Raw genomic sequence first — 42,930 nt, forward strand, 5'->3', positions numbered from 1 at the left:
GCAGACGACGGCGCAGGCGTGGGGGGTGCGCGCGGCCTGGGCGGCGACGAGGTGGTGCAAACAGCGGAGCGGCGGGGTGTCGGTAGCGGGCGGATTCCAGCTCAGCAGCAGCGCCCGCTCCGCCGCCGTCAGCAGCGGCAGCGTCATGATCGGCTGGTCGGGATCGGCAACAGCCGCCGCGAGCAACATCTGGTAGTGGACGACCATCCGCGCGATCGTGCTGGCGTCGAAGAGCGCGGTATTGTAGATCAGCCGACCGCTCAGCCCGTTCTCTTTCTCCTCCAGACTCAGCTCAAGGTCGAACTTGGCGACCAGTGCATCCATCTCCAGCACCCTGAGCGTCAGCGCCTCCAGATTGAGCGCTGGCATCGGCGCGTTCTGGAGCGCGAACAAGACCTGGAACAGCGGCATGTAGCTCAGATCGCGGGTGGGCTGGAGCGTGTCGACGACCTGCTCGAAGGGAATATCCTGATGCGCGTAGGCCGCGAAGGTCGTCTCGCGCACCTGCCGCAGCAGCGCGCGGAAGCCGGGATTGCCGTCCAGCCTGGCGCGCAGCGCGAGCGTGTTGACGAAGAAGCCGATCAGCCCTTCGGTTTCGATCCGCGTGCGTCCGGCGATCGGCGTACCGACGACGATGTCGTTCTGGCCGCTGTAGCGCGCGAGGAGCACCTGCCACGCCGCCAGCAGCGTCATGAACAGCGTTACGCCCTCCTGCTGGCTCAGCCGCACCAGCGCGGCATGCAGCTCCAGCGGAATAATGAACGTCTGCTGCGCGCCCTGAAAGCGCTGCACCGCCGGACGCGGGCGATCGGTCGGGAGGGTAAGCAGCGCGGGAGCGCCCTGCAACTGCGCACGCCAGTAGTCGATCTGCTGTTCCAGGACCTTGCCCTGAAGCCAGTCGCGCTGCCAGATAGCGTAGTCGGCGTACTGGATCGGCAGCGGCGGTAGGACGGCGGGGTTGCCTCCGGCGGTGTAGAGCGCGGCCAGCTCACGAATCAGGATGCCGATCGACCAGCCATCGGCGATGATATGATGCAGCGTCAGCAGCAGCACATGTGCCTGCGGATCGAGCCGCAGCAGCAGCACGCGCAGCAGAGGCCCCGCCGCAAGATCGAATGGCCGCTGCGACTCAGCCGTCGCGATCCTGTGCGCCTCCGCAAGGCGCTGGTCGGCGGGGAGCGTTTGAAGATTATGGATCGGCAGCGGCAGCGGCGCGGGCGGCGCGATCACCTGGACCGGCGCTCCCTCATCGCCGTGTATGCCCTGGGCAAACGTGGTGCGCAAGCTCTCGTGACGCGCGACCAGCGCGGTAAAGCTGCGCTCTAGCGTCGCGATGTCAAGCTGTCCGTCGAGCGCGACCGTCGTGTGGATGTTGTAGGCGGCGCTATCAGGCTGAAGCTGATCGAAGAACCAGAGGCGCTGCTGGGCGAACGACAGCGGCAGCGCTCGATCGCGGGATGCCGGGCGCGGACCAGCCGCTCTGGGCGTGCGCTCCGACTGAAGCGCAGCGATCAGCTCGGCTTTACGAGCGGCGATCGAGGCGTGAATCTCCGGCGTCAGCACCTCTTTCGGGCCTCGGTAGCGCAGCCGATCGCCCTCGACTCGCAGCGTGATCCCCTGGTCTTGCAGCAGCGCCAAAAACTCGGCGGTCGTCATACTTCCCATTCCTCTTCCTCGTCGTCGGCAGCGGTGACAATCGGTACGGGCGCGGCGTATCCGCTGGCCTCGATCACGTGGGCTAGCGCGGCGATCGTCGGATGATCGAACAGCGCGCGAACCTGGATCTCGACCTGGCAGGCGGCGCGGATGCGGGTGACGACCTGTGTGGCGAGCAGCGAGTGGCCGCCCAGCGCGAAGAAGTCGTCGTGGACGCTCACGGCCTCGCGGCCCAGCACCGCCGCCCAGATCTGCGCCAGCACTGCTTCCAGCGGCGTGCGCGGCGCGACATAGGCGGCAGCGCGCTCGCGGAGGGTCGCATCCGGCGGCGGCAGCGCGGCGCGATCGAGCTTGCCGTGCGCGGTCAGCGGCAGCGCGTCGAGCACGATCACCTCCGCAGGGACCATGTAGCCGGGCAATCGATCGTTCAGATACGCACGGAAGTCATGGGTCGAGGAATCGGGAACAAGAGAATCAGGGATCAAGGGATCAAGCGAGTTAAGCCCTTGTTCCTTTGTTCCTTTGTTCCTTTGTTCTACGACGTACGCCACCAGCCGCGCATCGCCTGAGCCATCCGTGTGGACGATCGCGGCGGCGTCGCGCACGGCCTCGTGCTGACGCAGCACGGCCTCGATCTCGCCCAGCTCGATGCGGAAGCCGCGCACCTTGACCTGATTGTCAGTACGGCCCATGAACTCCAGCGTGCCGTCGGCACGGTAGCGGGCCAGATCGCCCGTGCGGTACCAGAGCTGCCCGTCGATCGTGACAAACTTCTCGGCGGTCAGCTCCGGCTGGTGCAGGTAGCCGCGCGCCAGACCAGCGCCGCCCAGATAGATCTCGCCGGGCACGCCGATCGGGACAAGCTGCCGGTGCGCGTCGTAGAGGCGAAGCTGCACGTTGGGCAGCGGCCTGCCGATTGGATGGGCCGTGACCGGCAGATCGCGCGGCGCGTCGAAGCTGGTGCAGATGATCGTCGTCTCGGTGGGGCCGTAGAGCACCGTGATCTGCGCGTGGGGAAAGACCGCTTGCATCGCGCTCAGCAGGTCCGCCGGAACGGTATCGCCGCCGACGAAGACCTGACGCATGGCGGCGTAGGCGTCCGCCGGAAGATTCGCGGCGCGGATCGTCTGGACGATCTGGCGCATCAGGCTTGGCACCGCATGCAGCCGCGTGCAGCGGGTGAGCGTCTGGACAAGCTGCGGCAGATCGAGCACGTCTGCCTGAGTCAGCACAATGGCGGTGCCGCCCGCCAGCAGCGGGTTGAGCAGCTCGAAGAGCGCGATGTCGAAGGCGGCGGAGGCGATCCAGGGCAGCACGTCGTCGGGCTGGAACGTGAAGCGCTCCTGACTCGCCAGCAGCGTGTTGCACAGGCTGCGATGCTCGATCTGCACCGCCTTGGGCCGTCCGGTCGTGCCCGACGTGTAGATCAGATAGGCCAGATGCGCGCTCTGGATCTCGACGGTTGGCACGCTGGCGGGCTGCGCGGCAATGCTGGGCCAGTCCGCGTCGAGGCGCACGACCTGGGCGCTGTGCTGCGGCAGCGCGTCGACGATCGCCTGCTGCGTCACCAGATGCTCGACTCCGGCGTCTTCGAGCATGAACGCGAGGCGCTCCTGGGGATAGCTCGGATCGAGCGGAACGTAGGCCGCTCCGGCCTTGAGGATGCCGAGCAGGCCGATCACCAGCTCCGGCGAGCGCTCGACGCACAAGCCGATCGGCGTGTCGGGCTGCGCGCCCAGCGCTTGCAGATGATGCGCCAGTTGGTTGGCGCGCGCGTTCAGCTCGCGGTACGTCAGGCGGCGCTGGCCCATCACGATGGCAATCGCGTCGGGGGTGCGCGCCGCCTGCGCCTCGATCAGCTCAGGCACACGCTGATCCTGGCGATAGTCGGCGGTGGTCGCGTTCCACTCCACCAGCAGCCTGTGGCTCTCGGCCTCCGTCAGGCAGGGGATCTCAAAGACCGGCTGATCGGGATTGGCGATGATCTGCTCCGCCAGGAGATGCAGATGCTCGGCGAAGACAGCGATCGTGGCCGGATCGAAGAGATCGCTGCTGTACTCAAAAAAGCCGTTGATCTCCTGAGGTCCGTTCCAGAGCGCCAGCGTCAGATCGAAGCGCGAGTCTTCGGGATTGATCTCGACCGTCTCGACGCGCATGCCGGGCAGCGCCGCGACCTCCTTCGATTCTTCAAAGTCGAGAAAGAGAAAGGTGATCTGGTAGAGCGGGTTGCGGCTGGTATCACGCTCAGGCCGTAGCTCGGCGACAAGCTTCTCGAAGGGCACGTCCTGGTGAGCGTAGGCATCGCGCGCGACATCTCGCATCTGCGCCAGATACGCGCGGAAGGTCGGGTTGCCCGACAGGTCGGAGCGAAAGATCAGCGTGTTGAGGAAGAAGCCGATCAGCCGCTGTAACTCCGGGCGGTCGCGGTTGGCGATCGGCGTGGCGACGACCATGTCGGTCTGGCCGCTCTGGCGGGCGAGCAAGACCTTGAAGATCGTCAGCAGCGTGATAAACAGCGTGGTGCCGCTCTGTCGGCTCAGCGCCCTGATGCCCTCCGTCTCCGCACTGGAAAGGACGAAATGATGCCGCGCGCCCCGAAAGCTCTGCACCGCCGGTCGCGGATGGTCGGTCGGGATGCTGTGAAGCTGCGGCAGGCGATCGAGCTGGCGCTTCCAGTAGGCCATCTGCGCCTGCATCCGCTCGCTGCCCATCCACTGCTGCTGCCAGATCGCAAAGTCGGCAAACTGGAGCGGCAGCTCCGGCAGGGGCGATGGCAGGCCGCTGGAGCAGGCGTGGTACAGCGTCGCAAGTTCCTGCTCAAACAGGCTGTACGACCAGCGATCGGTGACGATGTGGTGCATCACCGTGATCAGGATATGCTCGTCGTCGGCCAGCCGCAGCAAGGTCGTGCGGATCAGCGGTCCACGCACCAGATCGAACGGCTCGCTGGCGCACTGAGCGGACAGCCGGTGGACGGCGGCGCTGCGCTCCTGCTGAGGCAGATCGCTGATGTCGACCAACGTCAGCTTTACCGTCAGGCTGGGAGCGACGATCTGCACCGGCTGCTCGTCGGCCACGTCGAAGGTTGTGCGGAGAATCTCGTGGCGGCGTACGATCTCGTTGATGCTGCGCTCCATCGCGGCGAAGTCGAGCCGCCCGCTGAGCCGAACGCCGCCGTGGATGTTGTAGGCCGAGCTTTCAGGCGCGAGCTGGTACAGAAACCAGAGCCGCATCTGGTCGAAGGAGAGCGGATAGTGCGCCGCCTGGCTGCGGCGCGGAATCGGCTGATCCTGCGCCGTGCCGAGGCCCTTTTGCTTGCGCCGCAGCTCAAAGAGCGCGCGCTGCTCAGGCGAGAGCGCGGCCAGTCGTTCCGAAAAATCGGTCATGGGAGGCTCCGGATCATCAACGGCGTTTCAAGTTTCAAGTTCAAAGTTTCACGTTCAGGCCCTCACCCAGGGCCGGGTACCATGCCCAGAGGGCACCCGGCCTCTCCAGGCCCAGAGGGCACCCCCCTTGGCATAGGAGAGGGGGAGTGACGGCACATACGGTTACTCGTTGTTCCTTTGTTCCTTTGTTCCTTTGTTCCTTTGTTCCTTTGTTCTCTGTTTGTTCCTGGGTTCGTCATCCACGCTCGTACAACGCTCGCAGCTCGTTCAAATGCGGCAGGCTGGCGAGCACGGTCTGTGCATCCAGGCCAAAGTCGACCAGACAGGCGATCTCGTCGACGCCGATCGCCTGAAGCCGATCGACAAGCGCCGTGCATTTCTGCGGCGTGCCCAGCAGCGCGCCCGTCTCGAAGTAGCGCTCGAAGACGGCATCCAGCAGCAGCGCCTTATCGGCCTCGCTGACCTGCGCGGCCTGAGCGCTTTTCTCGGCCTGCGGCAGGTTATCGAACTGGCCGATGTAGGTTCGCAGGTAATCGCGCAGTGGCTCGCGCACCTGCTCTTTGACCGTGGCCTCGCTGTCGCCCAGGTACGTATGCAGCATCACCGAGACGATCCCCGCGCGCGGGTTGTAGCCGTGGCGAGCCAGCGCCTCGCGGTAGAGCCGGATCTTCTGGCCCAGCTCGTCGAAAAGCTGCCGGGTGGGGCTGAGCGAGGTCAGAATATTCGCGCCGATCTCACCGGCGGCGACGAACGTCTCCAGCGTGCCGGAGCTGGTGATCCAGATCGGCAGCCGGTGCTGGATCGGTCGCGGCAAGATCCGAATCGGGACCGTCTCGCCGTCCACGCCGGGCACGTCCACCGTCTCGCCAGCCCACAGCCGCCGGATCATCTGGATATACTCAAGCATGATCGTTTTGCGGCTGGCATAGTTCTGCGGCGACAGCACAAAATCGCCGGGATGCCAGCCGGAGGCAAACGAGACGCCGACCCGACCGTCGGAGAGGTTATCCACGACCGACCACTCCTCGGCGACGCGGATCGGGTTGTGCAGCGGCAGCGCGACGCTTCCGGCGCGAATCTGGATGCGGCTGGTGATCGTCGCCAGGGCCGCGCCGAGCACCGACGGGTTGGGATACAGGCCGCCAAAGTCCTGAAAATGACGCTCTGGTGTCCAGATCGCGGCAAAGCCGTGCTCGTCGGCGAACTTCGCGCTTTCGAGCAGCAGCCGGTACTTGCCGCGCGTCGCCTGCGATCCCTGATCGGAGAAGAAGAAAAGCGTGAAGCGCATCGCCCGATCGACCGGCGCGATCCCGCCGATCTGCCGCTGCGTCGTCGGCGCGGCGCGATCGATCGTCCCAGGCTGAAGCCCTTTTTGCTTGAGCCGTAGCTCAAGCAGCGCGCGCTGCTCAGGAGCGAGCGCCGCAAAACGTTTTTCCAGATCATCCATCGGCGGTGCCCTCCTGGCTCAGGCCCATCTCGGCGATCAACTGCGTCTGCGCCTCATCGATCGAAAGCCCTTCGATCTCGCGCAGCAGGGCCTCCAGCTCTTCGCGCTCGCGCTGCCGGGCCTGCGCCGCCTCGATGATCGCCGCCAGCTCCGCGACGGTCGCCGCCTCGAAGAGCGCGTTCATGTGGAGCTCGACCTGGAAGGCTGCGCGCAGCGCCGACACAAGCTGGATCGCCAGCAGCGAGTTGCCGCCAAGCGCGAAGAAGTTATCATGCACGCCGATCTGCTGGATGCCGAGCAGCCTGCTCAGCGTCGTCGCTACGATCGCCTCGATCTCGCTGCGGGGCGGCGCGTACTGCACCTCGGATGCCGGGCGCTCGTGGGCGGGCGCTGCCTGCCGCAGCCGCTCCATCTGCTCAAGCGCGTTCGCGGCGGTCAGCTCGCCCGCCTGCGCCATGACCTCGTGGAAATCCTGGGTCGAAACGATCACCTGCGGCAGGCGCTGGGTCATGATCCGCGCAAAGGCGTCGATCGCCTGTGCTGGCGTGATGCCGTAGGCCGCGCGGATCTGCCTGAGCTGCTGCTGCATCGCCGGAATGCCCGCGATCAGCTCGTCCTGCCCATCGTCCCAGGCCCAGACGCTCCAGTTGATCGCTGTGGTTTGCCTGCCGCTCTGCCCGCTGGCAGCATGCGCGTACGCATCGACGAAGGCGTTGGCCGCGCAGTAATCGGCCTGTCCAAAGCCGCCGATCAGCGCGATCGTCGAGGAGCAGAGCACCATGAAATCGAGCGGCGTGTCTGCCAGGACCGACTCCAGCACGTAGGTGCCGATCACCTTGGGCGCGAGCACGGCTGCTGCCAGATCGGGCGCTTTGAGCTGGATCATGCCAGCGCCGAAGACCGTCTCGGTGTGGATCACGCCGTGCAGCGCGCCGAAGCGCTCGCGCGCCTGGGCGACAACGCCCGCCATGCGCTCCTGGCTGGCGACATCGGCGCTGCACACGAGGATCTCCGCTCCCGCCGCCTCAAGGGCCTGAAGCCTGCGCAGCGTACGGCTGACGCAATCTGCCTCGTCGTGGGTTTCCAGCCAGAACGACCACTGCGATTGGTCCGGCAGCGGCGCGCGATCGACGAGCACGAGCCTGGCCTGCACGCTCTGCCACAGGTACTCGGCGAGCGCGAGGCCGATCTCGCTGGTGCCGCCGGTGATCAGGTAGACGCCATGCTGCCGCAGCGCGGCTGGCGGCGTGGCCGCAGCCGGAAGTCGCAGCCGCTCGAAGCGCAGCGCCCAGCGATGGCTGTGCCGATACGCAACCTGATCATCGGGCGACGGCGTGCTACATTCCGCGATAAGCTGATCGACGAGCGCCGCCAGCGACCAGCGTTTGCCTTCCGTGTCGCCGATGTCGATGCTGCGACAGGCGATAGCGGCGTACTCCTGCGGAATAACCTTGCACGGGCCGAGGATCGTCGCTTTTGCGGGGATCAGATCCTCGTCGCCGGTCACGTCGTGGATGTTGTTGGAGATCACACAAAGGTCGATCTTCTCCGCGCTGCTCTGCTCGCCGAGGATTTGCGCCAGCGTCAGCAGGCTGTAAAAGCCCTGGTCCTGGTAGGCGCTCAATCGATCCACGCTCGGCGGCGCTGCCTCGGCGGGCGTGACGCTCCACAGGTGGACGATCGTCGTCGGTGTCTGGCGCTGCTCCCGCAGGGCGCGGAAGAGCGCCTGGTAGTCGATCGGCTGGCGCGGGTGGATCGCATACGCCCGCTCGCCGATCTGCGCGAACTCCGGCCCGACCGCCACGGTCGTCACGCTGTCGCCCCGCTGCCGGAGCTGCTGCGCCAGGTGCTCGCCGACGCCGCAGGCATCCAGAAAGATCAGCCAGCGCCGCGCGGCGCTGCTCTGCTCCACGCGGTTCGGCAGCGGCGCTTGCTGCCAGACCGGCACGTACAGCCAGTCGGCCAGGTTCGGCTGCCGATCGAGCGATACCGGCTGCGCGAACGTGTGCTGCGGCTCGACCCAGTAGCGCTGCCGCTCGAATGGGTACGTCGGCAGCGGCACGCGCCGCCGCCGCTCGTGGCTGTGCATGCCCGCCCAGTCGATCGGCGCTCCCGCCAGCCACAGCCGGCCGATCGTCTCGAAGAGGAGCGCCTGATCCGATTCGCTGTCGCGCGGGTGGCGCATCGTGGCGAGCACGTCGTGCGCGCCGTCGTCCAGAGATTGCTTTGCCAGCGTGGTGAGCGTGCGTCCCGGCCCGACTTCCACCAGCAGCGCATGGCGCACGCTCGATAGCTCGCGGATGCCCTCGGCGAAGCGCACCGGCTGCCGCAGATGGCGCGCCCAGTAGCGCGGATCGGTCGCCTGCTCGGCGGTGATCCAGGTGCCCGTCAGGTTGGAGATGTAGGGAAGCTGCGGCGGCTGAAGCGTCACGCGGCGCACCTGCTCGACGAATGGCTCCAGAATCGGCTCCATCATCGCCGAGTGGAACGCATGCGAGGTGTGCGCCAGACGACACTCCACGCCCTGCTGTGTCAGCCGCTCCCGCAGCGCCGCCACCGCATCCGGCGGGCCGGAGACGACGCACACCGAGGGGCCGTTGCTGGCCGCGAGCGAGAGGTTCGTGTCGAGCAGCGCCTCGACCTCCTGCGCCGACAGCGGCACGACCAGCATCGCGCCGGGCGGTAGGCTCTGGATCAGCCGTCCACGCGCCGCGACGAGCAAGAGCGCGTCTTCCAGCGAGAAGACGCCCGCGAGACAGGCCGCGACGTACTCGCCGATCGAGTGGCCGATCAGCGCGTGCGGCTGAATGCCCCAGGCCATCAGCAGCTTTGCCAGCGCGTACTCGATCACAAAGAGCGCGGGCTGTGTCAGCCAGGTCTGGCCGATCTGCTCGGCGGCTTCGCTCTCGGCGGCGCGCGGGTAGAGGATCGTTCGCAGATCAAGGCCCAGATGCGGCCTGAGCAGCTCGGCGCAGCGATCGATCTCACGGCGCACGATCGGCTCGTGGGCGTAGAGTTCCGCCGCCATCTGCACGTACTGCGCGCCCTGGCCTGGAAACAAAAAGACGATCGGGCGATGCGCGCCGCTGTGGTGCTGGCTCCGCACGCGCTGCGGATCGAGCGATTCCAAGGCGCGCAGCGCGTCGGCGGCGTCGCGGCAGACCACCGCGCGGCGATGCGCGAAGGCTTTACGCCCAAGCTGAAGCGTGAAGGCCACATCCGCGATGTTCGCGTCCGGCTGCTGCCGCAGATAATCGGCAAGATTGGCGGTCGCCGCATCGAGCGCCGTCTCGGTCTTGGCCGAGAGCACCAGCAGTTGCATGGGCCGCGACAGTCCCGATTCTGCGACCGGCGGCGCTTCTTCGAGGATCGCGTGGGCGTTCGTGCCGCCGATGCCGAATGAGCTAACGCCAGCGCGGCGGGGCTGTCCATCTGTCGGCCACGGCGCGAGCCTGTTGTTGACATAAAACGGCGTGCTGGCGAAGTCGATCGCGGGGTTGGGCCGCTCGAAGTGCAGGCTGGGCGGCAGCACGCGATGATGCAGCGCCAGCGCGGTCTTGATCAGTCCGGCGACGCCCGCCGCCGCGTCCAGGTGGCCGATGTTGGTCTTGACCGAGCCAAGCGCGCAGTAGCCCTGCCGATCGGTGTGGACGCGAAACGCCTCGGTCAAGGCCGTAACCTCGATCGGATCGCCCAGCGCGGTGCCGGTGCCGTGTGCCTCGATGTAGCTAATCGTAGCCGGATCGACCTCGGCGATGGTGTGGGCGGCCTGAATCACGCGCGCCTGTCCGTCGACGCCGGGCGCGGTGTAGCCCGCCTTGGCGGCGCCGTCGTTGTTGATCGCCGAGCCGCGAATCACCGCGTAGATCGTATCGCCGTCGGCCAGCGCCCGGTCGAGCCGCTTGAGCGCCACCACGCCGACGCCGTAGCCGGTGACGGTGCCCTGAGCCGCCGCATCGAAGGCGCGACAGTGGCCGTCAGGCGACATAATGCCGCCCTCCTGGTAGAGGTAGCCCGCCTTCTGCGGAAAGCCGATCGACACGCCGCCCGCCAGCGCCATGTCGCAATCGCCGATCAGCAGGCTTTGACAGGCCAGATGGACCGCTACCAGCGAGGTCGAGCAGGCGGTCTGCACGCCGACGCTCGGCCCCTTGAGGTTGAGCTTGTACGAAACCAGCGTGGTCAGTTGGTCGCTGGTGTTGCCGATGAGCGTCTGGAACATGCCGCCCGACTCGCGGAGCAGCGCGCGGTTCGTGTAGAGGTTGTTGAGCAGGTAGGCGCTGCGTCCGGCTCCCGCATACACCCCGATCGTCGCGTCGGCTGTGTCGGAGCTGTACCCGGCCTGCTCAAGCGCTTCCCAGGAACACTCAAGGAACAGCCTGAACTGCGGGTCCATGATCTCGGCCTCGCGCGGCGTGTAGCCGAAGAAGCTCGCATCGAAGCGATCCACGTCGTCGAGGATGCCCGCCGCTTTGACCAGATCGGGATGGTCGGCCAGCTCAGGCTCGATCGTCGAGCGCTCCAGCTCGGCGTCGGAGAAAAACGCGATCGACTCGACGCCATCACAGAGCTGTTGCCAGAAGGCGGCACCGCTGTCGGCACCGGGGAAGCGACCGGAGATACCGATAATCCCGATTTCCAAACCTGTGGTATCGTTCGCCGATACAACCTGATCCACCGGAACCTCCTACTCTTGATGCTCGCCGCGCCTGGGACGGCCAGCGCGCTGTTTCAGCCAGCTTCGGCCCTCTTTGACGGTCTGAAGCTGCTGCTTGGACTGTGGCGGTGACTGATCGGGCGTGGGCTGGCTGAGGTGCTCGGCCAGCGCGCTGACGGTCGGATACTTGAAGAGATCGACCATCGCGATGGCGCAGTTGAAGATCGTGCTGAGCTGGCTGTGCGCCTGCACCACCAGCAGCGAGTGGCCGCCGAGATCGAAGAAGTTGTCGTGGAGGCCGATCTGCTCGATGTTGAGCAGCGCCTGCCATACTGCCGCAATCGTGCGCTCGACCTCGGTGCGCGGCGCGACAAAGGCGGCTTCCAGCGCCGGGCGGGCGGTGTCGGGCACCGGCAGCGCGCTGCGATCGAGCTTGCCGTTGGGCGTCAGCGGCAGCGTGTCGAGCACGACAAAGGTGTTTGGCACCATGTAGTCGGGGAGGCGCTGTCGCACGTAGGTGCGGAGTTCCGAGTTCCAAGTTCCAAGTTCCAAGTTTCGAGTTTCGGTTTCCTGGTTCCTTTGTTCTTTGTTCGGGGTGCCCATGCCCAGAGGGCACCCGCGTCTTTGTTCTCCGGTTTGTTCCTTTGTTCCTTTGTTCCCTTGTTCTCCCACGACATACGCCACCAGCCGCGTATCGCCCGGATGATCTTCGCGCGCCAGCACCACCGCCTCACGAATCGCGGGATGCTGCCGGAGCACCGTCTCGATCTCGCCCAGCTCGATGCGGAAGCCGCGCACTTTGACCTGCTGGTCGCTGCGGCCAAGGTAGATCACGTTGCCGTCGGGCTGGTAGCGCGCCAGGTCGCCGGTCTTGTAGAGTCGCGCGCCCGGATTCTGGCCGAACGGATCGGGGATGAAGCGCTCGGCGGTCAGATCGGGCCGGTTGAGATAGCCATGAGCCAAGCCCACGCCGCCGATATAGAGCTCACCGACCACGCCGACCGGCACCGGGTGCAGCCCCGCGTTCAAAATATAGACCTGCGCGTTGCCGACTGGACGGCCAATCGGCGGGCTGTGCGGCGGAGCGTCGCGGCACTCGAAGCTGGTCGAGTACACCGTTGTCTCAGTAGGACCGTAGGAGTTGAAGAAGCGTCGTCTACGACCGTCCGCATCGGTCAGCCAGCGCGCGACGACCTCAGCCGAACATGCTTCGGTTCCCGCGTTGATCACAGCCAGCTGCGGCAGGTCGTCCGCTCGGGTGAGCGCCAGCGCCGAGGGCGATACCAGCGCGTGCGTGATCGCCTGCTCGCGGAGCAGCGTGTAGATTGCCAGCCCCGGCAGCAGCGCCTCTCGATCGGCGATGCACAACGCCGCGCCGCTCAGCAGCGCGAAGACAAACTCCCAGACCGAGGCGTCGAAGCTGGGCGAGGCGAATTGCAGCACCCGGCTGCCGACACCAACATTCATCCGCCTGATCTGGCTTGCGGTAAGGCTGACCAGCCCACGGTGGGGCAGCATCACTCCTTTGGGCCGTCCGGTCGAGCCGGAGGTGTAGATGATGTAGGCCAGATCGTCGGGCGTGATCGGGGCGCCGGGATTGGTTTCAGGCTCATGCGCGATCAGCGGCCAGTCAGCGTCGAGGTAGACCAGCGGCACATGCTGATCCGCCAGCCGCTCGGCGAGGCGCTGCTGTGTCAGCAGCAGCGGAGCCTGCGTATCCGCCAGCATAAAGGCCAGCCGCTCCTGAGGGTAGCCGGGGTCCAGCGGGACGTAGACGCCGCCCGCCTTGAGAATCGCCAGGAAGCCCACGATCAGCTCAAGGCCGCGATCGACACACAGCCCGACGCGCATGCCTCGTGCAACGCCGCGCGCGCGGAGATCGTGCGCGAGCTGGTTTGCGCGCCGGTTGAGCGCGTCGTAGGTCAGCGATTGGCCGTTGTAGGTCAGCGCGACGGCATCGGGTGTGAGCGCGGCCTGGGCCTCGAAGCAGGTGTGGACGCACGCTTCGTCGGCGTAGGGCGCATCGGTCGCGTTCCACTCGTAGAGCATCCGCTGGCGCTCGGCCTCAGTCAGCAGCGGCAGATCGACCAGGCGCTGCTCAGGATCGACCGCGATCGCCTCCAGCAGCACCCGAAAGTGCTCGATCATCCGGGCGATCGTCGCGGCGTCGAAGAGGTCGGTGCGGTACTCGATCCAGCCGGTGAGTTCCTCGGCGCGATCGTCCAGCGCCAGGATCAGATCGTACTTGACCATCCCAAGCTCGACATCGATGCGCTGCAACTCCAGACCGGCCAGCGCCACGTCGGGCAGCGGCGTGTTCTGGAGCACGAACATCACCTGAAACAGCGGCGTGTAGCTTGGGTCGCGGGCGGGCCTCAGATGCTCGACCAGTTGCTCGAACGGCAGATCTTGATGAGCATACGCCCCCAGGGTGGTCGCGCGGGTTCGCCGCAGCAAGGCGCGAAACGTGGGATTGCCCGACAGGTCGGCTCGCAGCACCAGCGTGTTGACGAAAAACCCGATCAGATCCTCGGTGGCGCTGTGGCGGCGGTTGGCGATCGGGCTGCCGACGATCAGATCGCGCTGCCCGCTGTAGTGTCCGAGCAGCGTTTGCCAGGCCGCCAGCAGCGTCATGAAGAGCGTGACGCCCTCCTGCTGGCTGAGACGCCTGAGGCGATTGCTCAGCGCGGGCGGCAGCGACAGCGGCATGAGCGTGCCCTCGAAGGTCATCGTCGGCGGTCGGGGACGATCGGTGGGCAGCTTCAAGACCGAGGGCGCGGCGGCGAGCTGTTGCCGCCAGTAGGCAAGCTGCCGCTCAAGCAGCTCGCCGGGTGCTATGCCCTGAGGGCACCCGGCAAGCCAGTCGCGCTGCCAGAGGGCGTAGTCGGCATACTGAATCGGAAGATCCGGTACGAGCGGATCGGGCGCGTTATAGTGCGCTGCGATCTCGCGCAGCAGCACGCCGATCGACCAGCCATCGGCGATGATGTGGTGCATCGTCAGCAGCAGCAGATGCTCGTCTTCGTCCAGCCGCAGCAGCAGCGCGCGCAGCAGCGGGCCTGCGGCGAGATCGAAGGGCTGCCGCACGGCCTGGGCCAGCCGCCGCCGAACTTCGTCGGTGCGCGCATCCGGCGGTAGCGCCGAAAGATCATGCAGCGCCAGCGTCAGGCGGTAGCTCGGCGCGATCCGCTGGATCGGCTGTCCTGCGACGGCCTCGAATGTGGTCCGCAGCGTCTCATGGCGCTGGACGACGGCATTAAGGCTCGTTTCCAGCGCGGCCACGTCGAGCAGGCCAGTGAGCCGGACGGCAGCCGGAATCACGTAGGTTGCGCTGTCGGGCTGTAGCTGGCTTAGAAACCAGAGCCGCTGCTGCGCGAACGAGAGCGGCAGGTCGCGATCACGGGGAGCCCGATACAGCGGCGGTGGGAGCAGCCCCACTCGATCGCGCCCGGCCTGATCGATCCACTCCGCCAGGCTGCCGACCGTGGGCGAGGCAAAGAGCGTCCGCAGCGGCAGCTCCACCTGGAAGGCGTCGCGCACCCGCGAGGCGATCTGTGTCGCCAGCAGCGAGTGGCCGCCCAGCTCGAAGAAGTTGTCGTGCGCGCTCACCCGCTCCACGCCGAGCACCTCGGCCCACAGACCGGCGAGAATCAACTCCGTCTCGGTGCGCGGCGCGACGTAGCCAGCAGTTAGCTCAGCCTGTCGCTCCGGCGCGGGCAGCGCGCGGCGGTCGATCTTGCCGCTGGGCGTCTTCGGCAGGGCCTCCAGAAAGACGAACGCGGATGGGATCATGTACTCCGGCAGGTGCTCTTTCAGGTAGGCGCGGAGTTCCGATTTCCACGTTTCAAGTTTCAAGTTTCGAGTTTCGAGTTTCGAGTTTCCGGCTCTCGGCTCTTGGTTCCCGGTGCCATGCGAGTGCCCATGCCGGGCGCCCTCTGGGCATGGCACCCGTATAGCGCCCGTTCTTTGTTCTACCACGTACGCCACCAGCCGCCGCGCCCCAAGGGCACCCGCGCCATCCTCGCGCGCCAGCACCACGCACTCATCCACCTGGGGATGCTGCGCCAGCACGGCCTCGATCTCACCTGTCTCGATGCGGAAGCCTCGGATCTTCACCTGATGATCGATGCGGCCCAGGATCTCGACCGTGCCGTCGGGCTGCCAGCGGCCCAGGTCGCCGGTGCGCACCATGATCTGCCCGTCCTCGAAGGGACACGGCACGAAGCGCTCAGCGGTCAGCTCCGGGCGGAAGAGGTAGCCGCGCGAGACGCTCTCGCCGGAGATGCAGACCTCGCCCGCGATGCCCACCGGCTGCGGCTGGTCGAAGCGATTCAAGATATAGATCCGGTTGTTCTGCAAGGGCTTGCCCACCGTGATCGGCTTGCCACGATCGGCGGCGCGAATCACGCCCAGCGCGTTAATGTCGCTGATCTCGGTTAGGCCATAGATGTTAACCACCTCGACCTGCGCCCCAAGCTGGCCGAAGACCGCCTGAAGCAAGCGCGGCTCGATCTTCTCGCCGCCGAGCAACAGGTAGCGCAGCACGTTCGGGGGGCGTTCGGGCGTGTTGAGCACGGCGTGCAGATACGAGGGCACCGCGTCCAGCAGGTGGATCTGGTGCTCATCGAGGTAGCGCAGGAGCGCGCGGCTGTTAAACTTGACCGGGTCGGGGATGATGTGCAGCGTGCGGCCAAAGATCAGCGTCGGGAAGATCTGGTTGACCGAAATATCGAAGCTGATCGAGGTGATCAGGCCGGTGTGCTGCACTGCCGGATCGGTGAAGTAGGCGCGCAGGCCATAGACGAGATTGATCAAGCCGCGCTGCGTGACCATCACGCCCTTTGGTCGGCCCGTGGAGCCGGAGGTGAAGATGATATAGGCCAGGTGTTCCGGCAGCGCGGTGCGCGGCGGGTTGGTGGTGCTGCAATTCGCCAGTCGATCCCAATCGGCATCGAGGCAGAACACCTGCGCCTGATGTTCCGGTAAACGTTCGACGAGCGCGGCCTGGGTCAGGAGCACCGGCGCGCGGCTGTGCGACAGCATGTACTGAAGCCGCTCGGCGGGATAGGTGGGATCAAGCGGCACGTACGCGCCGCCGGCCTTGAGGATCGCCAGCATGCCGACGATCATCTCCAGCGAGCGCTCGACACACAGCGCGACGAGCACATCCGGGCCGACGCCCTGAGCGCGCAAATAGTGCGCAAGCTGATTCGCCCGCGTGTTCAGCTCGGCGTAGCTCAGCGCTTGCCCATCGAAGACGATCGCGGGTACGTCGGGCGTGCGCGCGGCCTGCACCTCGATTAATGCATGCACAGCGGCAGCGCACGGATACTCCGCCCCGGAGCGGTTCCAGTCGACGAGCATCTGCTGCTGCTCGGCCTCCGTCAGCAGCGGCAGGTGGGCGATCGGCGCATCAGGATCGGCGACGATGCCCGTCAGCAGGGTTTGAAAATGCGCGGCCATCCGCGCGATCGTCGCAGCCTCGAACAGGGCGGTGTTGTACTCGATCCAGCCGCGCAGCCCATCGGCGTGCTCTTCGAGATTGAGCATCAGATCGAACTTGGCCGTGCCGGTGTCGCCCTCCTCAAGCGTCAGCGTCAGATCGGGCAACGCGATCGTGTCGCTCTGGCTGGGCTGAAGCACGAACATGACTTGAAAGAGCGGCGAGCGGCTGGGATCGCGATCGGGCTGAAGCACCTCGACAAGTTGGACAAAGGGCATGTCCTGATGCGCGTAGGCATCCACACAGGTGGCGCGCACCCGTGCCAGCAGCTCGCGGAACGTGGGATTGCCCGACAGATCCGTGCGCAGTACAAGATTATCGACGAAGAAGCCGATCAGCGCCTCAAGCTCGCGCCGGGTACGCCCCGCCGCCACCGAGCCGACGACGATCTCGTCCTGCTGGCTGTAGCGCTGGAGGAGCGTCTGCCAGGCGGCGAGCAGGGTCATAAAGAGCGTGGCGCTGTGCTGCTGGCCTAGCTCCTTGAGCGCCTGCGTCAGGTTCGCGGCTACGTGCAGGCGGTGCCGATCGCCCTGGAAGGTCTGGAGCGGCGGACGTGGCCGATCGGTGGGCAGGTGCAGCGTCGGCAGGTCCGCGAGGCGCTGCCGCCAGTGATCGATCTGCCGGGCGTGGGTTGTGCCCTGCATGCGCTGCCGCTGCCAGTCGGCAAAGTCGGCGTACTGGACCGGCAGCGCCGGGAGCGAGGCCGGCCTGCCGTCGATCAGGGCGGTGTAGATCTCGGCCAGCTCACGGACGAACACGCCGATCGACCAGCCATCGGCGATGATATGATGCAGCGTCAGCAGCAGCAGATGCTCCTGCGGACCAAGCTGGAGCAGCAGCGTGCGGAGCAGCGGGCCTTGCGCCAGATCAAACGGCTGCCGCGCCTCATCGGATGTGTGCCGCCGCACGACGACGGCCTGCTCCGGCTGGGGTAGTTCGCGCAGATCGACCCGGCGCAGTGTCACCGTCGCTTCCTGCTCCACGCGCTGCATCGGCACGCCGTCCACGTCGACGAAGCTCGCGCGCAGAACATCATGGCGCTGCACGATCTGGTGCAGGCTGCGCTCAAGCACGGTGACATCCAGCCGTCCGCGCAGGTGGACGACTCCGGGCATGTTGTAGGCCGCGCTATTGGGATCGAGCTGGTTGACGAGCCAGAGCCGCTGCTGGGCAAACGACAGCGGTGTACAGGTGCGATCCGCAAGCCGAGGGATCGGGGTCGCGGTCGCCGGAGCGGAGCGGGTTTTGATCTGCAACCACCGTTCGAGCAGCGCGCGTCGTGTCTCCGAGAGCTGGTCGCGGCTGGGGAGGCGATCCTCGTCGTGCGTCATAGATGGTCCTCCTGCGCGAAGCGCTGGCTCTGGATTCTGGTGCGGCATCTCGCCAGCGCACGCCCGCGATGCGCAGGCCGTAGCGTCCGTGCAGGCGCAGCGCAGCGGCGCGCCCTTCGCTCACCCGGCAGCAGCGCCGCGATCTCCTGGGAGCGCCGATCGAGCAGCGTGTAGCCCCGACGAAGCCTGTCAGTTGCGCTATCGACCAGAAAGGTAAGTGCCTGCTGCTCAGGCTGGCGTTCAGCGCGCGGGCGAAGCAGCGCGGCCAAGAAGTCATTCATGAAAACGGAACCTTCATGCGCTCGACGAGGGCCGGTAAGACCCTTTAGCGTGGTTGATGGCGTAGCATGAGGCGGATGATCCTGGGCGATGATACGTATCGCCCTACCATGCCGGGCACGCGCAGGATCACGATTGCCCTGATGGGCCGATCGGAGCATTCATGTAGATGTGCTAGTCAGTGTAGTGCAGGCGAACCCTGGTAGCAAGTGCCTCATGATCCTATCGTCGGCTGAGCAGGTAGGTTGTGGGTAGAGCGGCCTTTTCGATCGGTGCATACCTGGATGCAATTTTAACCAGCGGCACATAGCTTGTCAAACATAGTAAAAGCGCCGACGATCGGGGCATAGGCACCAGGGACTCGTCGGCGAGGCAGCGCAACAGGCAATCTACTGTACGGCGCGCTCTCTGGGGAAGGAGCGGAGATGCTCCAGCACACGCTGCTGGACGTCGGCTGAGGAGTAGCGATCGGTGTGCAGGTAGAGCGTGGCGTGCTCGCGGGCGGAGCGGAGCCGCCGCATCTGGAGCGTGTAGAGCCACTCCGGAAACTCGTTCTGGCGGCGCGCGGTGATCGTGGCGGGGCTGGCATCCAAAAAGATCAGCGCGTCGGGCATGCCGCCATGCTTCCACAGATCATGGATCTGTGAATGCTCCTGCGCTACCGCGCGCGCCGTATAGCCTGAAGCGCGCAGCCGTGCGACAAGCGTTGATTTGCCGCTGCCGCACGGCCCGACCACGACAACTACCATAGCGCCAACTCGGCAGACGCCGGTACGACCCGCGCCTACTTATACACTCGCTCCAGCGGGAACGTGACGTGCTGCCGCCGGATCTTGGGCTCGTGCTCGTCGCGCGGCAGTGTCGCCAGGACCATCACGCTCATATCGTCGGCGGGACGCTCCTGGTCGAGTTCGAGCGCCCGCATCAGAATACTATCGGCCATATGCTTGGCCGAGCAGCCGTTATCGCAGCGGAACGATGCCAGATAATTGGCGAGATCGATATCCCTGCCGTAGCGCTGCCCGGCTCCGGCGATGCCGTCGGTGAACGCGATCAGGTAGCTGTATGGCTCGATCTCGTGCTGCGTAATCACCGGCTTGGTATTCGGGTACAGCCCGATCGCCGTGGATGGCTCGTTGCTGGAGGTCAGGCCCTGCCGATCGAGAATATAGTACGGCAGCGGATTATTGCGCGACATAATAATGCAGTTCGCCTGGAAATCGACCGATAGAATATTCAAGGTGGCCGATACCTGGCCGTTGCGGTAGCCGTACAGGTAGTCGTGCACCGCACGCGCCGTCGCGCCATCGCGCGCGCCATCTTTGAGCATCGCAACTGCCCGCGCCGTCACGAGGTTGCTCAGCGTTTTCGCGCCGCGCCCGCTGCCCTGCCCATCGACCATCACGAGCGAAAAGCCGCCCTTGGGCCGCTCGATCATTTCGATCGTATCACCGCTCTCCGGCGATGCGTATTTGCCGACCTTCGCAATTGCGACTTCCAGCTCGACCATCTTGATTCCTTCTAGCGTTTCTCGTTCCGTCATCATACCACACCCACCCGCATCCTTAAGCGATGATAGCGTCTCCCGTTCCTCATAACGATTCAAACTCCTGTCCGCCCGCAAAAGTTACGAACACGAGCCCAGGCTAGCGTTATAGCAAGAATCGTAGGCATAGCGCGCACCTTGACGCACACTGCGGCCTGTGCTATGCTCGTGCCCCTGGTAAAAAAACATTTACCACGGTCTGGCGAGTGGCTAGCTCCGCCCAACGCTGAGTATACGTAGTCGCAGCGCATGATGAATCGGCTGATTCGATGTTCCTCATGTTCGGCTCTGCGTGCTGTGCGTCTTTGCTCACCCCCCGCAGCGTGCATGTCTGATGATTGGTTGTACGTTCGAGGAGGAAACCAGATGAACGTTCGCAGGCTCGTGATGGCGTGGATGATGGTCTTGGGTGGGCTGCTGCCGATCTTCGGCGCGGCGACGGCTTCAGCCGCAACTGGCTACGAGTACTATGTCACCGGCAACTCCGGCGATGTCGCAAGATCAACTACCGCTGGTCTGATGCTCATGGGCGGCAGCACCGATGTCGACGCGGCGTTCCAGTGGATGATCAACAAGTCCGGCGGCGGCGATTTCGTGGTCATCCGCGCTTCGGGCACCGACGCCTACAATCCCTACATCTACGGCCTGGGCACCCTCGACTCGGTCGAGACGATCATCATCAAGACGCGCACGGCGGCCAGCAACAGCTTCGTCGTCAACAAAATCCGCAGCGCCGAGGCGCTCTTCATCGCGGGCGGCGACCAGGCCGACTATGTGGATTTCTGGAAGGGCACGCCGGTCGAGGACGCGATCCACTATGTCGCATCCAGGAACGCGCCGATCGGCGGGACGAGCGCCGGGCTGGCGATCATGGGCGAGTTCCTGTTTGCCGCGCAGAACGGCACGGTCTACTCCAGCGAGGCGCTCAGCGATCCGTACAACCGCTACATGTCGCTCGACCGCGACTTCCTGACGCTGCCGAACATGGACAACGTGATCACCGATAGCCACTTCGCGGCGCGCGACCGGATGGGGCGGCTGGTTGGGTTTTTAGCGCGGATCGTGCAGGATGGCTGGTCGCCGGAGGCCAGAGGCATCGGCATTGATGAGCGCACGGCGCTGGTGGTGGAGCCCAGCGGCGCGGCGACGCGCCTCGGCAGCGGCGCGGTCTATTTCCTGCGCACGCCCGGACGCCCTGAGGTCTGTGTCAGCCGCACGGCGCTGACCTATCGCAACGTGGCGGTGTATCGCGTATCGGGCGCGGCGACGTTCAACCTGGCGACATGGAGCGGCAGCGGCGGCACGGCCTACACGCTCTCCGCCGAGGCTGGCGTGCTCACGTCGACACAGCAGGGCGGCGCGATCTACTAAGCTTCTCGGTGTGTTTCGCGGCAGGTCCGATATATCAGAATCGGGCCTGCCGCGTCGTGGCGTGATGGGCGTAGCTCGCGAGCGAAGGCCAGACGCTAGCCGCCAAACATCCTGTACCACGGCTTTCCGCCCAGGTCGATGATCAACTGGGGAGACACGGTGGTCGACTGCTGGTTTCCGACGCCCTTCGTGTCCACCAGATAATGCTTCAGCACAAGCGCGTTGACAAAGATACAGCCCATATCCTGAGGCTGCACGTTTTTCATCATCGAGTTGTAGAAGACATATGCCGGGATCGTGTCGATGCCCTGCTGCTTTGACAAGGTCTGCGATGCATCGACGAGCAGGTTGAGCTGATCGATGAGGATGGTATACGAAAGGCCGCCGACAGACGGGACAACATCCAGTCGTTTTGCCTGGACCATATAGCCCGACTGGTTCAAGATCCACATCCAGTCGGCACCAAACTCGCTTTCGAGCTTCGCGCCCTGGAAGCTGGTGATGCTGAGCGGAATCTGATTATCCTTCGCCAGACGGTTGATTGTGGCGAGATTGACGGAGGTGATCGCATCTTCGCGAATCATTTCGCCGAGTTGGGCGCTGTCCGCCATGATACTCCAGGTCCACTCCGCCTGAAGCTTAAGGATCTGTTGAATGTCCATCAGTGTACCTCTTGAGCTATGTTAATCAATGCCGGAGATGCCGGCGACGATACACGAAACGCCCCGCCCTACGGGCGGGGCGTCCGCATAGGCTGCTTAGGTGAACACAGGGCTGAGCAGCCTCACGTCTGGAGCGTCCACCACGAGCGCGCGCTCCTGGGGAACATACTTCACGAACATGCCGCGCGAGGAATCGTAGCGGAGCGTGATCGTTGTTACCGAGCCGCCAAAGATGACCTCGGTATGCTTGCTGGCGACCTCGGTGATCACCGTGCCGCTCGTCAGCGTCGACTGAAGCCAGACGTACACGGTGGTCAGCGGCGTGAACGTCACCTGCTGGCTGGCCGGGACATACTGCGCGTTGAGCGGGCGGGAGTCGGAGAGCCTGCCGTTGATCGTCGCGCTCTGCATCAGCCCGAAGGTCAGCGCGGGGTATTGTGAGCTCGGCATCTCGTTGAAGATACGATACTGGCCGATCCCAGGTGCGTCGCCATCCTGATTCGGGCCGTAGAAGGTGGCGTCCGATCGGAACGAGTAGTACGCTTTGTCGGTCGCGCTCTTGACGCCGCTCATCTTTGCGATGCGCGCGCCGTTGACAATCTTGGTGTTCGAGGCATACAGGCCGTACTCCTCCGACCAGGTAACGCTATTTTCCTGGAAGGGATCGAAGCTTTGCCAGGCGACGTTGGGCGAGGCGTTGTCGCCGGTGGGCTTTGCCAGAACAATGTTTTGCTGGGCGCCTTTGATAATGCGGAGATCGTCTTCGTCGATCAGCAGTTCAAGCGTATAGGTTGGCATAGGTGTCTCCTTGGTGCTTGTCGGGGTGGTCGAACCCCGCACGGATACAAGATTGATAGTCGACATAGTCAAACAATGATTGGCGAGCTGGTGAGCATAATCTTGGCGGTGCCGGATGGTCTGGTGTCGTCGATCTCGCGCGGCGGAACTATTCTGGATGCGCTCGGCGGAGCGATCAGCCGGTCGGGCGCCTACCAAGCGTGGATGATCATCGGCTCAAGCTGTGACATAGTTCTCCGGGCCTCGTTAATCAACGTTAAGTGGATGCATACGACACCAGATAGTGGTTGAACCCTCCTTTCAACTCGTGCGAACGATCGCCTGGATCGTTCCTCAGGAAGCTGGATGTTTGTACGATTTGGCGTTGCTTTGGCAGCAAGTTGGCGTGGCTGTATTACACCATCTTCAACCAGGGTTGCTGTATCGCTCTGGGATATAGAAAGGGATACAGCGAGCGATATGCGGCAATTGCAAACAGCAGAACATGCGCTATACTAGCTTCGGTCGTTAAAGGCCGCGCACACCCAGGAGATGATCCCCCCACTCTTGATGCTGCATTCGTCCTACTGGCGGGAGAACCCCCATCGGCGCTCGTCTGTCGTCCCGCCGTATATTTCTGCCCACAAACAGCCCTGTTCGTACGACATGCCGGTTGATAAACGGTATGGAGGCGTTTTGCGATGGAGGAGATTTTTTCGTTTGGAGTCTGGCTGCGCCGTCGGCGTAAGGCGCTGGATCTGACACAGGCGGCGCTGGCGCAGCGGGTCGGCTGTGCGGCAATTACGATCCGCAAAATCGAGGCCGACGACCTGCGTCCTTCGCGGGAGGTTGCCGAGCGGCTGGCGGTTTGTTTGGAGCTGCCCGCCGAAGCACATACGGCCTTCCTCCGTGCGGCACGCGCCGAAGTCGCCGTCGATCGATTGTCCTCGCCGATCCCGCCGTCGTCTGTCGAGGCACCAGCCGCGCCGTCCGGCGTGCGGCGTACCAACCTGCCGCTTCAGCTCACCAGCTTTGTCGGTCGGGCGGACGAACGCGCCGAGCTGAAGCCGCTAATCGCTGCTAATCGGCTCGTGACGCTGGTCGGAGTGGGCGGCAGCGGTAAGACGCGGCTGGCGCTTCAGTTGGCAGACGAGCTGCTGGACAGCTTTGCCGATGGCGTGTGGCTGGTCGAGCTGGCACCACTGCGCGAGGCTTGCTTTATCGACCAAACCATCGCCGCCACGCTTGGCCTGCGCGAAGACTCCGAGCAGCCGATGCGTGCGACGCTCTGCGCCGCCCTGCGCAGCACCCAGATGTTGTTGATTCTGGATAATTGCGAGCATCTGCTGGATGCCAGCGCCGCGCTGATCGACGAGCTGCTGCATCATTGCGCGCGGCTCAAGCTGCTCGTCACCAGCCGGGAGCCGCTTAATCTGCTGGGCGAGCAGCTCTACTCGATCCAACCCCTGGCGATTCCTACCGCCGAAGATCGCCGCTCGCTTGACGACCTGATGCAGGTGGAGTCAGTTCGGCTCTTCTGCGAGCGGGCACGCGCTGCCGCGCCGACATTCACGCTCTCGGCGGCGCATGCGCAGCCAGTCGCCGAGATATGCAGCCGCTTAGACGGTCTGCCGCTGGCGATCGAGCTGGCGGCGGCGCATATTCGGCACTTCCCGCCGTCGCTGCTGCTGGAGCGGCTGCAAGAACCGCTCACGCTGCTGGTTGGGGGCGCGCGCAACCTCCCGGCCCGTCAGCAGACGCTCCGCACAACGATCGATTGGAGCTACCAGCTTTTAGATGCGGAGGAGCAGCGACTCTTTGCCAGGCTGGGCGTCTTCGTGGGCGGCTGGACGATCGCGGCAGCCAGTGCGGTCTGCAATGAAAGTGGCGATCGGAGGCTATCGGTAGAAGCTGCGCTGGTTGCGCTGCTCGACAAACATTTGGTGCGGCGGATCAAGGATGAGGCGGGCGAGGTTCGCTTTGCCATGCTGGGCACGCTGCAATCCTACGCCCTTGAGCGGCTGGCGGCGTGCGGCGAGATCGAGCAGGTGCGCCGCTCATTCGCCGCGTACTATGCCGGGCTGGTGGCGCAATCGGAGGCAGCGCTGGCCGGATCGGAGGCTACGGCGCGGATCGATCATCTGGACCAGGAGCATGAGAATCTGCGGGCGGCGCTGGCCTGGGCGTTTACAGATGCCGAGCCGTCCCGCCTTGAGATCGCGCTGGACATGTGCAGCGTGCTATGGCGCTTCTGGTGGCTTCGTGGCTACGTCGGTGAGGGACGGCACTGGCTCGATCGGGCGCTGGCGCAGCGCTACGGCTCGTCTGCGGTGCGCGCCAAGATTGTGTACGGCAGCGCGATTCTTGCCCGCATGCAGGGCGATCTTGTGAGCGCCACAGCGCATCTTACGCAGAGTCTCCATCTCTGGAAGGATCTGGACGATCGCGCCGGGATAGCGCTGGCGCTCAATAGCCTGGGCGTGGTGGCGTTCAACCAGAGCGATTACGATCGGGCACGTCCATTCTTTGAGGAGGCGCTCACCCTCTACCGTGAGCTAGACGATACCAATCGCGTGGCGACCGCGCTCAATAACCTGGGCAATATCGCGTACAAGCAAGGCGATCTGCACCGCGCGACGCAGCTCTATCGGGACGGCCTGCTCCTGCTTCAGGACGACAGCACGAACAAGCGCACGGTCGCGCTGATCAAGACCAATCTCGGCGAGATCGCGCGGCTGCGTGCGGAATATCTCGAAGCCGCCAGGCTGCTGCATGCGGGCGCGACGATCTATCTCGAACTCAACGACATCGAGAACATTCTCTTTTGCCTGAACAATCTGGTCGAGCTTGCGATCGATCTGGGACAGGGCGATCTGGCCGCGCAGGCGCTGGGCGCTGCCGACGCGCTCTACAAGCGCAGCGGAGCCGCTCGCTCGCCCGATCAAGCCCGCGATTACGAGCGGCAGGTCGCGGCGGTTCGTCGTCAGGTGCCCCATGATGTGTTTGAGATCGCCCGGCTGCAAGGATGCTCCGCAACACTCGACCAGATCTTTACCCAGTCGATGCAGACGATCATGCTCGAATCGGTGTACTAAAGGAGAAAGCTCATGGCCGATGAAATCTATTGCCAGATCACCAACCAATTCGGTGAAGCGATCGTGATCGTCGCTCAGTCGAGCACGATCTCGACGACCGAGACACTCGCATCCACTAAGCACACGACCTATAAGCTCGATCCGGCATACCTCGATCTCCAAATCAATTACACCGAGCTGAGCGATCCGTCGGCGAATATCATTCTCTATGGCACGAAGGTACCTGATTCTTCACCGATCAGCATCAAGAAGGGCGTATGCCTGTGTATCATCGATGGCACATCGGTTCATCTCGTGCCGTCTGAATCGCTGCTCCTGACGGTAGGCCAGGGCAATGCGTTTTCGACAGCGCAGGAGGGAATTCACGGCGTCAAATGTGGTGAGGGCGAGGGCGAGCCCGAGCCGTAGCGGTCGATCAGGTGGGCCAGGCGCAGCCGCCGGGGCGTCGTCGAATGATGCCCCGTGCTGATCTACGGCTCAATCGCTGCGGGCCTGGCCGTAGGCGGGCTGCGCTGACGCTTCGAGGAAGTCGAGGATCATCCGGTTGACCTGCGCGGCGCGCTCGATAAAGACCAGATGGCCCGCGCCGTCGAGCAGATGGACGGTCGCATCAGGCAGCGCCGCGCCGAGCAGCCGCGCATTCGCCACCGGCACAACGCGATCGTCGGTGCCGTGAAGCACCAGCGTGGGTGCGGCGATGGTGCGTGCCTGGTGCAAGCCGTCGAAGCGCACGCCCGCCATCACCTGGCGAAAGTAATCGGCGCGCGAGAGCGGATCGCTCTGTCGCCACTCGGCGATCTGAACCAGCTCGTCCAGATGCTCGTCGCAGTACGGCTGCGAGGTCGCGATCCGCAGCCCGCGCAGGATCGCCTGGGTTCGGTCGATGCTGCCCCAGCCGAGCGTGGCGCTGAGCGCCGACCACGACATCGGCACGCTGCGCGGCCCGCCGTAGCTCGTGCAGCACAGCACCAGCCGCCCGACCCGTGCGGGATGACGTGCCGCCAGCTCTTGCGCGACAAAGCCGCCCAGCGAGGTGCCCAAGACATGCGCCCGCCGTACGTCCAGCGCGTCCAGCAGCCCGATCGTATCCTCGACCATGCGTGTCACGCTGTAGGGATGGCGCGGCTTTTCGGAGCGGCCCGTGCCGCGATTGTCGAAGACGATCACCTGATGGTGCTCGGCCAGGGCTGGCAGTTGTTTGAACCAGCACCACGTCGAGAAGCCGAGTCCGGCGATCAGCAGCAGCGGAGGGGTATCTGCGCGGCGGGGATGACCATGCACGTCGTAATACAATCGTAGTCCCTGGACGGTGGTGAATGGCATAGCTACCTGTCGGGCTGATCGAAAGCCTCGCTCGTATCCCCGGCCTGATTCTTGTTGCGCCGTCCGCCGCGCGGCCTCGACGGTTGCTTCGGCGCGCGCTCATGTGCGGCCTGGGCTTGATTCGCCGCTGCCGAACGTGCGGCCTCAGGCGCGGCGCTCGGTTCGGCTGCGGGCATGGCATCCTGCTCAAGCTCCGGCATCGCTGCATCGGTCGCCTCCGCCACCGCAGAGCGCGCGATCAGCCATGCGCTGATCTGCGGCCAGAGCTGCCCGGTCACGTCGCTGCTGACGACCAGATCGATATGGCCGCCGGGGATTTCGAGCACCTGCCGATCGGCGCTGGCGACATGCTCGTTGAGCGCGGCCACGGAGCGCGGCGGGCAGATCCGGTCGCCGCTGGCGGCGATCGTCAGCAGCGGCTGGTCGATCCGGCGCAGATCGACGCGCTGCCCGCCGATCACGAGCTTGCCCTGCACCAGATGATTGGCCTGGTAGCACTCCTTGATGAAGGTGCGGTAGGCTTCGCCGGGCAGCAGCGCCATGTCGCTCATCCAGACCTGCATCGCCAGCAAGTCCTGAATCGCGTGCGTGTCGCCGAAGCGCTCGGCCAGCGCGATCTGCTGCATGATCTGCGCGGTCGGCTGGAGCATCCGCAGGCTGGCGCGCATCAGCTCAAGCGGCATGGTGCTCAGCGTATTGACGATCAGATCGACGTTGAAGCGCTCCGGGCGGGTCCACTGCGAGATCAGGCCCTCGTCGTGGAAGTTGATCGGGGCGGCAAGCTGCACCAGGCTTTGCACGTAGCGTCCGTAGAGCGCGCTGAAGATCGCCGTCAGCGTGCCGCCCAGTGAGTAGCCCAGCAGGTTGATCCGCGACTGGCCGGAGCGGCGATGGACGTGCTGCACCACGCGGCGCAGGTAGCCGACGACGTACTGATCGAGCGTGACGCTGCGCTGCTCCGGCCCGGCCTTGCCCCAGTCGATCATGTACACATCTAGCCCCTGGCCGACCAGATGCTCCACGAGGCTGCGGCCCGGCGCGAGATCGAGGATCAAGGCGCGCTTGATCACCGAGGGCACGATCAGCAGCGGCACCGGGTGCGGCTCCGCGACGGTCGGACGGTAGTGCAGCAGCCGCACGTTGTGTTCGGTATAGACCGTCTCGGCTGGCGTCCGGCCAATCGTGCCCGGCCTGGCCGCCAGCATGGTCTTGAAGAGCGCGCCGAAGCGCTCCTGCATCTCTTCCAGGTCGTGCTGCATGCGCTGAAACATAGCGCTGGTTGTGGGCAGAAATCCCCAGCCAGGTGGAAACATGTCACTTCTCCCCTCATCTGTCGTGAAGCCCCGCTACCACCCGATCCAGGCCCTCACCCGCATGGCGCCCGTTCCTGGCCGCTAGCGCCCTGCTAGCGCTCGTGGAACTGCTCGGCCTCGGTCGAGCCGGACAGCGCGGTTGTGGAGGACATGCCGCCCGAAATGACTTGCGCGACCTCGTCGAAGTAGCCGGTGCCGACCTCGCGCTGGTGCCTGGTTGCGGTGTAGCCCTCGGCCTCGCTGGCAAACTCGGCCTGCTGTAGCTCGGAGTAGGCCGCCATGCCGCGCTCGCTGTAGCCGCGTGCCAGGCTGAACATGCTGTGGTTGAGCGCGTGGAAGCCCGCGAGCGTCACGAACTGGAATTTGTAACCCAGTGTACCAAGCTCGCGCTGAAACCGCGCGATCGTCTCGTCGTCCAGCTTCTTCTTCCAGTTGAAGGAGGGCGAGCAGTTGTAGGCCAGCAGCTTGCCGGGGAAGCGTTCGTGGATCGCCTCGGCGAAGCGCCGGGCCTCGTCCAGATTCGGCTCTGATGTCTCGCACCAGATCAGGTCGGCGTAGGGCGCGTAGGCCAGCCCACGGGCAATCGCCGCGTCGAGGCCGCCGCGCACGTGGAAGAAGCCCTCGGAGGTGCGCTCGCCGGTCAGGAAATGTGCGTCGCGCGGATCGACATCGCTGGTGATCAGCTGCGCGCCGTTGGCGTCGGTGCGGGCGATGATCAGCGTGGGCACGCCCAGCACGTCGGCTGCCAGCCGCGCCGCCGTCAGGTTGCGGATCGCGGTGCTCGTCGGGATCAGCACTTTGCCGCCCATGTGGCCGCACTTCTTCTCCGAGGCAAGCTGATCCTCGAAGTGAACGCCCGCCGCGCCCGCCTCGATCATCGCCTTGGTCAGCTCGAAGACGTTGAGCGAGCCGCCGAAGCCGGCCTCGCCATCGGCGACGATCGGCGCGAACCAGTAGGTATCGCCCTGGCCCTCGGAGTTCTGGATCTGATCGGCGCGCTGAAATGCCTGGTTGATGCGCCGCACGACGTGCGGCACGCTGTTGGCGGGGTAGAGGCTTTGATCGGGGTACATCTGCCCGGCCAGGTTCGCGTCGGCGGCGACCTGCCAGCCGCTGAGGTAGATCGCTTTGAGACCGGCTTTGACCTGCTGGATCGCCTGGTTGCCGGTGAGCGCGCCGAGGGCGGCGACGTACTCCTCGCTGTGCAGGAGATCCCACAGCCGCTCCGCGCCCAGCTTCGCCAGCGTGTACTCGATCGGGATCGAGGTGCTGAGCCGGATCACATCCTCGGCGCTGTAGGGTCGCTCGATGCCCTGCCACCGTGGATTTGACGCCCAATCTGCCGCCAGCGCCGCGCTACGTTGCTCTCGAAGCATGATCATCCTCCTTGCTAGGCTCTTCGGTTAGAGTCGGCAAGCATCGCACGACAGCGGCGGCGTCTGCCTCGGCGCAGCGCAAGCAGGATCTACCGGCGGTCGCGTGTGCTGCGGCACCGCCGATGTCGTGTGCCTGGTGATAGGGTAGCATGATCCAGTTACAATCGGGTTCATGGCGAGATCACGCAGGTTTTGTGGGGGCGAATCGTCATCGCGGATACATTCGCCCCACGATATTATGTTGCGAAATCCCGAAGAGGCGTGATATATCACGCCCAGGGCGTCATGAATGACGCCCCTACGATCGCATCCACGCGATTGTGTTGCGGAAACATTCATTGGGCCAATCGCATCCACGGTCTTTCGTACATGTCCATCAGCCCACCTCTGCATGCGATCATCCAAGATCCTCGCCCGCCACCGCTGCACGGCGCTTCTATACCGCTACATAGCGCTTCTACACCACTGCACAGCACGTCTGCACTACTGCACAGCACGTCTGCACCGCTCCGCAGCGCCAAATCACCGCCGCTCTGCGCCCCAATCCCCCCAAGCATCCGCTTATTTTTCGCCTCGGCGGAGGGCGGAAAACGGCAGAATCGCGCATCACAAAGGCGCAAATCGCGTTCTACAGCCTGCTAGACAAACCCGCAGCGCGTGGTATATAATCGCAACAAGTTAAAAAGCAGTTCGCCCCCGGTGCAAAACCACCAGGGACGAACCTCAGACCAGGAAAGGAAACGCTTTCATGGTCGTAACGACGATTGTACCATGCACGGCTTGCCCCGCCGCGCCCGCCCACATCCCCGCACCTACGCCCGTAGGACACCCGGCCTTCCCGCTTTGTTCTCGCTCCGAGGTGCGCTAATGGCTCGTCGCAAACGCTCGGATGAGCAGCGCCTGCGCGAGGCCGTCGCGCCTTACCTCGATCTGCGCCACCTGCGCCGCCTTGCGGCCACCGAGGGCGCGAATCTGCGCGAGGCGCTGCGTGTGAAGCAGCCACCGCCGGAGGTGCAGGCGATCCTCGATGTGCTCGCCCATGTGCTGCGCCCGCACTCCGGCGCTCGGATCACCACGCCCGACGACGTGGCCGCGCTGCTGCTGGTCGAGATGAGCTGCCTCGATCAGCAGCAGCTTCGGGTGATCTGCCTCGACACAACAGGCCAGGTGCTGACGATCCAGACCGTCTATCAAGGCAGCCTGAGCGACATGCCCGTGCGCGTCGGCGAGCTGTTCCGCGAGGCGATTCGCCGCAACAGCGCGTCGATCATCCTGGCGCACAACCACCCCTCCGGCGACCCGACGCCCTCGGAGGCGGACACGAGCATCACGCGGCAGATCGTCGTCGTGGGCAGGCTGCATAACATCGCGGTCCACGATCATCTGGTGATCGGGCGCGGGCGCTGGATGAGTCTGCGTCGGGAGCAGCCGCAGCTCTTCACGTGATGCGCGCAAGGTAGCACGGGCACAAAAACCCCTCTCCGGCTTCGGTAGGAGAGGGGCGCGGTGAGCGTTTTGTTCTTGCGTCTGGCTTACGGCTGGCGCATGTCCTGAACCGTCGCGCTCGCGGGCGGCGTGAAGCTAAACTGCCGCGCGTCGATCGCGGTGTTGTACTGCATCGCGCTGATCTCGCGCGTCGCGATCGGCTGGTCGCTGCCCTGACCGTACAGCTCGGCCTTGAGCACAAAGAACGTCTGCTGATCGATCCACAGCACCTGCCGTCCGTTCAGCTCCGGCGCTGAGCTGCTGCTGCCGCACGTCGACGGGCCAAGATCGATCACGTAGCTGCGCCGCCCGGCGATAGCCGCGTCTGTTTGCAGCGTTGGCCTGCGGCAGGTGCTCGCCTCTTGCAGCACGGCCTCCAGACCGGTGACACCAAAGGCGAGCATGCCGTGCTGCCCGCTCTGCTCGGCGTCGACGCGATCGATCGTGACGATCTGCTGCTGGGTATCGTAGTCCCAGCGCGTGGTGCCGTCGCTCACCTGGATCGCCGTGTGCGTCTCCTCGCCGGTGCCGGGCATCAGCGTGCTGTACGTGCTCTCGATCCGCCAGCGGTTGGGTGCCTCGTACCAGCGCCTTGTGACGTTGCGAAAGCCGCCGTTGCCCTGCGCGGGATTGCCCGCCGACTCCAGCGTCTCGGTGAGGACGAAGCTGCGGATCGACCTGTCTCTGCTGGCGGTCTGTGCCCGCTGAAGAATCTCCGCCGCGCTTACCGGCTGTGGCCGGAGCGTCAGAAATTGCATGGTGACAAGCGCAAACACGGTGATGATCGCGGCCACGCTGCCCAGCAGCCGTCGGCGGTTGAACATGTTGCCGAGCTGGAATCGCGGGCGGCGCGATCGAGCGGCAGCGCCGGGCGCGAGCGCTATCGCCTCCGCATATAAGCGCTGACGAAGCTGCTCGGCAAAGAGCGGCTGCGGCGCCTCGCGCGCTGTATGGTGATCCAGGTGCCGGGCCATCTGGACGATCTCCGGCGCGAGATTGTGGGGCGGTATAGCGTTAGCGTCGCGAGACAGCGCCGCAGTGTATTCGTCGAGTAACGCGGCCTGGTGCTGATCGTCAAAATCCATTAGTGGCCTCCTTCAAATGCCTTATGTTCCTGATGTATAACTGTGCGTAAGCGCTCAACTGCTCGATAGCGCAGCATCTTGATCGAGGCCAGGCTTTTGCCCAGCCCATCGGCGATCTGCGCTGTTGTCCAGCCCGCGAGCTGTAGCTCAAGCACCGCCCGCTGCTCATCGGTCAGCAGCGCCAGCATGTTCATGAGCGTCTCGCGCTCGATGTACGCCTCGGCGAGATCGCCGGGAGCCGCCAGCAGATCGTGCTCGGCAGCGGCGGCGGTGCGCGCCTGGATACGGTAGCTGCGGCGGTGGGTATCGGCGACGACGTTCTGTGCGATCCGAAAGAGCCAGGCCGCGAAAACGCCGTCGCGGTAGCCCGGCAGATTGGTCAGGGCCTTGAGAAAGATCTCGCTCGTCGCGTCTTCGGCCAGCTCACGATTATTGAGCCTCACGTAGCAGTAGCGGTAGATCGGCCCAAGATACCGCTCGTAGAGCGCGGCAAAGTTGCGCGGGTCGGTGCGCGCAGCGCTAACCAGGGCGATGTCATCCATCGAAATATCTCCTCGCGACATGTATGGCGAGTGCTGGTGTTTGTGGATCAGGGGGATGCTCATGCTGCTCTAGCGACGATCAATCGTGTCGTGCTATGAGCAAAGACGCTCCAGGCTCAGAAAAGTAACGGCCCGCGATCAGCAGCGTCGATCAGGCTCTTTGATTCTGCGCAGGACTTACGCAGTGGCCGCATTGCCTTCGGCAGAGCGGTACGGAACTGGTCAAGGTTGTGCGTTGTGTGCCCGAATGGCACACAACACACAGCAGGGAAGTTTCCTTGCTGCCGCAGGCTAAAAGCCGCTCCAAGAACAGGTTTCTGCGTACCTCCTGTCTGCGTTAACAACAACACCGAGATGCGCGCAGCATCTCGGTGTCTGGCCGGTCTGTGGGGGATCGCTACTCGAACGCAGGCATCGGCGCGTCGGCGCGATTGGTTTTACGCAGCGGGATCTCAGGGATCGCGAAGGTCAGCAGGAAGGCGGCGATCACCGGGAAGAGCGCGTAGAAGTAAATCTGCGTGATGCTCGTGGCGAATGATTGCCGCAGCGCCTCGCTGATCTGCGCGCCGATCGACTGGCCCTGCCTGAGCGCGTTGACCTCGGCCTCGTCGATGGCTTTGAGCGCGCCCGCCAACATCTGCGCGCGAGTCTCGGCTACCAGCGTAGGCTTCTGCTCCTCAAGGCGGCTGCGAAAACCTTTGAGGATCTGGTCGACGGCTGCCGGATTGTTGAGCAGGATCGGCGGAACCTGCTCCAGAAAGGTTTTGAGCGAGGCTGGAGCCTCCGGATCGTGCTTCAGCCGGTCGATCGTCTGCTGGTTGCCGCTCTTGAGCGCCGCCTCGATCCGCTGGTAGCGCGCGTCGATCTGCTGCTGAACCGCGCCCTCGACGCCGCCCGCTTGCAGGAACGCCTTGATCTGCTCCGGCGTTTGCGGATTGTTGAGCAGCGCGGCCTGGGCCTGCGGATCGTCGTCGCGGATCGCGGCGGTCACAACCGTGCGCTGCTGGGCAAACTGATCTTTGATGCTCTGCTCGATACGCGCGCCAACGTTGATCTGCTCGCCCTGCGCGCCCTCGCCGCCGGTAACGCCGTTGCGCAGTTCGTTGGGATCGAACTGGCTGCGCAGCTGGGGCGGCAACTGCGACTGAATCGGCGCGAAGTTGGCCGCAAGCTGCGCGGTCAGCGTGGTCGAGAGGATCACGCCGAAGATCGCCGCGCCCAGCGTCTGGCCGATCTGCTGGAAGAACTGGCGGCTGGCTGTGGCCGCGCCGACCTTCTCGAAGGGCACGGCGTTTTGCAGCGCCAGGTTGAGCAGCGGCAGCGCAGGCCCGATGCCGATACCCACAACGATCATCCGCAGCGTCACGCCCCAGGGCGAGACGTTCGCGTCCATCTGCGAGAGCAGCACAAAGCCGATGATCATGATCACAAAGCCTACCAGGATGATCGGCTTGTAGCGACCGACGCGCTGCACCAGAAACGACGAGACGATGCTGCCGAAGACGACGCCAAACGTCAGCGGGATCAGCGTGGTCCCGGCGGCGGTCGCCGAGACGCCGACGACGTTGACCATGAAGATCGACAGGAACAGAATCGCCGCGAAGAAGGCCGCGCCGTTCAAGACCGAGATCACATTGATCACCGCGAAGCTGCGGTTGCGGAACAGTTCCAGCGGCAGCACCGGCGAAACCGCTCGCGATTCGACGAACAGGAAGAGGACGGTCCCGATGGCCGCGACCGCGAAGAGGCCAAGGATCAGCGGCGACGACCACGGATACAGCGTCTTGTCCAGCGTCAGGCCCAGCAGCAGCGGCACCACGGCCACGGTCAGCATGATCGTGCCCAGCCAGTCGATCGGCGCGCGGATGCCGCTGGCAAGCTTCGGCATCTTGATGATGATGAACGCCAGCGCGATTGCGCCAATCGGCAGATTGACGTAAAACACCCAGCGCCAGTTGAAGTTATCGGTGAGCAGGCCGCCCAGGTATGGGCCGATCACGCTCGACAGGCCAAAGACCGCGCCGAACAATCCCTGGTAACGCGCGCGCTCGGCAGGTGCGAAGAGATCCGCCGGAATCGCAAACGCGGTGGAGGTCAGCGCCGCCGCGCCGATGCCCTGGATCACGCGGTAGATGATCAGCTGAAGCATATCGCCTGCGATGCCGCAGAGCGACGATCCGGCCAGAAAGACGACGATGCCGAAGAGCAAAATCGCCCGTCGCCCGTAGAGGTCGGAGAGCTTGCCGTAGATCGGGACCATCGTGGTGCTCGCCAGCAGGTAGCCGGTCGAAACCCACGAGAGCAGGTCGATGCCCTGGAACTCGGCGACGATCGCGGGCAGCGCCGTAGCGACGATCGTCTGATCCAGCGCGGCCAGGAAGAGGCCGAGCAGCACGCCTGCCAGGATGATCGCTTTGGTACGTCCGGGTAAGACTGAGGCGTAGTCAATCCGCTCATCCGATGGTGCGGAAGTCGTTGTCATAAGTCCTCTAAATGCTTGATACGAAATGGATCACGCCAGCGTCAGGCGCCTGCGCGCTCTTCGCCAGGTGTGTGCTGTGGGTCGCTGTGATGAAGAAATATCAGCACGTCGGCCAGCATGTCGATCGTCGTGCTCACCTGCGCGGGCGGCATATCGGCCAATCGCTGCGCCACCTCTGCCACGCGCGCCTGCTCGACCTCGCCAAGCAGCGCGAGGCCCTCCTGCGTGAGGATGACCTGCTTGTGACGGCGATCGGTGCTGGCCTCGCTGCGGCTAACGAAGCCGCTCACCACCAGCCGATCGACCAGATGGCTGGTCGCGGCCAGCGACAGGTTGAGATGCTCGCGGATGTCCGAGATCGTCGCGGTGCCGGAGCGGCGGAGAAACCAGAGCGTGACAAGCTGCGGCATCGATAGCTCTGCCCGCCGCATGATGCGCATCGTGTCGGAGGCGCTGTGCCGCATCACGGTGGCGAGAAAATCTTTCAGCAGGTGCGCTAGCTGCTGAGCCGAATCGGTCGTGTCGATAGTTCCAGTGCTCATATAGTTTGATATATCAAATACTTCTAAGCTTCTAACTATTAGAAGTGTAAGTATATTTCTCCCTGCTGTCAAATCACGAGGAGCTGCTATGTCGTTGACTATTCAACATAGTTAGTTGACTTTTTCACAAACCCCTGGTATGCTGTCGCCGTTCTGATGCTGCCATGACGCAGCACTGATATGTATTCGCTTCCCAAGATGGAAAAGGAGTACAACCGGTATGCTTGCACAACGCCTGGTCGCGTTGGCGCTGGCTCTGGCCCTGGTGTTCGGTACCCTGTCTGTACCCACGAACGCTGAGGCAGCCTCGCCCCCCACACTTTCATTACCGATCCCTCTGGGCGAAACCTGGAAAGTGATCCAGGGCTATAACTGTGGCACCCACACCGGCTACGACGACAACGCTTTTGATCTGGTGAATACCAGCGGGCGCACTCGTGGCGCGCCGGTTCGCGCCGCCGCTGGCGGTACGTACTGGTGGTGGGGTGCCGCTGGCGGCACAGTGATCCTGTCGCATGGGAACGGCTACTACACGATGTATAGCCATCTTGAGAGCCGCGTGCCCTTTGGCAAGGGTCAGTTCGTGCCTGCCGGAACCGTGATCGGCACCGTCGGCAGCGCCGGAACGAGCTATAGCAATCCGCATCTCCATTTCGAGATGTTCTACGGCGAGGGCGTTGCTGCCCGCCATCGCCGTGGCGTGCCGCTGGCGTTCGTTGAAGGCTACAATTTCCCCGACCATGAGCAGTGCAATCAGTACATGGGGCAGCGGCTGACGGCGCGCGCTGGCGATACGGAAGCTCCATCGGCACCAGCGCTGCTCGACGCGGGCCAGGGGCAGAATCAAATCGTGCGCTGGCAGGCATCCACGGACTCCGGCTCCGGCGTGCGGGGCTATCAGCTCTACGTCGGCACCGACGCGCAGGGCACCGGCGATTGGTTCGTGACAGAGCCGCAGGCTGCGCTGCCCACGCTGCCGCGCGGGCGCTACTTCGTGCGCGCGCGTGCGCTGGACAACGCCGGTAACGCCTCGCCGTGGGTCACGCTGACTGAGGTCCAGGCGTAACCGACGGCGCGGTCTATGGTATCCTAACAGGGACGCTGCGGCGTCCCTGTTCTATTTTGTTAAAGGTTGCTATGTTGCTGCGTTTTTCCTCATTCGAGCATACCGATCTGGTTCATGCCGTGACGACTCGCCACGGGGGCGTGTCGGCAGGTCCCCACAGCACGCTTAATCTGTCGTTCTCGCGGCCCGACGACCCGGCTGCCGTGCGCGAAAACCGGCGGCGGCTCTACGCGGCGCTGGAGATTCCTGCCGCGCGGGTGGTGCAGGCGGGTCAGATCCACGGCGACGATGTGCTGGTTGTGACGGATGCGCACGCCGGGCGCGGCGCGCTGGATCGCGATTCGGTGCTGCCGCCCGCCGACGCGCTGATCACCAATACGCCGCAGCTCTACCTGCTGGCGTGCTTCGCCGATTGCGTGCCGCTGCTCTTCTTCGATCCCGTGCGGCGCGCGGTGGGCGTGGCGCATGCGGGCTGGCAGGGCACCGTGAAGCAGATCGGCGCGGCGACGGTGCGCGCGATGGCGGCGGCGTTCGGCTCGCGGCCCGCCGATCTTCAGGTGGCGATCGGGCCGTCGGTGGGGCCGTGCTGCTACAACGTGTGGCCGCACGTGGCCGAGCATGTTCGCGCTGCCTTGTCGTCACAGCCGGAGGTGTTGATCGAGCGCGACGGGCAGACCTTCTTCGATCTGTGGCAATCGAATGCCGCGACACTGGTTGCAAGCGGGGTGCAGCCTGAGCGGATCGAGGTCAGCGGCGTGTGTACAGTGCATCACGCCGATCGATTCTTCTCGCATCGCGCGACGAACGGGGCGACCGGACGCTTTGCCGCGATCATTGGGATGCGTGAGTAGGAGCAGTATGGAACTGTCGCAGCAGATCGCGCAGAATATCGCGGCGGTACGCGAGCGCATAGCCGCCGCCGCGCGCCGCGCCGGTCGATCGCCGCAGGAGATCACGCTGATCGCCGTGACCAAGACGCATGCGCCGCAGATAATCGAGGCGGCGCTGGCCGCAGGTGTCGGCGATTGCGGCGAGAACCGCGTGCAGGAGGCCGAGGCCAAGATCGAGGCGCTGGGCCATGAGCGGACGCGCTGGCATCTGATCGGGCATCTTCAGCGCAACAAAGCCCGGCGGGCGGTCGCGCTCTTCGATATGATCCACTCGCTCGACAGCGTCAAGCTGGCCGAGGCGCTCAACCGCCACGTGGAGGAAGACTCATCGTTCGGGTCGCTCCGCCTGCCGGTGCTGCTCCAGGTCAACGTGTCGGGCGAGCCGACCAAGGAAGGCTTCGATCTGGTCGGCGGCGTGGAGAACCGCGCGGCGCTGGCGGATCTGGTGCGGGCGGTCGGGCAGATCGCCGACCTGCCGCAGCTTGAGGTGCAGGGGTTGATGACGATCGCGCCCTACGACCCCGATCCTGAGGTCGCTCGTCCGGTCTTTCGCGCGCTGCGCCGCCTGCGCGACGAGCTGGCGCGGCAGGTGCCGCAGGCGAGCTGGCGGCATCTGTCGATGGGCATGACTGGCGACTTCGAGGTTGCGATCGAGGAGGGAGCGACGCTGGTGCGCGTCGGGCGGGCGATCTTCGGCGAGCGGGAGTGAGCTTGGCTTGGTGACGAGATATATGAACTGATAAGAGGGCAATGCTGAGGATAAACCTTTTACCAATCGCGCTCAAGAAAGGCGCGCGGAGTGATAATGGGAATGGCACGGAATGGATGGAGCGCTAATAAATCATCATCGCCACTAATGATACACGTTGCCATACCATTCGCGGCTACATCCAAGAATTTGTTGTCCTTTGGATCGCGGCATAGCGTAATGTGTTCAGTGATACTTACTGCTTTAGCTTCAGCGAGTAACGTTGTTAAGAAGAGCAAGCGCGTTTGCTCTGTGAGATATTTGTCGAACTTTGGACGGAAAAGTACCTCGCGCAGTTCGTGTATGGTGGCCTCTGAAATCAACACGTGCCCAAGCGCCTGAGCCTGATTGAGCGCCTGACGCGGTAGTGACTGGCGACGCAGGGCCGCGCTGACGAGGACGTTTGTATCGAATACAAAGCGCTTAGTCATCGTCACGAAGCAGCGACTCCAATATCTCGTCGGTTAGCCCATGTGCTTCAGCCTCATCGCTCACCTGATCCATGACCTCCTGTAACGAGCGGTGTGGTGCTGTGATCAGCTCCGGCAGCCATGTGTTAAGGAGTATTTGCACCTTTTTTTGAGTCTCCTTCGAGGCGGATGCATACGCGCTGGCAACATCAGGGCTAACCTCAATTTCTATAGTTGCCATATCAACCTCCTTAACCATAATCTACTATAAGAACAGATTATAGCACGCCGATCTGGACACGAGATTGGGAAGTACCTTCGTTCCGCTCGTTCTCATTAGGAGATACCCTTCCTTCGATGATCACGCCGAAGCTACTTCGATGATAGTACGCTGCTCTGCCACAGCAAAGGCACGCAGAAGCACTTTGCAACTGCGTGCCTTTCTCTTGCTCCTGAAGACCGAGCCTACCGACCCACCCAGCGCTTGAAGAGCGCGTCGAGGTCGCGACCGCTGCTCTGCTCGAAGGCCTCTTTGACATCGTCGCTGTGGGCGATACCGTACTTGTGCCCGCTGACGTAGCGCCGCATCCCGGCGAAGAAGGCTGCATCGCCGATCTCGCCGCGCAGGACCGCCAGGAATTGCGCGCCGCGACCATACACCGAGGCATAGTAGCCGTTCCACGAGCCGTAGTCGCCGATACCCAGACCGGCGGGCAGCTTCGCGCGGCGGCTCAGGCGTGTCACCTGCTGATCGTACATGCGCGCGGCGGCGGCTTTTCCGGCCCACTGCTCCTCGACCAAAATCCCGCTATACTGCGCGAAGGCTTCGTCCAGCCACGGCTCGTGGTAAATATCGTTGCCGATCATGCCGTAGAACCACTGGTGCCCGACCTCATGCGCCGTGACGAAGCGCGTCTCCTGGGTGTAGCGTCCGTTGAGCAGGATCACCACCAGGCCCGGATACTCAGCGCCGATGTCGAAGCCGCGCCGGGCGTTGATCAGGTGGAATTCGAGCGCGCGGTACGGATACGGCCCGAAGAGGTTGTTGAAGGTTGCCAGCGAGGCCGCGACATGTTTCGCCATCACATCGGCGGCGGCGTCCAGCCCATCGTCGGCGCGGTGATGCACGACGACCTCAATGCCGTCGTGGCTGGCGCGAGCGCTGGCGAAGCGCCCGACGCTGAAGGCAAACTCGCGGACGGGGCCGCTGACCGCCTCGAACGTCGTGGTGCCGTTGTCGTTGGCCTGGCTGCCGATCGTGCTGCCGGTGCTGATCGCGGTCCAGCCGCTCGGCACGGTGATGCGCGCGTGATACAGCCCGCTGGCGGCATAGACACGATCGGGAAAGCGCGTTACATCGGTGCGCCAGCCGCCCTCCCAGATCGCCAGCATCGGGTAGTACGAGGGCAGCGGGAAGGTGCCTTCGCTCCTTTGCCACGGCTCGATGTTTGCCGAATAGTCCAGGCTCAGCGCGATCATCTCGTTGGCGGGCACCGGCACCGGAAGCGAGAGTCGCAGCGCGGTGCGCTGGGCCTGGTACGTGCCGGTCGTCGCGATGTTTTGCACGACGATGTTGCTGACATCCATCTTGATCGTGCCGCCGTCGCCAAAGATGTCGCGCGGGAACTGCGGGTAGAGCCGCAGCACAACATCTTTCAGGACGCCGCCGGTGGTGTTGCGGAAGGTCAGATGCATGTGGCCCGTCAGGCGGCGGGCGCGCGGATCGACTGTCAGATCGAGATCGTAGTGCGGCAGATCGGGGCGCTTGACATCGGCGGCAAAGGCTGGCCGCATCGCCGCAGCATACTCGACGCTCTGCGGCAGCGGCTCCATGACGATCGGCCTGGTCTGCGGCGATGCGGCCACACCGAGCGGCAGCAGCAGAAAGATCCAGAGCGCCAGGCATCGAAGGGTAGGCTTGCACAGATTCATGGTGCGATTACTCCTCGCGGGGGCTACATGGCCCACTCCAAGATCCGGCAGCGCCGGATGTGGCGCGTATTCTACACGACGTTGCAACTCGTCCGCGAATCCCACCGGCGCCGTCTCGATAGTCGAGGGATGCCCGCCAGCGCAGAATCACACACCGTTTTTGGGAAAGCGCTCATGCGATTCTGCATCAGCAGAGGTTCAAAAACCTCGCCTTCATACCGGCTTGCTCAGCACGACCCGGCGTTTGATCTGCGGATCGTACACCTCGCCGCCCCAGCGCTGCACGACGCGCGTGGCGATCAGCCGAAGCTGCGCCGCGCCGACGGCAGTATCTCCTCGGCGCACGGTAGCATCGACGATCGCTCCGGAGGCATGGGGATCGCCGGCATGGTAGACAACCCGCAGATTGTCCATGCCGAACACATGCATCGGATAATCCCAGCGGTCGTCGGCGGGGAGCGTGTGGCGATAGCAGAGGCCGAGGTGGCTCAGCTCCGTGGCGATCTCATCCAGCGACGGCGCGCTGTCGAGATAGGCAAACAGGCTCTCGCTCATAGCGATTCCTCGATCTTTACTGGTCATGGCGAAGGATCGTGCCTCCGCGATGGCTGGACCTGATGCAAAACCTGCGGCTAGCGTGCGGGGTGGGAATGCAGGAGCACCCGTACAGACGACAACCGAGCCGCCCCAGACGGCGCGGCTTGACAGATGCATCATGCAGAGTATGTTATCGGCTCTATCGTAGCAGATGTTAACCTGCTTTGACAAGACTGAATGTGACAGCGTTCATGCGATTCTGCATGGGGAATTTGGGGGGCCGCCCGAAACCCCTGGCCTGTCGCCATGCCTGGCGCTGCTGGCCGGTGTTATGATAGATCGCGGCCTAGTCTGAAAGGATCCGTATGCGAGTTCCGGGATTCCACGGTCTGAGAGTGAGTACGCTGGCAATGCGCTCGGTCAGAGACTTCCTTGCCGATAACATGCTGACTTACGCTGCCGCGCTGGCGTATCACGTGCTCTTTGCCATCTTTCCGTTCATCATCTTTCTTGTCGCGCTGCTGGGCTTCCTGAATCTCTCCGACTTCTTCGACTGGCTGCTGGAACAGGCGCAGTATGTCGTGCCGGAGCAGGCGATGGACTCGGTGAGCAGGGTGATCGCCGAGCTGCGCCGCGAGGACTCCGGCCAGATCCTCTCCTTCGGCATCATCCTGGCGCTCTGGAGCGCATCCGTTGGCGTGCGCTCGACGATGCATGCCTTGAATATGGCCTACGATGTCGATGAGTCGCGGCCCGCCTGGAAGCTGTACCCGCTCTCGATCATCTATACGATCGGCCTTGCGGCCATGCTGATCCTTGCGATCGGGCTGATGATGGTCGGGCCGCGCCTGATGACCTGGCTAGCGGCACTGATTGGCTTCGACTATGTTGTCGTCATGTTCTGGACCTGGCTGCGGTGGCCGGTTGCAGTCTATCTGCTGATGCTCGCGACGGCGATCGTGTACTACGTCGCGCCGAATGTCGAGCAGCCATTTCGCCTGATCACGCCCGGCTCGGTGCTGTCGGTGATCATCTGGATCGTGGCCTCGCTGGGCTTTGGCTACTACGTGCGGAACTTTGTGGACTACAGCGTCACCTACGGCAGCTTCGGCGCGGTGATCGTGCTGCTGTTGTACTTCTATATCTCCGCCGCCGTGCTGCTCTTTGGAGCCGAGGTCAACGCGGTGATTGCGCGGCACGCGGGCGAGGTACGCCAGCCGACGCAGGCGGACGAGAGACAAGCCGCGCGCGGTCGTCCCCCTCATGGCGCCTAGAACGCCGTCACGATCGCGGGATGTTAAGTTTTGTTAATACGCTCCTTCATGCTATAATCGACACGACAACAAGACCCATCAGGGCGGAGCCGATCGCGGCAGGCCATGCTGACCGTCGCCGAGCGTCGGCAGATAGTGGTCGATTGGAACGCGACGCTGCGCGCGTATCATCAGCAGGTCTGCCTGCACGCGCTGGTGGCGGCACAGGCCGCGCG

The 42,930-nt window shown here is 64.3% G+C and carries 29 protein-coding genes; 8 read left to right on the forward strand and 21 right to left on the reverse strand.

Translation table 11 applies throughout. From position 1 onward, the window contains the following. The 8 genes from VFZ66_22740 to VFZ66_22775 form a co-directional block, all read right to left on the reverse strand. The coding region (locus VFZ66_22740; GenBank protein HEX6292022.1) for a condensation domain-containing protein at nucleotides 1-1,656 on the reverse strand (1,656 nt) is incomplete at its 3' end. Then, nucleotides 1,653-5,042: an amino acid adenylation domain-containing protein gene (locus VFZ66_22745; protein ID HEX6292023.1), complete on the reverse strand. Its 3,390-nt coding sequence runs from the start codon at nucleotides 5,040-5,042 to the stop codon at nucleotides 1,653-1,655. The genes VFZ66_22745 and VFZ66_22740, both read right to left, overlap by 4 nt. 235 nt (nucleotides 5,043-5,277) lie before the next feature. Continuing rightward, nucleotides 5,278-6,489 (reverse strand): LLM class flavin-dependent oxidoreductase, encoded by a 1,212-nt coding sequence (locus tag VFZ66_22750; GenBank protein ID HEX6292024.1) that lies wholly within the window; start codon nucleotides 6,487-6,489, stop codon nucleotides 5,278-5,280. Further along, nucleotides 6,482-11,167: a beta-ketoacyl synthase N-terminal-like domain-containing protein gene (locus VFZ66_22755; protein HEX6292025.1), complete on the reverse strand. Its 4,686-nt coding sequence runs from the start codon at nucleotides 11,165-11,167 to the stop codon at nucleotides 6,482-6,484. The genes VFZ66_22750 and VFZ66_22755 overlap by 8 nt, the downstream gene beginning before the upstream one ends. 9 nt (nucleotides 11,168-11,176) lie before the next feature. Further along, nucleotides 11,177-17,980: an amino acid adenylation domain-containing protein gene (locus VFZ66_22760; GenBank protein HEX6292026.1), complete on the reverse strand. Its 6,804-nt coding sequence runs from the start codon at nucleotides 17,978-17,980 to the stop codon at nucleotides 11,177-11,179. Next, entirely contained in the window at nucleotides 17,977-18,261 is a 285-nt protein-coding gene (locus tag VFZ66_22765; protein HEX6292027.1) for a hypothetical protein, read from the reverse strand. Before VFZ66_22765 ends, VFZ66_22760 begins: the two co-directional genes overlap by 4 nt. Nucleotides 18,262-18,648: 387 nt before the next feature. Beyond that, nucleotides 18,649-19,008, reverse strand: a complete 360-nt coding sequence (locus VFZ66_22770; GenBank protein HEX6292028.1) for a hypothetical protein — start codon at nucleotides 19,006-19,008, stop codon at nucleotides 18,649-18,651. A 35-nt stretch (nucleotides 19,009-19,043) separates the two neighbouring features. Then, complete coding sequence (locus VFZ66_22775; protein HEX6292029.1) at nucleotides 19,044-19,769, reverse strand: SpoIIE family protein phosphatase; 726 nt, start codon at nucleotides 19,767-19,769, stop codon at nucleotides 19,044-19,046. A gap of 402 nt (nucleotides 19,770-20,171) precedes the next feature. Between VFZ66_22775 and VFZ66_22780 the strand changes: the two genes are divergently transcribed. Then, nucleotides 20,172-21,176, forward strand: a complete 1,005-nt coding sequence (locus VFZ66_22780; protein ID HEX6292030.1) for a cyanophycinase — start codon at nucleotides 20,172-20,174, stop codon at nucleotides 21,174-21,176. A 95-nt stretch (nucleotides 21,177-21,271) separates the two neighbouring features. On the opposite strand, the gene VFZ66_22785 is transcribed toward VFZ66_22780, so the two are convergent. Next, nucleotides 21,272-21,838, reverse strand: coding sequence for a hypothetical protein (locus tag VFZ66_22785; protein ID HEX6292031.1), 567 nt, complete (start codon nucleotides 21,836-21,838; stop codon nucleotides 21,272-21,274). A 96-nt stretch (nucleotides 21,839-21,934) separates the two neighbouring features. Further along, a complete protein-coding gene (locus VFZ66_22790; GenBank protein ID HEX6292032.1) occupies nucleotides 21,935-22,636 on the reverse strand; it encodes a hypothetical protein in 702 nt (233 codons plus the stop codon). Between the two features lie 680 nt (nucleotides 22,637-23,316). On the opposite strand from VFZ66_22790, the gene VFZ66_22795 reads away from it, so the two are divergent. Beyond that, nucleotides 23,317-25,710, forward strand: coding sequence for a tetratricopeptide repeat protein (locus tag VFZ66_22795; GenBank protein ID HEX6292033.1), 2,394 nt, complete (start codon nucleotides 23,317-23,319; stop codon nucleotides 25,708-25,710). Nucleotides 25,711-25,722: 12 nt separating this feature from the next. Then, nucleotides 25,723-26,118 carry a hypothetical protein gene (locus VFZ66_22800; GenBank protein HEX6292034.1) on the forward strand — a complete coding sequence of 132 codons (396 nt, stop codon included), beginning with the start codon at nucleotides 25,723-25,725 and terminating at the stop codon, nucleotides 26,116-26,118. Between the two features lie 69 nt (nucleotides 26,119-26,187). Here the strand turns inward: VFZ66_22800 and VFZ66_22805 are convergent, their stop codons facing one another. The 3 genes from VFZ66_22805 to aceA form a co-directional block, all read right to left on the reverse strand. Continuing rightward, a complete protein-coding gene (locus tag VFZ66_22805) occupies nucleotides 26,188-27,033 on the reverse strand; it encodes an alpha/beta fold hydrolase (protein HEX6292035.1) in 846 nt (281 codons plus the stop codon). A gap of 2 nt (nucleotides 27,034-27,035) precedes the next feature. Further along, on the reverse strand, nucleotides 27,036-28,346 hold the full coding sequence (locus tag VFZ66_22810) for an alpha/beta fold hydrolase (protein ID HEX6292036.1): 1,311 nt from the start codon (nucleotides 28,344-28,346) through the stop codon (nucleotides 27,036-27,038). A gap of 92 nt (nucleotides 28,347-28,438) precedes the next feature. Then, complete coding sequence (gene aceA, locus VFZ66_22815) at nucleotides 28,439-29,722, reverse strand: isocitrate lyase (GenBank protein HEX6292037.1); 1,284 nt, start codon at nucleotides 29,720-29,722, stop codon at nucleotides 28,439-28,441. Between the two features lie 867 nt (nucleotides 29,723-30,589). Here aceA and VFZ66_22820 point away from each other — a divergent pair. Beyond that, nucleotides 30,590-31,168, forward strand: coding sequence for a JAB domain-containing protein (locus VFZ66_22820; GenBank protein HEX6292038.1), 579 nt, complete (start codon nucleotides 30,590-30,592; stop codon nucleotides 31,166-31,168). A gap of 86 nt (nucleotides 31,169-31,254) precedes the next feature. Here the strand turns inward: VFZ66_22820 and VFZ66_22825 are convergent, their stop codons facing one another. From VFZ66_22825 to VFZ66_22840, 4 genes are all read right to left on the reverse strand, one after another. Further along, the gene (locus tag VFZ66_22825) at nucleotides 31,255-32,292 is read right to left on the reverse strand and encodes a hypothetical protein (GenBank protein ID HEX6292039.1); all 1,038 of its coding nucleotides are present in this window, start codon (nucleotides 32,290-32,292) and stop codon (nucleotides 31,255-31,257) included. After that, the gene (locus tag VFZ66_22830) at nucleotides 32,292-32,834 is read right to left on the reverse strand and encodes a sigma-70 family RNA polymerase sigma factor (protein HEX6292040.1); all 543 of its coding nucleotides are present in this window, start codon (nucleotides 32,832-32,834) and stop codon (nucleotides 32,292-32,294) included. The genes VFZ66_22825 and VFZ66_22830 overlap by 1 nt, the downstream gene beginning before the upstream one ends. A gap of 397 nt (nucleotides 32,835-33,231) precedes the next feature. Next, nucleotides 33,232-35,316, reverse strand: coding sequence for an MDR family MFS transporter (locus VFZ66_22835; GenBank protein HEX6292041.1), 2,085 nt, complete (start codon nucleotides 35,314-35,316; stop codon nucleotides 33,232-33,234). A gap of 41 nt (nucleotides 35,317-35,357) precedes the next feature. Then, on the reverse strand, nucleotides 35,358-35,858 hold the full coding sequence (locus VFZ66_22840) for a MarR family transcriptional regulator (protein HEX6292042.1): 501 nt from the start codon (nucleotides 35,856-35,858) through the stop codon (nucleotides 35,358-35,360). A 220-nt stretch (nucleotides 35,859-36,078) separates the two neighbouring features. On the opposite strand from VFZ66_22840, the gene VFZ66_22845 reads away from it, so the two are divergent. The 3 genes from VFZ66_22845 (at nucleotide 36,079) to VFZ66_22855 (ending at nucleotide 38,523) form a co-directional block, all read left to right on the forward strand. Then, nucleotides 36,079-36,924 carry a peptidoglycan DD-metalloendopeptidase family protein gene (locus VFZ66_22845; protein ID HEX6292043.1) on the forward strand — a complete coding sequence of 282 codons (846 nt, stop codon included), beginning with the start codon at nucleotides 36,079-36,081 and terminating at the stop codon, nucleotides 36,922-36,924. Between the two features lie 71 nt (nucleotides 36,925-36,995). After that, the gene (gene pgeF / locus VFZ66_22850; protein HEX6292044.1) at nucleotides 36,996-37,775 is read left to right on the forward strand and encodes a peptidoglycan editing factor PgeF; all 780 of its coding nucleotides are present in this window, start codon (nucleotides 36,996-36,998) and stop codon (nucleotides 37,773-37,775) included. A 7-nt stretch (nucleotides 37,776-37,782) separates the two neighbouring features. After that, nucleotides 37,783-38,523 carry a YggS family pyridoxal phosphate-dependent enzyme gene (locus tag VFZ66_22855; GenBank protein ID HEX6292045.1) on the forward strand — a complete coding sequence of 247 codons (741 nt, stop codon included), beginning with the start codon at nucleotides 37,783-37,785 and terminating at the stop codon, nucleotides 38,521-38,523. Between the two features lie 59 nt (nucleotides 38,524-38,582). On the opposite strand, the gene VFZ66_22860 is transcribed toward VFZ66_22855, so the two are convergent. From VFZ66_22860 to VFZ66_22875, 4 genes are all read right to left on the reverse strand, one after another. Further along, nucleotides 38,583-38,993, reverse strand: coding sequence for a putative toxin-antitoxin system toxin component, PIN family (locus VFZ66_22860; GenBank protein ID HEX6292046.1), 411 nt, complete (start codon nucleotides 38,991-38,993; stop codon nucleotides 38,583-38,585). After that, a complete protein-coding gene (locus tag VFZ66_22865; GenBank protein HEX6292047.1) occupies nucleotides 38,986-39,213 on the reverse strand; it encodes a hypothetical protein in 228 nt (75 codons plus the stop codon). The genes VFZ66_22860 and VFZ66_22865 overlap by 8 nt, the downstream gene beginning before the upstream one ends. Nucleotides 39,214-39,437: 224 nt before the next feature. Then, entirely contained in the window at nucleotides 39,438-40,904 is a 1,467-nt protein-coding gene (locus VFZ66_22870; GenBank protein HEX6292048.1) for a M1 family metallopeptidase, read from the reverse strand. A 213-nt stretch (nucleotides 40,905-41,117) separates the two neighbouring features. Then, nucleotides 41,118-41,459: a hypothetical protein gene (locus VFZ66_22875; protein ID HEX6292049.1), complete on the reverse strand. Its 342-nt coding sequence runs from the start codon at nucleotides 41,457-41,459 to the stop codon at nucleotides 41,118-41,120. A gap of 347 nt (nucleotides 41,460-41,806) precedes the next feature. Here VFZ66_22875 and VFZ66_22880 point away from each other — a divergent pair, with 347 nt between their 5' ends. Then, nucleotides 41,807-42,715 carry a YihY/virulence factor BrkB family protein gene (locus VFZ66_22880; protein HEX6292050.1) on the forward strand — a complete coding sequence of 303 codons (909 nt, stop codon included), beginning with the start codon at nucleotides 41,807-41,809 and terminating at the stop codon, nucleotides 42,713-42,715. Nucleotides 42,716-42,930: the final 215 nt, after the last annotated feature.

This window comes from Herpetosiphonaceae bacterium, from assembly GCA_036374795.1.
Lineage (GTDB): Bacteria > Chloroflexota > Chloroflexia > Chloroflexales > Kallotenuaceae > LB3-1.

Bases quoted from the DNA above. Each gene is read 5' to 3' on its own strand.
- VFZ66_22745 (HEX6292023.1), bottom strand. From the start codon at position 5,042: ATGACCGATTTTTCGGAACGACTGGCCGCGCTCTCGCCTGAGCAGCGC.
- VFZ66_22750 (HEX6292024.1), bottom strand. From the start codon at position 6,489: ATGGATGATCTGGAAAAACGTTTTGCGGCGCTCGCTCCTGAGCAGCGC.
- VFZ66_22760 (HEX6292026.1), bottom strand. From the start codon at position 17,980: ATGACGCACGACGAGGATCGCCTCCCCAGCCGCGACCAGCTCTCGGAG.
- VFZ66_22765 (HEX6292027.1), bottom strand. From the start codon at position 18,261: ATGAATGACTTCTTGGCCGCGCTGCTTCGCCCGCGCGCTGAACGCCAG.
- VFZ66_22770 (HEX6292028.1), bottom strand. From the start codon at position 19,008: ATGGTAGTTGTCGTGGTCGGGCCGTGCGGCAGCGGCAAATCAACGCTT.
- VFZ66_22775 (HEX6292029.1), bottom strand. From the start codon at position 19,769: ATGGTCGAGCTGGAAGTCGCAATTGCGAAGGTCGGCAAATACGCATCG.
- VFZ66_22780 (HEX6292030.1), top strand. From the start codon at position 20,172: ATGAACGTTCGCAGGCTCGTGATGGCGTGGATGATGGTCTTGGGTGGG.
- VFZ66_22785 (HEX6292031.1), bottom strand. From the start codon at position 21,838: ATGGACATTCAACAGATCCTTAAGCTTCAGGCGGAGTGGACCTGGAGT.
- VFZ66_22790 (HEX6292032.1), bottom strand. From the start codon at position 22,636: ATGCCAACCTATACGCTTGAACTGCTGATCGACGAAGACGATCTCCGC.
- VFZ66_22795 (HEX6292033.1), top strand. From the start codon at position 23,317: ATGGAGGAGATTTTTTCGTTTGGAGTCTGGCTGCGCCGTCGGCGTAAG.
- VFZ66_22800 (HEX6292034.1), top strand. From the start codon at position 25,723: ATGGCCGATGAAATCTATTGCCAGATCACCAACCAATTCGGTGAAGCG.
- VFZ66_22805 (HEX6292035.1), bottom strand. From the start codon at position 27,033: ATGCCATTCACCACCGTCCAGGGACTACGATTGTATTACGACGTGCAT.
- VFZ66_22810 (HEX6292036.1), bottom strand. From the start codon at position 28,346: ATGTTTCCACCTGGCTGGGGATTTCTGCCCACAACCAGCGCTATGTTT.
- aceA (HEX6292037.1), bottom strand. From the start codon at position 29,722: ATGCTTCGAGAGCAACGTAGCGCGGCGCTGGCGGCAGATTGGGCGTCA.
- VFZ66_22820 (HEX6292038.1), top strand. From the start codon at position 30,590: ATGGCTCGTCGCAAACGCTCGGATGAGCAGCGCCTGCGCGAGGCCGTC.
- VFZ66_22825 (HEX6292039.1), bottom strand. From the start codon at position 32,292: ATGGATTTTGACGATCAGCACCAGGCCGCGTTACTCGACGAATACACT.
- VFZ66_22830 (HEX6292040.1), bottom strand. From the start codon at position 32,834: ATGGATGACATCGCCCTGGTTAGCGCTGCGCGCACCGACCCGCGCAAC.
- VFZ66_22835 (HEX6292041.1), bottom strand. From the start codon at position 35,316: ATGACAACGACTTCCGCACCATCGGATGAGCGGATTGACTACGCCTCA.
- VFZ66_22840 (HEX6292042.1), bottom strand. From the start codon at position 35,858: ATGAGCACTGGAACTATCGACACGACCGATTCGGCTCAGCAGCTAGCG.
- VFZ66_22845 (HEX6292043.1), top strand. From the start codon at position 36,079: ATGCTTGCACAACGCCTGGTCGCGTTGGCGCTGGCTCTGGCCCTGGTG.
- pgeF (HEX6292044.1), top strand. From the start codon at position 36,996: ATGTTGCTGCGTTTTTCCTCATTCGAGCATACCGATCTGGTTCATGCC.
- VFZ66_22855 (HEX6292045.1), top strand. From the start codon at position 37,783: ATGGAACTGTCGCAGCAGATCGCGCAGAATATCGCGGCGGTACGCGAG.
- VFZ66_22860 (HEX6292046.1), bottom strand. From the start codon at position 38,993: ATGACTAAGCGCTTTGTATTCGATACAAACGTCCTCGTCAGCGCGGCC.
- VFZ66_22865 (HEX6292047.1), bottom strand. From the start codon at position 39,213: ATGGCAACTATAGAAATTGAGGTTAGCCCTGATGTTGCCAGCGCGTAT.
- VFZ66_22870 (HEX6292048.1), bottom strand. From the start codon at position 40,904: ATGAATCTGTGCAAGCCTACCCTTCGATGCCTGGCGCTCTGGATCTTT.
- VFZ66_22875 (HEX6292049.1), bottom strand. From the start codon at position 41,459: ATGAGCGAGAGCCTGTTTGCCTATCTCGACAGCGCGCCGTCGCTGGAT.
- VFZ66_22880 (HEX6292050.1), top strand. From the start codon at position 41,807: ATGCGAGTTCCGGGATTCCACGGTCTGAGAGTGAGTACGCTGGCAATG.